At 69.8% G+C, this 56,369-nt stretch carries 51 protein-coding genes (2 of these 51 cut by a window edge); 29 read left to right on the forward strand and 22 right to left on the reverse strand.

The features are described from left to right. The 3 genes in view from GXW79_RS21320 to GXW79_RS01110 are tightly spaced (at most 44 nt apart) and all read right to left on the reverse strand, a layout consistent with a single transcriptional unit that may run on beyond the window. Positions 1–86: the start of a P-type ATPase gene (locus GXW79_RS21320; RefSeq protein ID WP_367614771.1), read on the reverse strand. 769 nt of this gene lie to the left of the window's left edge; only the first 86 of its 855 coding nucleotides appear in the window; it begins with the start codon at positions 84–86; the stop codon falls past the left edge of the window. Between the two features lie 7 nt (positions 87–93). Then, positions 94–861 (reverse strand): phosphate ABC transporter ATP-binding protein, encoded by a 768-nt coding sequence (locus tag GXW79_RS01105; protein ID WP_246503631.1) that lies wholly within the window; start codon positions 859–861, stop codon positions 94–96. 44 nt (positions 862–905) lie between these two features. After that, positions 906–1,718 carry a hypothetical protein gene (locus GXW79_RS01110; protein ID WP_211872361.1) on the reverse strand — a complete coding sequence of 271 codons (813 nt, stop codon included), beginning with the start codon at positions 1,716–1,718 and terminating at the stop codon, positions 906–908. A gap of 219 nt (positions 1,719–1,937) precedes the next feature. Between GXW79_RS01110 and GXW79_RS01115 the strand changes: the two genes are divergently transcribed. From GXW79_RS01115 to GXW79_RS01135, 5 genes are read left to right on the forward strand one after another with little or no spacing between them, the layout of a single operon-like run. Next, a complete protein-coding gene (locus GXW79_RS01115; RefSeq protein WP_211872362.1) occupies positions 1,938–2,786 on the forward strand; it encodes a universal stress protein in 849 nt (282 codons plus the stop codon). Continuing rightward, entirely contained in the window at positions 2,786–4,006 is a 1,221-nt protein-coding gene (locus GXW79_RS01120) for an efflux RND transporter periplasmic adaptor subunit (RefSeq protein WP_211872363.1), read from the forward strand. The genes GXW79_RS01115 and GXW79_RS01120 overlap by 1 nt, the downstream gene beginning before the upstream one ends. After that, entirely contained in the window at positions 4,003–5,229 is a 1,227-nt protein-coding gene (locus GXW79_RS01125; protein WP_211872364.1) for an ABC transporter permease, read from the forward strand. The genes GXW79_RS01120 and GXW79_RS01125 overlap by 4 nt, the downstream gene beginning before the upstream one ends. After that, the gene (locus GXW79_RS01130; RefSeq protein WP_211872365.1) at positions 5,222–5,911 is read left to right on the forward strand and encodes an ABC transporter ATP-binding protein; all 690 of its coding nucleotides are present in this window, start codon (positions 5,222–5,224) and stop codon (positions 5,909–5,911) included. Before GXW79_RS01125 ends, GXW79_RS01130 begins: the two co-directional genes overlap by 8 nt. Beyond that, a complete protein-coding gene (locus tag GXW79_RS01135; protein ID WP_211872366.1) occupies positions 5,912–8,191 on the forward strand; it encodes a heavy metal translocating P-type ATPase in 2,280 nt (759 codons plus the stop codon). It begins immediately after the preceding gene. A gap of 511 nt (positions 8,192–8,702) precedes the next feature. Here GXW79_RS01135 and nifJ read toward each other — a convergent pair. From nifJ to GXW79_RS01150, 3 genes are read right to left on the reverse strand one after another with little or no spacing between them, the layout of a single operon-like run. Continuing rightward, positions 8,703–12,323, reverse strand: coding sequence for a pyruvate:ferredoxin (flavodoxin) oxidoreductase (gene nifJ, locus GXW79_RS01140; RefSeq protein ID WP_246503597.1), 3,621 nt, complete (start codon positions 12,321–12,323; stop codon positions 8,703–8,705). Then, positions 12,320–13,957 (reverse strand): NAD(P)-binding protein, encoded by a 1,638-nt coding sequence (locus GXW79_RS01145; protein WP_211872367.1) that lies wholly within the window; start codon positions 13,955–13,957, stop codon positions 12,320–12,322. The genes nifJ and GXW79_RS01145 overlap by 4 nt, the downstream gene beginning before the upstream one ends. Next, positions 13,954–15,228, reverse strand: a complete 1,275-nt coding sequence (locus tag GXW79_RS01150; RefSeq protein WP_211872368.1) for an MFS transporter — start codon at positions 15,226–15,228, stop codon at positions 13,954–13,956. The genes GXW79_RS01145 and GXW79_RS01150 overlap by 4 nt, the downstream gene beginning before the upstream one ends. Before the next feature lie 168 nt (positions 15,229–15,396). On the opposite strand from GXW79_RS01150, the gene GXW79_RS01155 reads away from it, so the two are divergent. The 4 genes from GXW79_RS01155 to GXW79_RS01170 all read left to right on the forward strand — a co-directional run bounded on the left by GXW79_RS01155 (position 15,397) and on the right by GXW79_RS01170 (position 19,174). Then, on the forward strand, positions 15,397–16,389 hold the full coding sequence (locus tag GXW79_RS01155) for a 2-hydroxyacid dehydrogenase (RefSeq protein ID WP_211872369.1): 993 nt from the start codon (positions 15,397–15,399) through the stop codon (positions 16,387–16,389). 336 nt (positions 16,390–16,725) lie between these two features. Then, positions 16,726–17,709 carry a tripartite tricarboxylate transporter substrate binding protein gene (locus GXW79_RS01160; protein ID WP_211872370.1) on the forward strand — a complete coding sequence of 328 codons (984 nt, stop codon included), beginning with the start codon at positions 16,726–16,728 and terminating at the stop codon, positions 17,707–17,709. Between the two features lie 11 nt (positions 17,710–17,720). After that, positions 17,721–18,395 (forward strand): cyclase family protein, encoded by a 675-nt coding sequence (locus GXW79_RS01165; RefSeq protein ID WP_211872371.1) that lies wholly within the window; start codon positions 17,721–17,723, stop codon positions 18,393–18,395. Then, a complete protein-coding gene (locus tag GXW79_RS01170) occupies positions 18,392–19,174 on the forward strand; it encodes an SDR family NAD(P)-dependent oxidoreductase (RefSeq protein ID WP_211872372.1) in 783 nt (260 codons plus the stop codon). Before GXW79_RS01165 ends, GXW79_RS01170 begins: the two co-directional genes overlap by 4 nt. Positions 19,175–19,184: 10 nt before the next feature. On the opposite strand, the gene GXW79_RS01175 is transcribed toward GXW79_RS01170, so the two are convergent. The 7 genes from GXW79_RS01175 to GXW79_RS01205 all read right to left on the reverse strand — a co-directional run bounded on the left by GXW79_RS01175 (position 19,185) and on the right by GXW79_RS01205 (position 28,067). Continuing rightward, positions 19,185–20,813 carry a thiamine pyrophosphate-requiring protein gene (locus GXW79_RS01175; RefSeq protein WP_211872373.1) on the reverse strand — a complete coding sequence of 543 codons (1,629 nt, stop codon included), beginning with the start codon at positions 20,811–20,813 and terminating at the stop codon, positions 19,185–19,187. 78 nt (positions 20,814–20,891) lie between these two features. After that, positions 20,892–21,284, reverse strand: coding sequence for a RidA family protein (locus GXW79_RS01180; protein ID WP_211872374.1), 393 nt, complete (start codon positions 21,282–21,284; stop codon positions 20,892–20,894). Positions 21,285–21,329: 45 nt separating this feature from the next. Further along, positions 21,330–22,931: a hydantoinase B/oxoprolinase family protein gene (locus GXW79_RS01185; protein ID WP_211872375.1), complete on the reverse strand. Its 1,602-nt coding sequence runs from the start codon at positions 22,929–22,931 to the stop codon at positions 21,330–21,332. Next, positions 22,928–24,997, reverse strand: a complete 2,070-nt coding sequence (locus GXW79_RS01190; protein WP_211872376.1) for a hydantoinase/oxoprolinase family protein — start codon at positions 24,995–24,997, stop codon at positions 22,928–22,930. The genes GXW79_RS01185 and GXW79_RS01190 overlap by 4 nt, the downstream gene beginning before the upstream one ends. A gap of 12 nt (positions 24,998–25,009) precedes the next feature. After that, positions 25,010–25,993 carry a Bug family tripartite tricarboxylate transporter substrate binding protein gene (locus GXW79_RS01195; protein ID WP_211872377.1) on the reverse strand — a complete coding sequence of 328 codons (984 nt, stop codon included), beginning with the start codon at positions 25,991–25,993 and terminating at the stop codon, positions 25,010–25,012. Between the two features lie 74 nt (positions 25,994–26,067). Beyond that, positions 26,068–27,042, reverse strand: coding sequence for a tripartite tricarboxylate transporter substrate binding protein (locus GXW79_RS01200; RefSeq protein WP_211872378.1), 975 nt, complete (start codon positions 27,040–27,042; stop codon positions 26,068–26,070). A gap of 29 nt (positions 27,043–27,071) precedes the next feature. Continuing rightward, positions 27,072–28,067 carry a Gfo/Idh/MocA family protein gene (locus GXW79_RS01205; RefSeq protein ID WP_211872379.1) on the reverse strand — a complete coding sequence of 332 codons (996 nt, stop codon included), beginning with the start codon at positions 28,065–28,067 and terminating at the stop codon, positions 27,072–27,074. A 163-nt stretch (positions 28,068–28,230) separates the two neighbouring features. Between GXW79_RS01205 and GXW79_RS01210 the strand changes: the two genes are divergently transcribed. Then, the gene (locus tag GXW79_RS01210) at positions 28,231–29,232 is read left to right on the forward strand and encodes a CobW family GTP-binding protein (RefSeq protein ID WP_211872380.1); all 1,002 of its coding nucleotides are present in this window, start codon (positions 28,231–28,233) and stop codon (positions 29,230–29,232) included. Further along, entirely contained in the window at positions 29,232–30,656 is a 1,425-nt protein-coding gene (locus GXW79_RS01215) for an amidohydrolase family protein (protein ID WP_211872381.1), read from the forward strand. Before GXW79_RS01210 ends, GXW79_RS01215 begins: the two co-directional genes overlap by 1 nt. A gap of 13 nt (positions 30,657–30,669) precedes the next feature. Here the strand turns inward: GXW79_RS01215 and GXW79_RS01220 are convergent, their stop codons facing one another. Continuing rightward, entirely contained in the window at positions 30,670–30,870 is a 201-nt protein-coding gene (locus GXW79_RS01220) for a hypothetical protein (protein WP_211872382.1), read from the reverse strand. A gap of 156 nt (positions 30,871–31,026) precedes the next feature. Between GXW79_RS01220 and GXW79_RS01225 the strand changes: the two genes are divergently transcribed. After that, a complete protein-coding gene (locus GXW79_RS01225; RefSeq protein WP_211872383.1) occupies positions 31,027–31,533 on the forward strand; it encodes a cupin domain-containing protein in 507 nt (168 codons plus the stop codon). Here GXW79_RS01225 and GXW79_RS01230 read toward each other — a convergent pair. The 4 genes from GXW79_RS01230 to GXW79_RS01240 are packed head-to-tail and all read right to left on the reverse strand — an operon-like array spanning position 31,530 to position 35,584. Next, complete coding sequence (locus tag GXW79_RS01230) at positions 31,530–33,632, reverse strand: molybdopterin cofactor-binding domain-containing protein (protein WP_211872384.1); 2,103 nt, start codon at positions 33,630–33,632, stop codon at positions 31,530–31,532. The genes GXW79_RS01225 and GXW79_RS01230 overlap by 4 nt on opposite strands. Further along, positions 33,629–34,093 (reverse strand): (2Fe-2S)-binding protein, encoded by a 465-nt coding sequence (locus tag GXW79_RS01235; protein ID WP_246503598.1) that lies wholly within the window; start codon positions 34,091–34,093, stop codon positions 33,629–33,631. Before GXW79_RS01235 ends, GXW79_RS01230 begins: the two co-directional genes overlap by 4 nt. Before the next feature lie 13 nt (positions 34,094–34,106). Next, entirely contained in the window at positions 34,107–35,084 is a 978-nt protein-coding gene (locus GXW79_RS21325; RefSeq protein ID WP_246503599.1) for a Bug family tripartite tricarboxylate transporter substrate binding protein, read from the reverse strand. A gap of 44 nt (positions 35,085–35,128) precedes the next feature. Next, positions 35,129–35,584 (reverse strand): GatB/YqeY domain-containing protein, encoded by a 456-nt coding sequence (locus GXW79_RS01240; RefSeq protein WP_211872386.1) that lies wholly within the window; start codon positions 35,582–35,584, stop codon positions 35,129–35,131. A 135-nt stretch (positions 35,585–35,719) separates the two neighbouring features. On the opposite strand from GXW79_RS01240, the gene carA reads away from it, so the two are divergent. The 7 genes from carA (at position 35,720) to GXW79_RS01275 (ending at position 43,435) form a co-directional block, all read left to right on the forward strand. After that, the gene (gene carA, locus GXW79_RS01245) at positions 35,720–37,102 is read left to right on the forward strand and encodes a glutamine-hydrolyzing carbamoyl-phosphate synthase small subunit (RefSeq protein ID WP_211872387.1); all 1,383 of its coding nucleotides are present in this window, start codon (positions 35,720–35,722) and stop codon (positions 37,100–37,102) included. Continuing rightward, entirely contained in the window at positions 37,099–37,506 is a 408-nt protein-coding gene (locus tag GXW79_RS01250; protein ID WP_211872388.1) for a hypothetical protein, read from the forward strand. The genes carA and GXW79_RS01250 overlap by 4 nt, the downstream gene beginning before the upstream one ends. Then, complete coding sequence (locus GXW79_RS01255) at positions 37,506–38,138, forward strand: LysE family translocator (protein ID WP_211872389.1); 633 nt, start codon at positions 37,506–37,508, stop codon at positions 38,136–38,138. The genes GXW79_RS01250 and GXW79_RS01255 overlap by 1 nt, the downstream gene beginning before the upstream one ends. Continuing rightward, on the forward strand, positions 38,138–38,395 hold the full coding sequence (locus GXW79_RS01260; protein WP_211872390.1) for a hypothetical protein: 258 nt from the start codon (positions 38,138–38,140) through the stop codon (positions 38,393–38,395). The genes GXW79_RS01255 and GXW79_RS01260 overlap by 1 nt, the downstream gene beginning before the upstream one ends. A 1-nt stretch (position 38,396) precedes the next feature. Then, positions 38,397–41,642 carry a carbamoyl-phosphate synthase large subunit gene (carB, locus tag GXW79_RS01265; RefSeq protein ID WP_211872391.1) on the forward strand — a complete coding sequence of 1,082 codons (3,246 nt, stop codon included), beginning with the start codon at positions 38,397–38,399 and terminating at the stop codon, positions 41,640–41,642. A 67-nt stretch (positions 41,643–41,709) separates the two neighbouring features. Further along, complete coding sequence (gene greA, locus GXW79_RS01270) at positions 41,710–42,183, forward strand: transcription elongation factor GreA (protein WP_211872392.1); 474 nt, start codon at positions 41,710–41,712, stop codon at positions 42,181–42,183. 49 nt (positions 42,184–42,232) lie between these two features. Next, entirely contained in the window at positions 42,233–43,435 is a 1,203-nt protein-coding gene (locus GXW79_RS01275) for a threonine ammonia-lyase (protein ID WP_211872393.1), read from the forward strand. Here GXW79_RS01275 and GXW79_RS01280 read toward each other — a convergent pair. After that, a complete protein-coding gene (locus GXW79_RS01280; RefSeq protein ID WP_211872394.1) occupies positions 43,432–43,911 on the reverse strand; it encodes an Lrp/AsnC family transcriptional regulator in 480 nt (159 codons plus the stop codon). The two genes, GXW79_RS01275 and GXW79_RS01280, sit on opposite strands and share 4 nt — an antisense overlap. Positions 43,912–44,068: 157 nt before the next feature. On the opposite strand from GXW79_RS01280, the gene trxB reads away from it, so the two are divergent. The 5 genes from trxB (at position 44,069) to GXW79_RS01305 (ending at position 48,294) form a co-directional block, all read left to right on the forward strand. Next, complete coding sequence (gene trxB / locus GXW79_RS01285) at positions 44,069–45,046, forward strand: thioredoxin-disulfide reductase (protein WP_211872395.1); 978 nt, start codon at positions 44,069–44,071, stop codon at positions 45,044–45,046. Positions 45,047–45,061: 15 nt separating this feature from the next. Next, positions 45,062–45,955 (forward strand): LysR family transcriptional regulator, encoded by an 894-nt coding sequence (locus GXW79_RS01290; protein ID WP_211872396.1) that lies wholly within the window; start codon positions 45,062–45,064, stop codon positions 45,953–45,955. Then, positions 45,952–46,824, forward strand: a complete 873-nt coding sequence (gene bla, locus GXW79_RS01295; RefSeq protein WP_367614772.1) for a class A beta-lactamase — start codon at positions 45,952–45,954, stop codon at positions 46,822–46,824. Before GXW79_RS01290 ends, bla begins: the two co-directional genes overlap by 4 nt. 67 nt (positions 46,825–46,891) lie before the next feature. Next, the gene (locus GXW79_RS01300) at positions 46,892–47,530 is read left to right on the forward strand and encodes a class I SAM-dependent methyltransferase (RefSeq protein ID WP_211872397.1); all 639 of its coding nucleotides are present in this window, start codon (positions 46,892–46,894) and stop codon (positions 47,528–47,530) included. After that, a complete protein-coding gene (locus GXW79_RS01305; protein WP_211872398.1) occupies positions 47,527–48,294 on the forward strand; it encodes an alpha/beta hydrolase in 768 nt (255 codons plus the stop codon). Before GXW79_RS01300 ends, GXW79_RS01305 begins: the two co-directional genes overlap by 4 nt. Here the strand turns inward: GXW79_RS01305 and GXW79_RS01310 are convergent. Further along, positions 48,229–49,116 carry a Rossmann-fold NAD(P)-binding domain-containing protein gene (locus GXW79_RS01310; RefSeq protein ID WP_211872399.1) on the reverse strand — a complete coding sequence of 296 codons (888 nt, stop codon included), beginning with the start codon at positions 49,114–49,116 and terminating at the stop codon, positions 48,229–48,231. The two genes, GXW79_RS01305 and GXW79_RS01310, sit on opposite strands and share 66 nt — an antisense overlap. Positions 49,117–49,207: 91 nt before the next feature. Between GXW79_RS01310 and GXW79_RS01315 the strand changes: the two genes are divergently transcribed. The 3 genes from GXW79_RS01315 (at position 49,208) to GXW79_RS01325 (ending at position 52,313) form a co-directional block, all read left to right on the forward strand. Continuing rightward, entirely contained in the window at positions 49,208–50,029 is an 822-nt protein-coding gene (locus tag GXW79_RS01315) for a tetratricopeptide repeat protein (RefSeq protein ID WP_211872400.1), read from the forward strand. Positions 50,030–50,376: 347 nt separating this feature from the next. Continuing rightward, the gene (locus GXW79_RS01320) at positions 50,377–51,342 is read left to right on the forward strand and encodes a tripartite tricarboxylate transporter substrate-binding protein (protein WP_211872401.1); all 966 of its coding nucleotides are present in this window, start codon (positions 50,377–50,379) and stop codon (positions 51,340–51,342) included. Between the two features lie 5 nt (positions 51,343–51,347). Next, positions 51,348–52,313: a Bug family tripartite tricarboxylate transporter substrate binding protein gene (locus GXW79_RS01325; RefSeq protein ID WP_211872402.1), complete on the forward strand. Its 966-nt coding sequence runs from the start codon at positions 51,348–51,350 to the stop codon at positions 52,311–52,313. On the opposite strand, the gene rutA is transcribed toward GXW79_RS01325, so the two are convergent. After that, positions 52,314–53,387: a pyrimidine utilization protein A gene (gene rutA / locus GXW79_RS01330; RefSeq protein WP_211872403.1), complete on the reverse strand. Its 1,074-nt coding sequence runs from the start codon at positions 53,385–53,387 to the stop codon at positions 52,314–52,316. Between the two features lie 184 nt (positions 53,388–53,571). Here rutA and GXW79_RS01335 point away from each other — a divergent pair, with 184 nt between their 5' ends. After that, positions 53,572–54,888, forward strand: a complete 1,317-nt coding sequence (locus GXW79_RS01335; RefSeq protein WP_211872404.1) for an NtaA/DmoA family FMN-dependent monooxygenase — start codon at positions 53,572–53,574, stop codon at positions 54,886–54,888. A gap of 55 nt (positions 54,889–54,943) precedes the next feature. Here the strand turns inward: GXW79_RS01335 and GXW79_RS01340 are convergent, their stop codons facing one another. Beyond that, the gene (locus GXW79_RS01340) at positions 54,944–55,684 is read right to left on the reverse strand and encodes a YidB family protein (RefSeq protein ID WP_367614773.1); all 741 of its coding nucleotides are present in this window, start codon (positions 55,682–55,684) and stop codon (positions 54,944–54,946) included. On the opposite strand from GXW79_RS01340, the gene GXW79_RS01345 reads away from it, so the two are divergent. Beyond that, a protein-coding gene (locus GXW79_RS01345; protein WP_211872406.1) for an alcohol dehydrogenase crosses the window boundary here: on the forward strand, positions 55,665–56,369 show its 5' portion. 351 nt of this gene lie beyond the right edge of the window; the window shows 705 of its 1,056 coding nt (coding positions 1–705); it begins with the start codon at positions 55,665–55,667; the stop codon falls past the right edge of the window. The two genes, GXW79_RS01340 and GXW79_RS01345, sit on opposite strands and share 20 nt — an antisense overlap.

Genomic DNA, 56,369 nt, shown 5'->3' on the forward strand with positions numbered 1-56,369 from the left:
CTGTCGAGGCGCGTGAGTAGCCGCTCCGCCGGCTCGCGCCACAGCTCGGCCGGCGCGATCACGAAGCGGGAAGGGGTATCCGCCACGCCGCGCCTAGCCGAAGCGGCCGGTAATGTAGCGCTGGGTCTGCTTGTGCCGGGGTGACGTGAAGATCTGCGCGGCCGTGCCGCACTCGACCATCTCGCCAAGATAGAGGAACGCCGCCTTGTCAGAGCAACGCGCCGCCTGTGCGAGGTTGTGGGTCACCAGGGCGACGGTGACGTGCCCCTTGAGCGAGATGATCAGCTCCTCAATCAGCGCCATCGAGCGCGGGTCGAGCGCGCTGGTTGGCTCGTCGAGCAGCAGCACCTCGGGCTTCACCGCGAGCGCGCGGGCGATGCACAGGCGTTGCTGCTGCCCGCCGGACAGGCGTGCGGCCGGCTCGGCCAGCCGGTCCTTGACCTCACCCCACAGCGCGGCGCGGGTCAGCGCCTGTTCCACGCGCAATGCCGTCTCGGCGCGCGTCAGACGCTCGTGCAGCGCGATGCCGAAGGCGATATTGGCCTGGATCGACATCGGGAAGGTGGTGGCTTCCTGGAACACCATGCCGACGCGGCTGCGCAGGCGGCGCAGGTCCACCTCCGGTCCCAGGATGTCGATGCCGTCGAGCGTCGCCGCACCGGTCGCGACCTGGCCAGGATACATGTCGTAGAGGCGGTTGAACACGCGCAGCAACGTCGACTTGCCACATCCCGAGGGACCGATAAGCGCGGTCACCTGATGCGCTGGCAAGTCGAGCGTGATGCATTTCAGCGCCACGGTCGCGCCATAGCGGAAGCCGAGATCGCGGATGGCGACTTTCGGCTGGCTTTTCTCGGGCATTGCACGCACCGGTGCGGGTTGGGCCAGGGCGAGCGGAGCGGGGATCATGCGGCCGCCCGTCCGTGCCAGCCGGCGATTGGCTCCAACAGCGCGTCCGGCCGTTCGGTGGCCGGCGCCGATTCGACCATGAAGACTGCGTCGCCATTCCCGCCGTCGACATGGATGACGAGGGCCTGCGCGTCGGCTGTGCCGATGTCGATCTGTATCCACAGGCGCGCAGCAGCACGGGCCCCCGTGGTGTCGAAGCCGGGATGGTCGAACTTCGGCGGCGCTGCGCGGTACAGCCCGGCCATGAAGGCCGCGACCTGCGGCTGGTCCGCGGCGGTGATCCCACAGACGGCCGCACCGTCGAGTATCTTCTCGGCAAGGTCGGCCTGCGTCGCGTTCAGCAGGTTGTGCAAATCCAGCAACAGCTGGTGTGGGCTGTCATGGCCGGCCTGCGTGATCGCGGCGGGCGAGATCAAGCGATAAGTCGCCGCGGGCAGGGGGCCCATCATGGCAGGGACCGGCTTCGCGAGCCCCGCCGTTGTGCCGGTCGGCAGCGCTGGCGCCGCCATGGGGCGCAGATCGTCGGGGATGCGCGCGCATATCTCGGATGCCTGCGGGATGCGGCGATCCGCGCCGGCCATCGCGGCGCCGGCGATGACCGGGCCGGCGATCCGGCGCGTCGATGCCTCAGGCAATGCTTTCCGCCTTGAGGGCGCCCACCCGGGGTGCGGATGCTCCGCGTGGTCCATCGCCATCTGCGGCAGGCAGATGGCGTATTTCAGGCGGTCATCTGCAGCCAGCGCCGCGTTCACGGCGGCGCCGGGCCGAAGGCCGGCCTCGCCGATTGACGCGAGTATCTGCTGCTTCATCGAAGGGAGCCTCTCAGGCGGCGTGTGCGGTTCGGCGGAACAGCTAGCCGCCGCGGCTTCGCCACGGCAGGGGCGGAAACTACGGCGCCGTCCGGCCCCGCGCGGGCGAGACGCTGCGTAGTTTCCGAGGCTGCACGTCCCGCCCAGGCAGGCGGTAGAGAGGCGATCCGGCCCGCGTCACGCGATCTCGCGCGGCGCGCTGCCCCGATCGGACCCGCCATGTTCCAGCATATCCTGCTGCCCGCCACCGGCGCGCCCGCCGACGCGGTGGTCTACGCAACGGCACGCGCCGCCGGCCTCGGCCAGCCGGTGCATCTCGAAGTGCTGCACGTGAAGCGCGACCCGGTGGCCGCCGCGATCGGCCTGGCCGGCAGCGGCATGGATGGCGGCTATGGGGTGAGTTTGATGATCGACACCATCGAAAAGGACGAGGTCGCCGCCGAGGCCGCGGCGCGCGCATCCTTCGCGTCGTTCCGCGCCGAATCCGGCGAGGCCACCGCCACCCTCACCGTCGAGACCAGCGATGAAGAACAATCCCTGATCGCGCATGGCCGCACCGCCGACCTCGTGGTGATCGGGCGCGGCGATGGCGGCGAGGATGTGGCGCTCGGCCGGATGCAGGCGGTGCTGGCCGGGGTCGGGCGGCCGCTGCTGATCGCCGCGGCGCATAGCCCGCGCGCGCTGCTGGACACCGTCGTGATCGCCTGGAAGGACACCGCCGAGGCGGCGCGCGCCGTGGGTGCGGCGATGCCCTTCATCGCGCGCGCCGGCCGCGTCCTGGTGGTGACCATCGGCGAAGATGAAGCCCCCACCGAGCCCGGCCCGGCCTCCGCCGCGCGGCTGGTGGCGACGCTGCTGCGGCACAATCCCGAGGTCAGCGCCTGGCATGTACCCGCCGGCGCCGGCAAGACCGGTGCGGAGGCATTGCTGGCGGCCGCGACCGAAGCGCGCGCGACGCTGCTGGTGATGGGCGCCTACGGCCATGGCGAGCTGCGCGAGATGGTGTTCGGCGGCTTCACCCGCAGCGTGCTCGGCGGCGCGCCGATGCCCGTGTTGATGATGCATTGATGGCAAGCCCGCCCGCGGCGCCGCGCAGCCTCACACGATACTGGCGCTGGGGGCTGGCGCTGATCCCGGTGCTTGCGCTCGGCGCCTGGTTCGGCCCGGCGCTGCTGCTCGGCCCGCGCGTCAGTGTCACCCTGGTCTCTCGCGGCACCCTGCTGCGAAGCGTGGTCGCGACCGGCGTCGTGACGACGCCCTATCGCGTAGCCATCGCCAGCCAGATCACCGGCACGGTCGCCGAGATCCCGGTGCTGGAGGGCCAGGCGGTCACCCTCGGCCAGGTGCTGGTCCGGCTCGAGGATGGCGAGCTGCAGGCGGGCCTCGCCCAGGCCCGCAGCGCCGTCGCGCAGGCGGAGACCCAGCTGCACCACCTCACCGAGGTGACCTTGCCGGTCGCGATCCGCACCCTCGCCCAATCCGAGGCGACGCTGCTCAATGCTGGCCGGCAATTCGCCCGCAGCGAGGCGCTGCAGACGAGTGGCTTCGCGACCCGCGCCGCGCTGGACGAGGCGCGTGTCGCGCGCGACGTCGCCGAGGCGCAGATGCAGGCCGCGCGCATCCAGCGCGACTCCAACACCCAGGGCGGCACCGATGAGGTCCTGGCCCAGGCGGTGCTGACCGAGGCGCGGGCCAGCCTGCGCGCGGCGCAGTCGCGCCTGGACCACGCCACCATCGCGGCACCCGTCGCCGGAACGCTCATCGCGCGGAGCATCGAGCGCGGCGATGTGGTGCAGGCGAACACGCCGTTGATGACACTCTCGCCGCGGGCCGCGCCGCAGCTGGTGGTGCAGATCGACGAGCGCAACCTGGGCCTGATCGCCCTGGGCCAGCCGGCGCTGGCGTCGGCCGATGCCTATCCGCAGGCGCGATTCTCGGCGCGCGTCGCCTACATCAATCCCTCGGTGGACCCGCAGCGCGCGGCGGTCGAGGTGAAGCTCGACGTCCGCGAACCGCCGCCGGCGCTGCGCGAGGACATGACGGTCTCGGTCGACATCACCGTGGCCGAGCGCACCGGCATCCTGATCCTGCCGCTCACCGCGATCCGTGATGCCGCCGGTGCCGCCTGGATTCTGCGCGCCGAGGCCGGCCATGCGCGGCGGGTGCCGGTTCGCCTGGGGCTGCGCGGCGCCGTCGCGGCGGAAATCCTCGAAGGCCTTAGCGAGGGCGACCGGGTGCTGCCTGCCAGTGCCGCCGTCGCCGCCGGAGACCGGGTGCGCGCGCCATGATCCGCTGGCTGCCCTTCGAGGGCATCGCCGCGCTGCGCTTCATGCGCGAGGGCTGGATCCAGACCATCTTCATCCTCGTGGGGGTCTCGCTGGGCGTGGCGGTGACGGTGTTCGAGACCTCCATCCTCACCGGGGTGCAGGCGAACTTCCTCAAACGCGTCCTGACCAGCCAAGCGCATATCGTGCTGCTGCCGCCCGACGAGGTCGCACGCCCGCTGCACGATGGCCCCGGCATCGTCGAGGATGCGACGCTGCAGCGCCCCAACCAGCGGTTGCGCTCGATTGACCAGTGGCAAACCATCCGCGCGACAGTCGCCTCCACCCCCGGCGTGCGCGTCGTTGCCTCCGTCGCCTCCGGCGCGGCGATGGCCGTGCGCGGGGACGCGACGGCGTCGATCTCCATCATCGGCGCCGAGCCCGAGGACTACTTCCGCATCGTCCGCGTGCCCGACTACATCGTGGCCGGCACCTGGCGCCTGACCAGCGATGACATCCTGATCGGCACCGACCTCGCCACCCTGCTTGGCGTGACGGTGGGCGACCGGCTGTTCGTCACGGGGCGCTCGCCCACGCCGCGCGCGCTCACCATCACCGCCATCTTCGACCTCGGCAGCAAAGGGGCGAATCTGCGCACCACCTTCGTAGCCTTCCGCACCGGGCAGAGCCTGCTGAACCTGGTCGGCGGCGTCACCAGCCTCGAGATCGCGGTCGCCGACGCCTTCGCCGCCGAGACCATCGCGCAGGATCTGTCGGCCCGCACCGGCGTGCGCGCGGATAGCTGGATCAAGACCAATGCGCAGTTCTTCACCGCCGTGCAGGCCCAGAACACCTCCAACATCGTGATCAGCTCGGCCGTTGCGCTGTCGGTGGCCTTCGGCGTGGCGAGCGTGCTGGTGGTCTCGGTGGTGCAGCGCGGGCGCGAGATCGGCATCCTGCGCGCGATGGGCGCGCGGCGGGGGCAGGTGCTGCTGGTCTTTCTCCTCCAGGGCGGCGTGCTGGGCTTTCTCGGCGCGGTGCTGGGCTCACTGATCGGGGCGGGGCTGCTGCTCGTCTGGCATGACCAGGTGCGGCAGACGGATGGGACCGAGCTGTTCCCCTATGTCCTCGATCCGCTGCTGATCGGCGGCACGCTCGCCTTCGCCTCCGTGGTCGGGTTGCTCGCCGGCATGGCGCCGGCGATGCAGGCGGCGCGGCTTGACCCGGCGGTGGCGATTCGTGGCTGAGGACGCGCTGCTGAGCGGCATCCGCAAATCCTTCAACATCGGCGCGCCCGCCGAGGTGGAGATCCTGCACGGCATCGACATCACGCTCGAACATGGCGCCTTCTGCGCGCTGATCGGGCCCTCGGGGTCGGGGAAATCCACCCTGCTCAACATCATCGGCCTGCTCGACCGGCAGAGTGCGGGGCGGCTGGTCATCGGGGGCAAGGATACCCAGGGCCTCGATGATGCGGCGCTGACGCGGCTGCGCGGCGAGACGATCGGCTTCGTCTTCCAGGCGCACAACCTGATCCCGGCCTTCACCGCGGCCGAGAACGTGATGATGCCCATGCTGCTCAGCCGCGGCTGGGCCGATGCCGCCATGCGCGCGGCGGCCGAGGCGCTGCTCGACCGCGTGGGCATGACGCGCTGGCGTGATGCGCGGGTGGGCAATCTCTCTGGCGGCCAGGCGCAGCGCGTGTCTATCGCGCGCGCGCTGATGATGAAGCCGGTGCTGGTGCTGGCCGACGAGCCGACCGGCAATCTCGACACCGCCGCCGCCGACGGCGTCTTCGACATGATGCACACCATGAACCAGGAGCAGGGCATGACCTTCCTCATCGTCACGCATGATCCGCGGCTGGCCAAGCGCTGCGGGCGCATCATCGAGCTCGTCGACGGGCAGGTCGTGCAGGGGGCCGCCTAGATGCGCCGCAAGATCCTGCTGGCCTGGGTGCTGCTCGGCCTTGCGGGCGGCGCGGTGGCGTTCGCGCTTGGCTATGGCGTGGCGGCGGGCTGGGTCTGGTCCATCACCGCCTTGCCGGTGGCCGCCCATGTTGCCATCGGCGTCGTCCGCTCCCTGCTCGGCGGCAAGCTAGGCGTCGACATCATCGCGCTCGCCGCCATCCTGGCCGCCGTGGGCATGGGCGAGCCACTGACCGGCGCCGTCGTCGCGCTGATGGTGGCCGGCGGCGAGGCGCTGGAGGGCTGGGCGGAGGGCCGCGCCACGCGCGCGCTGACCGCCCTGCTCGCGCGCGCGCCGCGCCAGGCCGCGCGGGTGACCGCGACCGGGGTCGAGGAGATCGAGGTGGGCGCGATCGCGGTGGGCGACATCCTTCTCGTGCGCGCCGGCGAGACGGTGCCCTCCGATGGCGCGCTGGAGGATGCCGCCGCCACGCTCGACGACAGCGCGCTGACCGGCGAATCCCTGCCCGTCAACCTCGTCCAGGGCGGGCGGCTGCGCAGCGGCGCGGTCAATGCCGGCGCCGCCTTTCGCATGCGCGCCGAGCAGACCGCCGCGACGAGCAGCTATGCCGCCATCATCCGCCTCACGCGCGATGCCGCCGAGACCCGCCCGCCCCTCGCGCGGCTCGCGGATCAATGGGCGCTGGGATTCGTGGCACTCACCGCGCTCGTCGCCGGCGGTGCCTGGGCCTGGACGGGCGATTCGGTGCGCGCGCTGGCCGTGCTGGTGGTGGCCACGCCCTGCCCGCTGATCCTCGCCGCGCCCATCGCCCTGGTGGCGGGCATTGGGCGCGCGGCGGCGCGCGGCATCGTCATCAAGGGCGGCGGCGCGCTGGAGCGTCTCGCGCGTGTCCAGACCATGCTGTTCGACAAGACCGGCACGCTCACCACCGGCCATCTGCGCCTCGCCGCCATGGATGTGGCGCCGGGGATGGATCGCGATGCGGCGCTGCGCCTCGCCGGCATCCTGGCGCAGGGCTCGACGCATCCGGTCTCCGAGGCGCTGGCCCAGGCAGCGCGGGCACGCGGCCTCGCGCTGCCGCTACTGGATGCGCCGGAGGAGGCGGCGGGCGGCGGTGTCGCGGGCAGCGTGGCGGGCGTGCGCGTGCTGCTCGGCAGCCAGGCCTTCCTGGCGAAGCAGGGCGTGGCCGATCTGGATGGCCTCGGCGCCTCGGCGGCGCTGGTCGCGGTGGCGGGCTCCGTGTCCTTCCTGGCGCGGGAGGGTCGCGCGGTGGCGGTGTTCGTCCTGGCCGACACGCTGCGCCCCGAGGCCCCGCGCACGCTGCGCGCGCTTCGCGGGCTGGGCGTGACGCGGATGGTGATGCTGACCGGCGATCGCGCCGCTGCCGCCGCGCCCATCGCCGCCGCCCTGCGCCTTGATGCGGTGCAGGCGGATTGCGCACCGGCCGAGAAGATCACCGCCGTGCACCAGGAATCGGCCAAGGTCGCGACCGCGATGGTCGGCGACGGCATCAATGACGCGCCGGCGCTGGCCGCGGCTGGGGTGGGAATCGCCATGGGCGCGCAGGGCACCGCGGCGGCGGCCGAGGCCGGTGATGTGGTGCTGCTGGTCGACCGGCTGGACCGCGTCGTGGACGCGATCGCCATCGCGCGGCGCAGCCGGCGCATCGCGTTGCAGGCGATTGGCCTGGGGATGGGGCTGTCGGGTGTCGCGATGGTGGCGGCGGCCGGCGGGCTGCTCATGCCGCTCGCGGGCGCGGTGCTGCAGGAGGGGATCGACGTCCTCGCCATCCTGTTCGCGCTGACCGCCTTGCGGCCAGGCCGGAGCGAGCGTGCGTCGGCGCCGTTGCCCGCTTCCGCCGGCCTTGCGGAGCGCGAGGCGGAGCACACCGCGCTGCGCGGGCTTGCCGAAGCGCTGCGCGACACCGCCGAGGGCATGGATGCCGGCGCGGGCGCCCTCCCCGCCATCGAGGCGCTGGACGCGCGCCTGCGCGCCGAGGTGCTGCCGCATCAGCGCGCCGAGGAAAGCACTCTCTACCCGGCCGCGGCGCAGCGCCTGGGCGGGGTGGACCCAATGGGCCCGCTGATCCGCATGCACAGCGCCATCGAAATCCTGGTCGGCCAGCTCGGCCACCTCATCGTCGCCGCGCATGGTCCGGGCGGCTGGGAGGCCGCATCCGGCCCCATCCGGCGCAGCCTGTTCGAGCTGGAAGCGATGCTCAGCCTGCACCTGACCATCGAGGAGGAGGCGCTCGCTGAACTCGGCGACGCGCCTGCGTAGAATCCGAAGCTGCCTTGACGGTGTAGCGCGCGCCTAGGGTGCCGTCGCTCGAGCAAGCCGCTTATCGATGCCCCCGTTCGAGGAATTCCCCATGTCGCACAACGCCCAGCTGAAGCAGGCCGTTCTTTCGGATTGAACTGGGAGCCCAGTATCCATTCCGCCCATACATCGCTTCGCCGACCGGGCCTGATCGCAGCGCCCCTACAACTCTCCGCCGTGCAGCCAAGGCTCACGAACAGATGGTGGTCATCGGGGTCGACCATCATGGTGCGTTGCGCGAGGTCCGGCAGGATGTCCACGCCCTCAGCGCGCACCCGGATGCGCCACGTCTGCCTGTTGTGGAAGTTGGGCGCGAGCGTCGCGTGCCGGATGAGGTCCGGCATGCCGGGCGGTACGGGGGGAGCCTGGCGTGAGGGGAGGCGGCTTCGCACGCCTATTCGCCTATGCCGCGTCTCGCACGCGCGGTGAGCGCCACCGCGACGCCCCGGCGCCGGCCCGACCAGACGGCGATTCATGCCACGGGCGTCGTCAGGGCATCGGCATGGAAGCGGCTGCCGTCGCGCGCGGCCAGCGCCTCGTAATCCGCGTATTTCTCCAACACCGCCAACTGCGCCTGCGCGAGGAGCACTGCGGCCTCGTCCGGCCGGGTGTTCACCAGGCTGCGGTAGCGCAGCTCGTTATAGGCGTAGTCCTTCAGCGGGATGGCGGGCCTGGGGCTGTCGAGGCGGAAGGGCGCCTCGCCGGCGCGGCGCATCGCCGGGTTGAAGCGGAACAGCGGCCAGTAGCCCGAGGCCGTCGCCAGGTCCTGCTGCTTCATCCCGTAGCGCAGGTCATAGCCATGCGCGATGCAGTGGCTGTAGGCGAGGATGAGCGAAGGCCCCGGCCAAGCCTCGGCCTCGCGGAAGGCGAGCAGCGTGTGTTGCGGGTTCGCCCCCATCGCCACCTGCGCGACGTAGACATTGCCGTATGCGATGGCCTGCAGGGCGAGGTCCTTGCGCGCAGTGCGCTTGCCGGCCGCGGCGAATTTCGCGACCGCGCCCAAAGGTGTGGCCTTCGAGGCCTGGCCGCCAGTGTTGGAATACACCTCCGTGTCCAGGACCAGTACGTTCACGTCGCGGCCGCTAGCGAGCACGTGGTCCAGCCCGCCGAAGCCGATGTCATAGGCCCAGCCATCGCCACCCACGAGCCAGATGCTGCGACGGACCATGTGGTCGAGCACGGAGAGCAGGTCGCGCGCGCCGGGTGCGTCGCCGAGTGCCAGCAGCCGCGTCTGCAGCGCCGCCACGCGCTGGCGCTGCGCGACGATTTCGGATTCGCGGATCTGCGGCGCGGCGATCGCGGCTTCGACCAGGTCTGCGCCCAGCTGAGGTGCCAACTGCCGCAGCAACCGGATGGCAAGCGCGAGGTGCATGTCGGCGGCGAGCCGGAAGCCTAGGCCGAATTCCGCATTGTCCTCGAACAGCGAGTTCGACCAGGCCGGCCCGCGCCCGGCCTTGTCCTTGGCCCAAGGGGTGACCGGCAGGTTACCGCCATAGATGGAGGAGCAGCCGGTGGCATTGGCGATCTGCGCGCGGTCGCCGAACAGCTGCGAGAGCAGGCGCAGATAGGGCGTTTCGCCGCAGCCGCCGCAGGCGCCGGAGAATTCGAACAGCGGCTCGAGGAACTGCACGCCGCGCACATCGGCGAAATCGACCAGCGCGCGGTCGTTCACCGGTAGCGTTTCGAAGAAGGCGATGTTGTCCCGCTCGGCCGCCAGCACCGGGCCCTTGGGCGCCATGTTGATCGCGCGGTGCTTCGGATCCTCCGGTGCATGCGCGGGGCAGACCTCCACGCACAATCCGCAGCCGGTGCAGTCCTCGACATAGAATTGCAGGGTGAATCGTGAGTCCGGATAGCCGCGCGCGTTCACCGGCGCCGTCTTGAAGGTCTTGGGCACGTCGACGAGACGGACCGTGTCGAAGAAGCGCGCGCGGATCACCGAATGCGGGCAGGCGATGGAACACTGGCCGCACTGGATGCAGAGCTCCGTGTCCCAGATCGGCACATCCTCGGCGATGTTGCGCTTCTCCCAGGCCGCGGTGCCGACGGGGAAGGTGCCGTCAACCGGCATCGCGCTCACCGGCAGCGCATCGCCATGCCCGGCCATGATCGCGGCGGTCACCCGCTTGACGAAGGCGGGGGCGGCGTCCGGCACGATGGGCGGGCGTTCGAGCGTGCTGGTGGCACTCGCGGGGATCGTCACCTCGTGCAGGTTGGCCAGCGCCTGGTCCACGGCCGCGTTGTTCTGCGCCACCACGGCGGCGCCCTTTTCGGCGTAGCTGTGCGTGATCATGGCCTTGATGCGGCGGATCGCCTCGTCGCGCGGCAGCACGCCCGAGAGCGCGAAGAAGCAGGTCTGCAGCACGGTGTTGATGCGCCCGCCAAGGCCCGCGTCGCGCGCCACCTTCGTGGCATCGATCACGAAGAGGCGCAGCTGCTTCGCGATGATGTCCTGCTGCACCGTGCGCTGCAGATGCGCCCAGGCCTCGCTTGCCGGATGCGGGCAGTTGAGCAGGAAGGCCGCGCCTGGTGCGGCCAGGCTAAGCACGTCCACACGCTCGAGAAACTCGAACTGGTGGCAGCCGACGAAGCTGGCCTGCGCGATCAAGTAGGGCGCCTCGATCGGCGCCGACCCGAAGCGCAGATGCGAGACGGTCTGCGCGCCGGATTTGTGCGAATCATAGACGAAGTAGCCCTGCGCGTAGCGGCCCGCATCCTCGGACAGGATCTTCACGCTGCCCTTGTTGGCGCCCACCGTGCCGTCCGAGCCGAGGCCGTAGAAGACCGCACGCGTCACCGTCGATGGCTCGATGGAGAAGTGCGGGTCCAAGGTGAGGCTGGTATGCGTGATGTCGTCGTCGATGCCGATGGTGAAGCCATGGCGCGGCGCCGGCTTGCCCAGCTCGTCGAACACGGCCTTCGCCATGGCCGGGGTGAAGTCCTTCGACGACAGGCCATAGCGCCCACCGATCACGCGCGGCATCACGGCGCGGGTGCCCGACGCCACCGCTTGCGCCAGCGTGGCGATCACGTCGAGGTAGAGCGGCTCGCCGGTAGCACCGGGTTCCTTGACGCGGTCCAGGACCGCCACGGCGCGCGCCGTGATCGGCAGTGCTGCGAGGAAATGCGTGGCCGAGAATGGCCGGTAGAGCCGCACCTGCAACACGCCGAGCTTCGCATCGCCCGCAAGCGCGGCGGCGGTGCCGCGTGCGGTCTCCGCTGCCGAGCCGATCAGCACCACCACCCGCTCGGCGTCCGGCGCCCCGGCATATTCGAACAGCCGGTAGCGGCGCCCGGTCAGGGTCGCGAAGCGCGCCATGGCGGCGTCCACGATCGCGGGTGTGGCGGCGTAGAAAGGGTTGGAGGCCTCGCGCGCCTGGAAGAAGGTGTCCGGGTTCTGCGCCGTACCGCGCATCACCGGATGCTCTGGCGAGAGCGCCCGCGCGCGATGCGCCCAGACCAGCGGCTCGGGGATCATCGCGCGGATCTCGGCATCATCGAGCAGGGTCAGTGTGTTCAGCTCGTGCGAGGTGCGGAAGCCGTCGAAGAAATGCATGAAGGGCACGCGGCTCTCGAGCGTCGCGGCCTGGGCGATGAGCGCCATGTCATGCGCCTCCTGCACCGAGCCGGCCGAGAGCAGCGCGAAGCCGGTGGAGCGGATCGCCATCACATCCGAATGGTCGCCGAAGATGGACAGTGCCTGGGTCGCGACCGAACGCGCGGCGACATGGAAGACGCAGGAGGTCAACTCACCCGCGATCTTGAACATGTTGGGCAGCATCAGCAGCAGCCCTTGGGAGGAGGTGAAGGTGGTGGTCAGCGCGCCCGATTGCAGCGCGCCATGCACCGCGCCGGCGGCACCGCCCTCGCTCTGCATCTCCTGGACCACCGGGATGCCGCCCCAGATGTTGGTGAGCCCATCGGCGGCCCATTCATCGGCGAGTTCCGCCATCGTCGAGGAGGGCGTGATGGGGTAGATCGCGCAGACCTCGTTCACCCGGTAGGCGACATGCGCGCAGGCGGTGTTGCCGTCCATCGTTGCCTTGGCGTGAGTAGCCGTGGCGGTCTGGAGAATGGGGGACAGGGCGTTCATGCGTGGGCTTCCTGGACCATGTCGATGGCGTGGCAGGGGCATTGCTCGAAGCAGATGGCGCAGCCGGTGCAGTGGTCGAGATCGACGTCATAGCCGGCGCCGTGGGCGAGCTTGACGATCGCCTGCTCGGGACAGGATGCGAAGCACTGGTCGCACTCGTAGCAGTTGCCGCAGGAGAGGCAGCGCTGCGCCTCGTGCCGCGCGGCGGGTTCGGCAAGGCCATCCGTGGTCTCGACGAAGCTCGCGCCCATGCGCGCGCCGACCGGCAGCTCGTGCTGGGTCGCGAGTGGGGCATCGGCGTAGATCGGCAGGTGCAGCATATCGAAGCTGATGCCGGTGCGCGGCGGCTGTGCGGCCACCGTCACGCCACGCAGCCAGGCGTCGATATGGCGAGCGGCCTTCTTGCCGCCGCCCACCGCTGCGGTCACGCTGCGGTCACCGGAGACCATGTCACCGCCGGCGAAGACGCCCGCATGCCCGGTCATCATGCCGGCATCGACCTGCACATTGCCGTCCGCGCCGATCACCATGCCGGGGATGGCGCCGAGGAAGCCGGTATCAGCCTTCTGCCCGAGGGCGAGGACCACGGAATCGGCGGCGAGCGTCTCCATCTCGCCGGTCGGCTGCGCGCGTCCCTCGGCATCGAGCGCCATGCGCTCCACCGTGATCGCGCCCGCGCCGATGTCGTGGATGCTGCTGAGCCAATGGATTTTGATGCCTTCGTCGAGCGCCTCCTGCGCCTCGAAGGCATGCGCCTCCATATGCGCGCGGTCGGAGATGAAGACGATCATCGCCTCCTCGGCGCCCAGCCGCCGGGCGGTGCGTGCGGCATCCATCGCCGTGTTGCCCGCGCCATAGACCACGACACGGCGACCGAGTTTTGGCGCGGTGCCGGCGGCCGCGTCGTGCAGCAAGTTGATGGCGGTGAACACCTTCGCCGCATCGCGCGCGGGGATGTCGATGCGCTTGCCGATCTGCGTGCCGATCGCGATGAACACCGCGTCGAAGCGGCCTTCCGCCTGTTCCGCCAGCAGGTCCGTCACCTTGTGGTTCACCGTGATGGTCACGCCCATCGCTTCGATGCGCCGGACCTCCTTCATCAACTCCTCGCGCGGCAGGCGATAGGCGGGGATGCCGAAATGCAGCATGCCGCCCGGCAGTGGCCCGGCGTCGCGGATTTCCACCGTGTGGCCGGCGCGCGCGAGGTGATAGGCGGCGGCCATGCCCGAGGGTCCGGCGCCGATCACCAGCACGCGCTTGCCGCTCGGCGCGGCGGTGATGCGCGGCACCCAGCCCTGGGCCGACGCCATGTCGCCGAGGAAGCGCTCGACGGCATGGATGCTCACCGCGCTGTCGAGCTGCGCGCGATTGCAGCCGGTTTCGCAGGGGTGATAGCAGACGCGGCCATGCACGGCAGGGAAGGGGTTGTCGCGCAGGATCACCTCCCACGCCTCGCGAAATTTCCCCGCCTGGGCGAGGTCGAGCCACGCCTGGATGTCCTCGCCGGCCGGGCAGGCAGCGTTGCAGGGCGGCAGCAGTGCGACCCATTCGGGATGCTTTGTCCGCGCCGGGCCGGTGCCCTTCTGGCGCAGCAGGTCGATGGTCGGCGTGAAGTCGGCGAGGAGAGCGGTCATGCCCGGACCTCCTTCGCACCGGTCTCGCGCAGCACGAAGGTCAGGACCAGCGCGAGCAGGATCGCGCCCAGCCAGATGAAATTGGCCTGGGCGAAGACATCGGCCGAGAGCGGCGCGCCGTTCGCGATCCGCATCAACGCATAGCCGAAGGCGGGGGCGAGCAGCGCGGAGCAGCTGAACACCAGGAAATTCATCGCCCCCGTGGCGCTGCCCTTCACGCGGTCCGGGTTCGCTTCCTTGATCATTGCGTATGGGATCATCGCGGCACCCGAGCCGATGCCGAAGACCAAGCCGCCGAGATAGGGCGGGATCACATGGCCGAACCAGGCGATGCCCACGCCCGAGAGCAGCATCAACGCGATGCCGCCATAAAGCGCGGGCTTCCGCCGCCCCATACGGTCCGCAATGTAGCCCAGCAGCGGCGCGCCGATCACCCAGCCGAGCGGCACCATCGAGGCGCGCGTGACCGCTTCACCCGTCGCGACACCTTCGCCGAGATGGAGGAAGGGCACGCCCCAGATCATGTCGCCGATGGTGGTCGGCATGAACAGCAGCCCGCCGATCAGGCCGCAGAGCCAGGATTGCGGATTGGCCAGCACCACCTTGAATGGTGCGAACATCGTCCAGATCGAGCCCTTGGCGGGCTCATGGTTGGCCGGTGTCACGATCAGCATCAGCACCGCGACGATCGCGACCGCCGCACCCGCGATGAACCAGAAGGACTGCCAGGCGATCGGCCCATGCACCAGCGGTCCCACCGCGAATTGCCCGGCGAAGCCACCCAGCATCCCGGCCAGCTGCGTGAAGCCCACCGCGGTGGCCAGCCACTTCGCGGAGAACCCGTGCACCGCAAGATAGACCGCGCCGGTGAAGGCGAAGGCCGATCCCGCGCCCTGCAAAAGCCTCCCGCCCTCGACCGAGCTGATCGAGCCCAGCCCGAACAGCACGCTGCCCGCCGCAGTCGCCAGCAGGCCGATGAAGATCGGCAGCTTGGCGCCGAAGCGGTCGAGCGAGGCGCCCGAGATCAGCGCGAATCCGGCATAGGTGTAGTAGTACATGCCCAGCAGCGCGCTGACGCCGAGCGTGGTCAGGCCGAAGGCGGCGGTGAGCTCGGGGATCATGACGCCCGGCGCGGAGCGGATCGCGTATTGCAGGAAGTAGAAGACCAGGCAGAGCGCCCAGGCGATGATGTACATCGTGCGGGGCTCCGCCGCCGTGGCGCGCGGCGGCGCCAGGAGCAGCGGTGGGGCGATCGCGATCGTCTCGGCCATGGCGTCTGCTCCTGTTCGTTGGCCAGAGGTTAGTCGCGGTAGCGCATCGCGGGGCAGGTTCGGAAAGTACCGAGGCGCCGCCGCTCGCGCCCCCTGCCTGCGTAGTTTCCGACGCTCTCACCCCCTGCGGCGCCGCGGCTACACAGGCGGAACACGGAGGCGCTCGCCATGCATGTCGCGGTCTTCAGCAGCAAACCCTATGACGAGCACTTCCTCGGTGCCGCCGCGTCGGGGACGCATGAGTTGGATTTCCTCGAGGCGCGGCTGACGCCGCAGACGGCAGTGTTGGCGCGAGGCGCCGACGCTGTCTGCGCCTTCGTCAACGACCAGGTGAACGCGGCCGTGCTGGCCGAGTTCAAGGCGCTGGGCGTGGGCATCGTCGCGCTGCGGGCGGCGGGGTACAACAATGTCGATCTTGACGCGGCGCAGCGCTGCGGCATCACCATCGCCTATGTGCCGGCCTATTCGCCCGATGCCGTGGCCGAGCATGCGCTGGCCATGATGATGGCCCTGAACCGTAACATCCACCGAGCCTGGCTGCGCGTGCGGGAGGGAAACTTCGCCCTCGAGGGCCTGCTTGGATTCAACATGCGCGGGCGCTGCGTCGGCATCATCGGCACCGGGCGGATCGGTGCGGCGATGGTGCGCATCATGCTGGGGATGGGGTGCAGGGTAATCGCGCATGACCCGGTGCCCGACCCGACGCTGGGCATCGCCTACCTGCCGCTGGACGCGGTGCTGGCGGAGGCCGATATCCTCACGCTGCACTGCCCGCTCACCCCCGCGACGCGGCACCTGATCGATGCCGCGACCATCGCGCGCATGAAGCGCGGGGTGATGCTGATCAACACCAGCCGCGGCGCCATCGTGGATACGGCGGCAGTGATCGCGGGCCTGAAGACCGGCGCCATCGGCCATCTCGGCCTCGACGTCTACGAGGAGGAGGCGGGGCTGTTCTTCGAGGACAAGTCCGACGCGATGATCGGCGACGACGTCTTCGCCCGCCTGCTGACCTTCCCCAACGTGCTGGTCACCGGCCACCAGGGTTTTTTCACCGCCGAGGCGTTGACCGCCATAGCGCAGACCACCATCGCTAACCTTGCGGCCTTCGCCGCGACTGGGCGCGCGGTGCATGAGATCGCCGCACCGTCCGCCGGCTAGTCCGGCGCAGCCAAGAATTCCACGCGCCGGGTTGGCGCCAGCGACGACGCAGATGTCCGCCGCCGAGGCGCCAATCCGGATGCCGCTGTCGCGCAATCCCGCTGCCACGCGCATCAACATCGCCGAGCGCGCGAGCAGCATCGCGGCGTAGTTGTCGATCGCGAAGTTCAACTCGTAGACCACCACGCTGTCGGAGAATTCGCAAGCGTAGGCGAGCGGCAGCGTACCGCGCGACACATCGGGGCTGCCCGACCGGCCCGCACCGGTTTGGTGTGCAGCACGCTTTCGGCCTAGCCTTGGCGCAACCGTCCGGTGATGAGGCGCGTCGAGGAAACCATGTCCCTGTCCATCAAGCGACGCGGCCTGCTGGCCGCATCCCTGGGCGCCGGCCTTGCCGCGCCGACGATCCTGCAGGCGCAGCCGGCCTGGCCACGCGAGCGGCCCATCCAGATCATCGTTCCCTTCCCGCCAGGGGGCGGCACCGACATCAACATCCGCGCCATGGTGAGCCACTTCGAGCGGCACCTGCCCGGCGCGCGGTTCGTCATCGTGAATCGTGGCGGCGCGGGCGGCGAGATCGGCTACACCGCGATGGCGACCGCCGCGCCCGACGGCCTCACGCTCGGCACGGTCATCACGCCGAGCCTGCAGACCATCACCATCGAGCGACAGCCGCGCTACGCCCTGACGGACTTTGCCTACCTCGCCACCATCGTGGAGGATCCTGGCGGCTTTCATGTCGCCCCGAACGGTCCCATCCGCAGCCTCGAAGACCTGGTCGCGCAGGCGAAGGCGCGGCCAGGCGACATCGCCGTCGGCACCGCGGGCATCGGCTCGGATGATCACCTGCTGATGCTGGCGCTGGAGCGTGCGGCGGGCATCAGCCTCAACCACGTGCCCTTCGCCGGCCAGGCGCCGACGGTCACGGCGCTGATCGGCGGCCACATCCAGGTCGCGTCGATGAACATGGGCGAGAGCGTGGCGCTGATCCGCGACGGCTCCGTGCGCGCGGTGGCCGCCGCCGGCCCGCAGCGCTTTGCGATGACGCCGGAGGTGCCGACCTTCCGCGAGGCCGGCTACGCGATCGACACCGGCGTGGTACGCAGCCTGGTTGCCCCCGCCGCCACGCCCGAGCCAATCCGCCGTCGCCTGGAGGCGATGATCGAGGCGACAATGCGGGACCCGGCCTGGATCGCAGAGGCGGAGCGGCTGTTCGTGCCGCTGCACTACCGCGGCCCGGCCGAGACACGGGACCTGGTGCTGCGCGAGGCGGAATCGCTGCGCGACGTCTGGCGCCAGCGCCCCTGGCGCGACGGCTGAGGAGAAGCGTAGTGCGCGTGATCGACCTGTCGACCGCTGTGAAGACCGGCCATTTCCGCTGGAGCGACGTCCAGCGTCGGCTGCTGAAGAGCCACGACACCGGCGCCGGGCAGGGCACCTGGGCGGGGTGGAACCTCCACTCCTTCACGCATATGGACAGCCCCCGCCACGTGGACCCCGAGGGCTTCACCACCGACGCCATTACCCCCGACATGACGGTCGGGCCGGGCGCGGTGATCGACGTCTCCGCCATCCCCGCCAACCAGCCGATCCGCGGCGAGGCGATCGCGGCCGCCGGCGCACATGTGCGGCGCGGCGACTTCGCGCTGATCCGCACGCGCTGGGATGAGCGCGCCAGCATCGACACTCCGGAGTACTGGCTGCACGCGCCGTGGATGACGGCGGAGGGCGCGATCTGGCTCTACGACCAGGGGGTGAAGGCGGTTGGCTTCGACTTCCCGCAGGATCACTGCATCCGCCACTTCCTGACCGGCGAGGCGCGGCCGCCGCTGCCGGAGCACGTCACGCATTTCCACCTGCTCAAGCGCGGCGTGATCATGTTCGAATACTTGTGCAACATGGGTGCGCTGACGCGGCCACGAAACCAGGTGGTCGGCCTGCCCATCAAGATCCCTGACTCCGATGGCGCGCCGGCGCGCGTCATCGCGATTGAGGACGCGCCGTGAGCATCGCCGGACAGGCTGCGCTGGTCACCGGCGGCGGGTCCGGCATCGGCGCCGGGATCGCGCAGCGGCTCGCGCGCGACGGCGCCGAAGTGCTGGTCGCGGACATCAACGCCGCCGCGGCCGAGGCGGTCGCCGCCGGCATCCGCGACGCGGGCGGAACCGCGCAGCCTTTCGCGATGGACGTGGCGGAACCCGATCTGGCGGCGGCCGCAGTCGCCGAGGCTGAGGCGCGTTTCGGGCGGCTGCGCATCGCCGTCTGCAATGCCGGCATCACCGATCGAAAGCCTGTGCTGGAGATGTCCCTGGGTGATTTCGAGCGCGTGCTGCGGGTGAACCTCATCGGCTGCTTCGTGACTGCGCAGGCGGCCGGCCGAGCCATGGCATGCGGCCCGGAAGAGGCGCGTGGCGGCCGCATCGTCACCATCTCCTCCGTCTCTGGTCAGTTCGGCGGCACCGGGAGAGCCGCCTACGGCGCGAGCAAGGGCGGCATCGAGATGCTGACGAAGGTGCTGGCGGCCGAGTTGGCGGAATACGGCATCACGGTGAACGCCGTCGCCCCGGGGCCGACGCAGATTGCGCGCACGGCGCATGGCCCGCGCCAGCGCGCCGCATTCCTCGGCCGCATGGCCATCAAGCGCTACGGCACGCCCGAGGACATCGCCGCAGCCGTCGCTTTCCTGTGCGGTCCCGATTGCGGCTTCATCACCGGGCACATCCTGAACGTCGATGGCGGCTTCGCCTCGAGCGGGGTGCTGTATGATCCGAACGAGGGCGCCTGATCTCGACCGGTCAATTGTGCCGTGACACCTCCGTTTCCTTGCTGGTGATGAATTCCAGCAGCGCGGGTACGCCTGCTTCCGTCTGCGCAATCGCGCGGCGGATGGCGGGAACGATCTCGCTGGGCTCCGTCACCCGCTCGCCATGGCCGCCGAAGGCGCGCGCCATCGCGGCATAGTCGCCCGAGATGTCCGTGCTGCGGTATTTCTCGGTGCTGACCGGCATGACCTTGAGTTCGATCGCCATGGAGAAGTTGTTCAGCAGCACCGACAGGATCGGGATGCGCTCGCGCACGCAGGTCTCGAAGTCCATGCCCGTGAAACCGATGGCCGCGTCGCCCCAAACGTTCATGCAAAGCTTCTCGGGCTTGGCGAGCTCCGCCCCCATCGCGAGGCCCAGCCCGTAGCCGAGCTGCGTCGTCTTGCCCCAGCCGAGGTAGCTCAGCGGCTCGGTCGCGCGCCAGAACGGGCTGAGCTGGTCGCGCGGGCTGCCGGCGTCATGGGTGATGATCGTGTTCTTTATGTCCACCGTGTGCTGCAGGTCCCACAGCACGCGATAGGGGTTGAGCGGTGCGGAACCGGCGGTGAGCTTGCCCATCCATTCGTCCATCCAGGCCTCGTGCCCGGCGGCGATCTCCGCGGCCGTGGCGCTGTAGTCGCGCGGCTGGACCTGGCCGGCGAGTTCTTCGAGCAGCGCGTCCAGCGTCAGGGACGCATCGCCGATCAGCCCGATTTCGGCGCGCAGGTCCTTGTTCAGATGCATCGGGTCGAGCGTGGCGTGGATGTAGCGCGGCCCCTTGGGCATGCGGATGCCGAAATTCGTCTCCGTGAAACTGCACCCGATGCCGAGCACGACGTCGGCGCGGTCAAGGAAGGTCCGCACCGGCCGAGGCATCGCCAGACCGCCCGAGCCGAGCGAGAGCGGATGATCCTCGGGAAAGGACGATTTGCCGCCGAGGCTGGTCGTCACCGGCGCGCCCAACAGCTCCGCCAGCGTGCGCAGCTGCGGCCAGGCCTCGGCCCAATGCACGCCGGTGCCAGCGTAGATGACTGGGTGCCTCGCATTGGCCAGCAGCGCCGCCGCGCGCTTGATCTCGGCCGGGTCCGGCCCGTAGCGCGTTGCCATGACGGGTGTGTAGTCGAGCGGTTCGGGAACCTCCTCGTTCCACATGTCGGTTGGCACCTCGACGATGACCGGTCCGCCGCGGCCATTGCGCAGGCGGGTGAAGGCTCGGCGCATGATGTTGCCGATCTCGGCGGCAATGAAGACGGGCTCGGACGACTTCGAGATGCCCTTCATCGCGATGGTGGAATTGAAGTTCGGGTCGATATGCGCGATGCGCCGCGCATAGCCCATCGGCACCACCAGGATCGGCACGCTCTCGCCATAGGCCTGCGCAACGCCGCCATAGGCGTTCTCGGCACCGGGGCCGTGCTGCATGCAGAGGGCGCCGATCTTGCGCCCCGAGGTGACGCGCGAAATCGCGTCGGCCATATGCAGGCCGATGCGTTCCTGGCGCACCATCACCGGGCGGATGTAGCGCGCGGCGGCGAATTCGATGAGGTGGTTGACCGGATAGCCCGTGAGGATCTCGATCCCCTCGCGCTTCATGATCTCCGCAATGGCGGCGCCGAGTTTCATCCCGCTTTCCTCCTGCTTTTACCCGACTATGCGCGTGGCAGGCAGGAGAGGCCAAGGGGCGGGATCAGGCGCGCGCGGTCAGCCTGCGCGGAAGGCCTCGCACTCGATCTCGACCACCCATTGCGGCGCAGCGAGCGCGGCCACCACGAGCAACGTGCTCGCGGGTGCGGCACCCTGCATCAGCGCCGCGCGGCGCGCGCGCAATTCCCCGATCAGACCAGCGTCCGTGAGGAAAACCGTCATCTTGACGATGTCGTGCGGTCGCATGTCGTGGGCGGCGAGATTGGCGAGCAGATTGGCTAACGCCTGGTCGATCTGTGCACCGGCATCGGCGGGCGTCGTACCCTCCGGCGTCACGCCGACCTGGCCGGACATGACCAGGCGCGTGCCCGGCCCGGTGACCAAAGCCACGTGGCTGTAGGAGGGGGCCGGGGGGTGGACACCCGCCGGGTTCGTGAAGGTCAGGGTCATGGCGCGAGAGTGCGCAAGCACGGCGCCTCCCGCAAGGGCCCAGCGTCAACCATAGCCGGCGTCGCGATCGGCCTGCCGCGCCGCGGCGTCGCGCTCGGCGGGCGGGCCGTGGCCGCCGCCGCCGGGGGTCGCCATCGAAACCGTGTCTCCGTGCCGCAGCACGTATTGCCGCTTCGGGTCCACCCGTTCGCCGTTGATCTCCAGCACGCCCGGTGCGCCGGCCTGCCCACCCTCGATGCCGAAGGCCGCGAAGATGGTGCGCTCGGCGAGGAAGGAGACGGCGATCGGCGTCGGTGAGCGGTTCTCGAACAGGATCTCCTGGCCCAGCCCGCCCCGATGACGGCCATCGCCGCCGCTGCCCTGGCGCAGCCGCTTGTGCCGGATGAGAACCGGCGCGATCTGCTCGCTGATCTCGACCGCGGTGGAGGAGACGTTGGACGGCCAGGACAGGCAGGAGAGCCCATCGCCGCGCGTGTTGCCGCCCATGCCGCCGTTGAAGAAGAACATGTTGGCGTAGGGTTTTCCCCCCTCGCGCTGGCCGGACTGGTTCATGCCCCACATCGGCGACCCGCAGGCGGCCATCACGCGCTCGGGGACCACCTGGCCGAGGCAGCCGAAGACCAGCATCGGCAGATAATGTCCGATCAGCATGCGCGAGCCACCGGAGGCCGGGAATTGCGGGTTCACGATGCATCCCGGTGGCGCGAGCACCGTGATCGGCCGCCACGCACCTTCGTTGTTCGGCAAGGTAGCGGAGGTGCACACCTTGATGCCGTACATCGTCATCGCATAGGTGTAGCAGAGCGCGCAATTGATCGCGCGATCGACCTGGGCGTCGGTGCCGGCGTAGTCCACCGTGATGGCGTCGCCCGCGATGGTCAGCGCCATCTTCAGCGTCACGGGACGGTCGGCCACGCCATCGGTCTGCAACGAGGAATGGTAGGTGCCGTCGGGCAGGGCGCGGATCGCCTCGCGCATTGCCGCATCGCAGCGGCCGTGGATGTCGGCGGCGAGGTCGCGCAGGTGGTCGAGCTTCGCCTGCGCCATCAGGACGAGCAGGCGCTCCTCCATCAAATCCAGGGCGACGACCTGCGCCCAGAGGTCGCCCAGCGTCTGCTCCGGCGTGCGCACATTCTGGCGGATCATCGCGACCAGCGTCTCGTCCACACGGCCGGCATGCATCAGGCGCAGCGGTGGGATCTGCAAGCCCTCCTCGAACACCTCGCGCGGCTCGGGGCTGCGGATCTTGCCGCCGATGTCGGGCGCATGCGCGGTCGACGCGCTGAACGCCACCAGCCTGCCGTCGAGGAAGATCGGCTTGGCGACCGTGATGTCCGGCAGATGCCCCGTGCCGAGCCAGATGTCGTTGGTGATCAGCACGTCGCCGGGCGAGAGCGTCTCCTCGGGGAAGGCGCGCAGGAAATGCTTCACCGTCTCGGGCAGGGTGCCGATGAAGCTCGGGATGCTCTCGGTCGCCTGCACCAGCGACTGGCCGGCGGCGTCGGTGACGATGCAGGAGAAGTCGTAGCTCTCCCGCACCAGGGTGGAGAAGCTGGTGCGCACCAGCGCGGCCGCGGCCTCGTCGACCAGCGAGATCAGGCGGCGCCAGAGCAGTTCGATCTCGACGGCGTCGAAGGTACGGGTCATAGCAGGCGCTCCGCGAGCATGGCACCATCCGGCAACACGGTGATCTGCGCGTTCGGGCCGACGACGAAGGTGCTCTCGTTTTCCTCGAAGATGGCGGGTCCGTGCAGCACGGAGCCGATCGGCAGGGCATAGCGGTCATAGACGGGCGTCTCGACCGCGCCACCCGCGGCTTCGAAATGGACCGGGCGGTGGCCCTTGAGTGGGGCGGTCCCGGCCGCGCCGGTGATGATGAGCGAGCCGCCGGCGCCAGGCATCGGCGCGGTCAGCGCCAGCCGCAACGCCACGAACTGCGCCTGCGCGCCCGGCGGCGTGCGGCCGAAGAGCTGCCTGTAGGCAGCCTCGAAGGCGGCCAGCACGCAGGCCGCATCCATCGCCTCGGGCACGGCGAAGGTGATCTCCGAGCCCTGGCCGACATAGCGCATGTCGGCAAGACGGCGCACGCTCTGCCGCGCGAGATCGGCGCCGGTGTCGCGCACCACGGCGCGCGCATCGGCCTCGAGCGTTTCAAAGATGGCCGCGATGCGAGTCCAATCCGCGGCCGCGAGCACGGTGGTGTAGGAGGCGACGCGATCGACGCGCGCGGCCGCCATCAGCATCCCGATGGTGCTGCCCACCCCCGCACCCGGCGGGCACAGCACGCGGTCGATGCCGAGCTTCTCCGCCACGTTCCAGGCATGCACCGGCGCCGCACCGCCGGTGGCCAGCAGCGCGTAATCTCGCGGCACCCGCCCGCGCTCTGCGATGGCGACGCGCGCGGCCCCGGCCATCGTCTCGTTCACCACGTCATGGATGCCGAAGGCGCTGCGCGAGGCTTCGATCCCCAGCCCCGCCGCCAGCGCGCCGAGGGCGGCCTGCGCCGGCGCCATCGCGATCCGCATCGCGCCGCCCAAGAAGAAATCCGCGTTGAGGTAGCCCAGCGCGAGGTCGGAATCGGTCACCGTGGGTGCCGTGCCGCCGCGCACGTAGCAGACCGGGCCCGGTTCGGCTCCCGCGCTGTCGGGGCCGACCTGCAATGTGCCAAGCCCGGAGGCGCGCGCGATGGAGCCACCGCCGGCGCCGATCTCGATGAGCTCCACCGTCGCGATCTGCACCGGCAGGCCGCTGCCGCGCAGGAAGCGCTTGGTGCGCGCGGCTTCGAAACCCCAGGCGACCAGCGGTTCCCCGTCATCGACCAGCGCGAGCTTCGCCGTGGTGCCGCCCATGTCGAAGGCGAGCACGCGGTCCAGCCCCGCCTTGCGACCGAACCAGGCGCCGGCGAGGGCCCCCGCGGCTGGCCCACTCTCCAGCAGCTGCACCGGCGCGCGCTTGGCCTCGGCGCCATGGGTGAGGCCGCCATTGGACAGCATCAGGAACAGCGCGCCAGGCACGCCGGACGCCTTTAGCGCCGCCTCCAGCCGGTCGAGATAGACCTCCGCGATAGGCCGCACATAGGCGTTGGCGACGGTGGTCGCCATGCGCGGGTATTCGCGGATCTCGGGTGCCACGTCGCAGGAGAGCGAGAGGCTCAGCGCCGGGAAACGCGCCGCGATCGCTGCGGCCGCCGCACGCTCATGGGCGGGGTTCGCATAGGCGTGCAGGAAGCAGATGGCGAGGCTGGTGACGCCCGCCTCCACCAGCGCCGCGGCCTCGGCCAGCACCGCCTCGATATCCAGCGGTATCTCCACGCTGCCATCGGCGTTCAGCCGTTCGGGCACCTCGCGCCGCCAGGGGCGCGGGACCAGCGGCTTGGGCATTTCCAGGAACAGGTCGTAGAGCTCGTATTTCCGCTCGCGCCCGATCTCGAGAATGTCGCGGAAACCGGCCGTGGTGATGAGACCCGTCGCCGCACCTTTCCGCTCGATCAGCGCATTGGTGAACAGCGTCGTCGCGTGCACCACGCGCCCGATCTCGGCGGCGGCGATCCCGCTTGCATCGAGCAGCCGCGCAAGCCCGCCCATCGCACCGCGCGAGGGGTCATCGGGCGTGGTGCTTTCCTTCCAGATCGCGGTGCGGCCGGTCTCCGGGTCCAGCAGCACCAGGTCGGTGAAGGTGCCGCCGATGTCGATACCGAGCGAATAGCGCGCCATGAAAAATCCTGATTACCCGTCGGAGCGGATGTTGCCGGCGATGGCGACAGCGCGCCAGCGCTCGCGGTCGCGCCGGATGCGCGCGACGAAGGCAGGCCCGCTTTCGATCATCGGTTCCAGCCCACGCTCGCGCAGGGTGCGCGCCGTTTGCGCATCGGCCAGGGCGAGGGCGAACAGCTCGGCGAGGCCGGCGCGGATGTCGTCGGGCAGGTTGGCCGGCCCGGCCACACCGAACCAGTTGTTGATGTCGAGGGCGGGATACTGCACGGCGAAGGGCAGCAGGTTGGGCAGCATCGCGACCGGCGTCGCCGAGGTGATGCCCAGCGCCTTCACCTCGCCCGCGCGGATCAGCTGCGCGACCTCGGCGACATTGGCCATGAAGATATCGACGCGCCGTGCCGCGACATCCATCACCGCCGGCGCGCCGCCGCGATAGGCGACATGGGTCATCTCGACCCCCAGCTCATGCAGCAGATGCGCCGCGGCGAGCTGATTGGTCGAGCCATTGCCGGCCGAGGCGAAGGTGCCGGCGCCATTCTGCGCGCGCGCGTAGCGGGCCAGCCCCTCGAGGTCCGAGAAGGGTGCGTCGAGCCGCGCGATCAGCGCCATCGGCGTGCCGGCGAGTGCCGCGACCGGGGTGAGGTCGCGGTCCACGTCGATGGGCATGATGCTGCCTGGCAGCACCGGGGACACGCACATCATGCCCATGATGGCACTCGCCAGCGTATAGCCATCGGGTGTGGCGCGGGATGCGGCCTGGGCGGCGATGAAGCCATAGGCGCCGGAGCGCACCTCCTGCACGATGGTCTTGCCGGTGAGGCGCAGCACGCCCTCGGCGACGACGCGGAAGACGATGTCGACGGACCCGCCGGGCGGGTAGCCGTTGAAGATGCGGATGGGTTGCGTCGGGCTCCAGGCCGCGCGGGCATGGCCTGCCGCGAGCAGCAGGGGCACGGCCAGCATGGCGCGGCGGGACAGGCGTGTGGTGCGCATCATCGGACCTCCAGCAGTCACGGATGGCGGCCTCCCGAGGCAACGCTGCCCGAGAGTTGCGGTGTCGTCCATCTGGCTCATTCGGGCTGCACCCCGGCGGCCGCGACCACCGCGGCGTGGCGCGCGATCTCGGAGTCGAGGTAGGCGCGGAATTCGGCAACGCTCATCGGCGACACCACGGCGCCGAGCGCAGTGTGTGCCGCCACCATCTCCGCATCGGCGAGGATGCGGTTGATCTCGCCATGCAGCCGCTCGATGACCGGCGCGGGCGTGGCGGCGGGCGCGAAGACGCCGTTCCACAGACCGGCCTCGAAGCCGGGCAAGGTCTCGGCGAGCGTCGGCAGCTCCGGCAGCAGCGCCGCCCGCGCGAGGCCGGTGGTGGCGATGCCACGGATCTGCCCTGCGCGGATCAGCGGCGCTAGCGTAAACACCGCATCGAAGAGCAGGTCGATCTGGCCCGCGATCAGCCCGGTCCGCGCCTCGGCATAGTTGCGGTAGGGGATGTGCTGCATGGTGACGCCGGCCTCCGCACAGAGCCGCTCCACGGTCAGGTGCAGCGCCGAGCCCGGGCCGGAAGAGGCGTAGTTGAGCGCCCCGGGCCGCGCCCGGGCATGCGCCACGAGCTCCGCCAGCGTCGTGACCGGCAGGCGGTTGGGGACGGCGAGCGCGAAGGGGAAGCTGTCCAGCATCGCGACCGGCGCAAGGTCCGTCATCAGCCGAAAGGGGCGTCGCGGCTGCAGGGTCTCATTGATGGCCTGGTTGGTCGTGCCGATGACCAACGAGTAGCCATCCGGCGCGGATTTCGCCACCGCATCGACGCCGATTGTGCCCGCAAGGCCGGGCCGGTTCTCGACCACCACGCCCTGGCCGAGCGCGCGCGTGAGACGCTCGGCGAGCAGCCGCGCGACCGTGTCAGTCGCACCACCCGGCGAATAGGGCACGATGACGCGCAGCGTACGGCGCGGCCAGGCATCCTGCGCGATGGCCGGAAAGGCCAGGGTGGTCGCGGCGAGACCCAGCACGGCACGACGAGGGGGAAGGGGATTCATCATGGACCTTGCCTAGCAAGCCGCGCGCCGCGTCACGCGAATGGGAGGCGGCGACCCTCCGCTAGGGCGCGCTCGATCACCGCCGCCATCCGCACCAGCCGCAGCCCGTCGGAGCCGGTGCCCAGGCGCGTGCCGCCATCTGCCAGGTCGCGCGCGAAGCCGTCCAACTCGTCGCGGTAGAGGTCGCAGGCGTCCATCCGCTCGCGCACCACGCCCTCGGCATTGGTGATGGTCATCGAGAATTCGCCAGCCCAGCGCAGTGGTCCGGTGCGCAGCATCCCCGCCGTGCCGATCACGACCAGGTCATTGCCTGCATACGGTGCCTCCCGCGAGGCGCGCAGGCTCACCTGCACGTCTCCCTCACTGCGCAGCAGCAGAGTGATGGTGTCCGCGCCCATCCCGCTGCCCGGCGGCGGGGAGGCGAGGCCCGCGACATCGACCAGCGCCTGCCCGATCAGCCGCGGCACCGCGTCGAGCAGGTGCAGCCCGACATCGTAGAGGATGCTGCCACCGCGCGCCGGGTCCTCCCGCCAGGCGGATCGCTCGGCAAGCGGGGCCGCACGCTCGATGGACAATGCCCGGACGGTCCCGATGCGGCCCTCGCGCAACACCTCCGCCACGCGGTCGAGGAATTTTTCGAAGCGCAGGTGCAGGCCGAGGCGCAGCATCACCCCAGCCTGCTCGCAGGCATCGATCATGCGCTGCGCATCGGCCTCGGTCATCGCGAGCGGCTTTTCGCACAGCACCGGCTTGCCCGCGGCCGCGGCGGCGAGCACGGGCGCGAGATGCGCGTCGTTCGGGCTCATCACGAAGACCGCGTCGACCTCCGGGTCCTCGACCAGCGCCTCGACCGTCGCGTGGATGCGCGGGATGTGGTGCGCGGCGCCGAAAGCCTGGCCCTTGGCCGCATCGCGCGTCATGCCGGCCGTGATGCGCGCGAATTGCGAACGTGCCGCCGCGGGCACGATGCCATTGGCTGCAAGCGAGCCGAGCCCCACCAGCCCCCAGCGCAGCGATCGGACATCCATGGCAGCTCTCTCCTCAACGGTGGCGCCACAGCATCGCCGCAGCAGAGGCGCGGTTCAACTCGCGCGGTTTACGCCCCCGCGCGTGACGTGCGAGGCTCGCCTTCGGGAGCATGGCGGGCGGCGAGATGAGGATCATCGACATGGCACCGGGAGACGACCGGCGATGATCGCGCCGCGCCCGCCGATACCCGATGCGCCGTTGCCGTTCTCGGTGCTGACGGGCTTTCTCGGCAGCGGCAAGACCAGCTTTCTCTCGCGCGTGCTGGCGCAGCCGGATTTTTCTGACACCGCCGTCATTATCAATGAGTTCGGCGCCGTGGGGCTGGACCACCTGCTGCTCGACGCGGTCGACCAGGATGTGGTCGAGCTGCCCAATGGCTGCGTCTGCTGTGCCGTGCGCCAGGACCTGGCCGACACGCTCTACATGCTGCTGCGTCGCCACGCGCGGGGCGACCAGCGCTTCCGCCGCATCGTGCTGGAGACGAGCGGCCTCGCGGAGCCATCGCCAATTCTCTACACGCTTTCGGCCGATGCCTTTCTCGAAGCCTCGCTGCGCGTCGATACGGTGGTGACGGCGATCGATGTGGTGCTCGGCCTTGCGACACTCGCGCGGTTTCCCGAAGCCGTGGCGCAGGCCGCGAGCGCGGATCGACTGCTGCTGACCAAGACGGACCTTGCTCCGTTGGCCGAAGACCTCCGCGCGCAACTCGACGCGCTCAATCCCACCGCGACGCTGATCGATGCGCGCGAGACCGATCCCGCGACCGTGCTGTTCGGTGGTGGTGTCATCCGCATCCCGCGCGCCAGGTTTTCGGCGACGGCCGTGCATGCCCATGGCATCGCCGCCTTTACGCTCACGCTGCGCCGGCCAATGACACGGCTCGCCTTCGCCATGGCGCTCGGTCGCCTCGCGCAGGCGCACGGCGAGGATCTGCTGCGGGTGAAGGGCATCGTCGAGTTCGCAGACCGCGCAGGGGGGCCAGCCGCCATCCACGCCGTGCAGCACACGATGTACGAGCCGCGCTGGCTCGATGACTGGCCGGATGCCGACCGCACGAGCCGCATGGTCTTCATCATGCGCAATCTGGCGCCGGCGATCCTGCTCGACGCGTTCGCGGCCGGCGACCCGGCCATCGGCGAAACACTGCAACAGGGAGTGGCGTGATGCTGGATCTGGTGATCACCAATGGGCAATGCGTGCTGCCGAGCGGGCTCGCCGCGGTCGATCTCGGCATCGCGGGCCAGCGCATCGCGGCGATCGGCGCGCCGGGCAGCCTGGCGCAGGCTGCGCGCGTCATCGATGCCAAGGGTGGCCTCGTCATCCCCGGCGGGATCGACCCGCACATCCACGCCTCCTCCGCGATCCGGATGAGTGCCAACGACCCGCCGAAATTCACCGACCCGCCCTCGCAGGTCAGCCGCGCGGCACTCTGGGGCGGCACCACCACGCTGATCGACTTCGTGCAGTGCACGCATGAGCGCTCCATCCAGCAGGCGATCGAGCAGACCGACGCCATCTGGAAGGGCGATTGCTACTGCGACTATGCTTGGCACCTGACGCTGATGGGCGCCATCCCGCCGGTGCAGTTCTCCGAGCTGGCCGAGGCGATGCAGGCCGGCCATGCGAGCATCAAGATGTTCACCACCGACATCCGCATCGGCCAGACCGGGCGGATGGTGCAGCACGGCCATATCTGGGAAGCGCTGAAGGTGGTGGCCAAGGAGGGCGGCATCGCCGCCATCCACGCCGAGGACAATGACATCGTCATGTTCATGTACGAGAAGCTGATCCGCGAGAACCGCGTCGGCTTCGAATTCATGGCCGAGGTCCACAACACGCTGTCCGAGGAACTCGCCTTCAACCGCGTCATTCGCCTCGCCGAAAACGTTGAGGGATGCGCGCTGTACATGGTGCATGTCTCGGCCGCGACGGGCGTTGCCGCGTTGGCCAACTCGCGTGCTCGCGGCTTCCCGATGTACGGTGAAACGCTGCATCAGTACCTGATGTACACCGCCGAGGACTACAAGAAGCCCAACGCGCAGATCTATCACACCTACCCCTCGCTGAAGTATCCCGAGGACCAGAAGAAGCTGTGGGAAGCGACCAACCGCGGCGCGCTGCAGGTCATTGCCACCGATGAGCTGTGCTGCCCCTTACGCATCAAGCTGCAGGGCAGTCGCATCGACGACACGACGGGTGGAAATTCCGGCGTCGAGCCTCGCGTGGGGCTGATGTACACGCAGATGGTCACCAAGCGCGGCTACACGCCGGAGCATTTCGTGGACATGATCTCGACGAACGCGGCCAAGATCATGGGGCTGTATCCGCGAAAGGGCGCGCTCGCTGTTGGCTCCGACGCGGATGTGGTCGTGCTCGAGACCGGCATCGACAAGACCATCCGCGCCGAGGATATGCACGAGACGGACTACACGCCCTGGGAAGGCCACCAGGTCACCGCCTGGCCGCGCGTCACGGTGCTGCGTGGCAAGGTGGTGGTCGAGGACGGCGTGTTTTCCGGCGACCTCAAGCAGGGCGAATTCCTGCCGCGCAAGATCCCCGACGACGTGCGCAGCCGGCCGGCGGTCTAGCCGCAAGCCAGTCTCAGGCTGCGTCGCGCGTTCCCTGCTGGCGGCGGATGGGGTCGAAGACGCGCGCCGGATCGCGCCCGGCCTTGAGGCAATCCTCGGCCGAGGCGGTCGCCTCCGGCTGCTGACCGCGACGCAGGGCCTCGAGGCTCTGGCGCGTCGGCGCGCCGCGGCGAAGCTGTTCGACGACACGTTCGAGATCGGTTGTTGCAGCCATGGGGATCCTCCTTGGTCTTGGGGTCAGTGCGCGAGAAGAGGTACGCTTCCGCGCGGGGCGTTTCCATCCCCCGTGGCGCACGGTGTCGTGGCGGCTTCCCTCCGCGCGCGGGCCGGCGCATCCTGTTTGGCGGACATCCGCAAGGGAGCACACCCCATGACGCTTGAGGAATTCGCCGCGCAGTGCCGCGACGCCATCACCGCCGACCCAGGCCCCGGCGGCCGCGAGAAGATCTGCGGCCTGGTACGCGAGGCGCTGAAGGACCAGGCCTTCATCGCCGCCGCCATCCCGGACGGCACGCCCGAGCGGCACGTCCTGTACGAGGACCCCGATCTCGGCTTCACCATCCTCGCCCACGCCTATGCCGGCGCGAAGCAGAGCCCGCCGCACGATCACGGCCCCTCCTGGGCGATCTACGGCCAGGCCGCCGGCGATACGATGATGACCGATTGGGAATGCGTCGCGCGCCCGACCGAGACCGCGCCGGGCAAGGTCACGCGCCTGCGCGACTACGCGCTGCACCCGGGCGATGCCTATCTCTACGAGGCGGGCGTGCTGCATTCCCCGCGCCGGGACGGGCCGACCCGGCTTCTGCGCATCGAGGGCATGAACATGGACCGGGTGAAGCGCCAGCCCTATGTCGCGGTCGACGCCGCGGCCTAGGTCTCCATCGCCGCGGCGAGGTTCGCCGCGGTGAACGGCATCGCTCGCGGCCGCACGCCGAGGGCGGCATGGATCGCATTGGCGATGGCCGCGACGGTTGGCCCGAAGGCCGGCTCGCCAGCGCCGAGAGGCGGCATCTCGGGCCGGTCGATAAGGGCGACGTCCACCTTGGGCACTTCGGAGAAGCGCAGGATCGGGTAGCTGTCCCAGCTGTCGGATGTGACGCGGCGGCGGTCGAAGCGCACCGCCTCCTTCAGCGCCTGGCTGGTGGCGTGGATGGCGCTGCCTTCGAGCTGGTTGACGGCGCCGTCCGGGTTGACCACCTCACCAAGATCAGCGGCGATCCAGATTCGCGTGGCCCGCACCTCCGCCTCGGCGGCGACCTCGGCCACCACAGCGCACCAGGCACCGAGGTTCTTGTAGCGGGCGACGGCGAGGCCCATGCCGGTGCCCTCAGCCGTCCCGCGCTGCGCCCAGCCTGCCATGTCGGCCGCGCGTTGCAGTACGGCGGCGGCACGCGCGTCATCGAGATGGCGCAGCCGGAAGGCGAGGGGGTCCTCGCCAGCCAGCCCCGCCAGCTCGTCCATCGCCGCCTCGATCGCCCAGACATTCACCGGCGCGCCGAGGCCGCGCATCGCCGAGGTGCGGATCGGCATGTCGGTGATGGTGCGCATGCCGATGTTCAGCTTGCCGATGCGGTAGATCGGCACCGCGTTGCGCTGCGCCCCGCCGCCGCCCTTGACCGGCATGTTGATCGCGAGGGGCACGGCGAAGGGCGGGTCCAGCGTCGATGCCGCGAGCAACGTCGGCAGCGCGCCGCGCCCAGGGCGGGAGGAATGTCCGTTGCTGGTCACGTCCAGCCTGAATTCCGCAATGTTGCCGGCGTCATCCAGCCCCGCCTCGACCTCCACCAGCATGGCCGAGGAGAAAGGCGACCAGCCCAGTTCATCCGCGCGGCTCCACAACACGCGCACGGTGCGTCCGGGGACGCCGCGCGCGGCCAGCGCTGCGTCCAGCGCCACGTCGTCGGCGCCATTGTGGCCGTAGCAGCCGGCCCCCTCGACGTGGCGGACCACCACCGATTCCACTGGGATACGCAACGCCTTCGCGAGATCCAGGCGCAGGTTGTACGGCCCCTGCGTGTGCGACCAGACCTCGACCGCCTCGCCCGTCCAGCACGCCATCGCGCAGGACGGCCCCACCGAGGCATGCGCCACCAGGGGTCGGAAGAAGTCGCGCTTGATGCGACGCGTCGCGGGAGCTTCGCCGCGGTCGTGCTCGGCGACGACACTGCTCTCGCCCGCGGCCTGGCGCAGCCAGGCGGGCATCGCGCCCTCGTCGGGCAGCGTGTCGTGCTCATCCCATTGCGCGAGGCGGGCGAGGCGGGCCAGCGCCTTGTCCGCGACATGCTCAGCTTCGGCGAGGACCGCAAGGAAGCTGCCATCGCGCACCAGCGTGGCACCCTCCGGCAGCGGGCCCGGCGCGACCTCGCGCAAAGTGGCCCCGCGCGAGGGCAGCCGCAGCACGCGCGCATGCAGCAGCCCTGCGGGGTGCATGTCGTGCAGGAAGCGCGGGCGGCCGAACACCTTGTCCGGTAAATCAAGCCGCGCGGTTGAGGTTCCCGCCGTAACGCGCGCCGCCGGCGGCTTGGCGCGCGCGCCCGGCGTCGCCTCGCCATCGAGCAGCCCGCGCTCGGCCAGCGTCCAGTACGAGCCGACCGCACCCTGCGGCCCAACGAAATCCCCATCCTCGACGCGCAGCGCCTCGATCGGCACGCCGCTGCCCTGTGCGGCCACGCCGAGGAAGATCGCGCGCGCCTCGGCGCAGACATGGCGCAGCGCGACACCGCTGTTCTGCACCGATAGACTGCCGGAGGTCACACCCTCGTCGGGGCTGGTCGGCGTGGCGACGGTCTCGATGCGGATGCGCGGGATGGCGACGTCGAGTTCATCGGCGGCGATCTGGGTGAGCGCGGTGAGGATGCCCTGGCCGATCTCGACCTTGCCGGGGCGGATCACCACCGCGCCGTCGGGCGTGAAGCCCAGCCATTGCGACAACCGCGGATTGGCCGCGAGCGAGGCGGGCAGCGTCGCACTCATGCCGGCACTCCTTCGCGGGCGGCGCGTAGCACCGCGCGGATGATGCGGTTGTGGCTGCCGCAGCGGCACAGATGCGGCTCCAGCGCCGCGCGCACCTCTGCCTCGTCCGGGTCCGGCTTCGCCTGCAGCAGCGCCACCGCGCTGATGAGGATGCCGGACAGGCAATACCCGCATTGCCCCGCCTGCTCGGCGAGAAAGGCCGACTGCAACGGGTGCGGCGCGGTTTCCGACCCCAGCCCCTCGACCGTGGTCACGGCGCGGCCCGCGACCGCGGAAAGCGGCAACAGGCACGACGGCACCGAGCGCCCATCCAACAGCACATGGCAGGCGCCGCACGCCTCCACCCCGCAGCCGAAGCGCGGGCCGGAAAGGCCGGCGGCTTCGCGCAGCGCGGCCAGCAGTGGCACATCCTCGGGCAGGTCGAGCGCCGCGGGCGCCCCGTTCAACGTGAAGGCGATCAAGCGAAATCTCCACTCATTGCGGCTGGATGCCGGCGAGGTTGATCCAGACCCGGCGTCGCTCGATATCGGCGCGCAACACGTCGCCGAACGCCTCGGGCGGCATCGGCGCGATCTCGGCGCCCAGGCGCGCGAAGGCATCCTTGATCGCGTCGGTGGCGATGATGCGGTTGATCTCGGCATTCAGCCGCTCGATCACCGCCCGCGGCGTCGCGAACGGAGCGAGCAGCCCGTTGAAGCCCACCTGCTCATAGCCGGGCAGGGTCTCGGCGACTGTGGGCGTATCGGGCATCAGCGTCGAACGCTCGGTGCCGGTCGTGGCCAGCGCGCGCACGCGCCCGGCGCGGATCAGCGGCAGCATCGTCGCGATGCCGTCGAACATCGCCGGCACCTGGCCGCCGACCACCGCATTGCGGGCATCGCCGCTGAGCCGGAAGGGGATGTGCTGCACCTGGATGCCGGCCATGTGGCGGAACACCTCGAACGCGATGTGGTAGGGCGTGCCCGGCCCCGCGGTGGCGTAGTCGAGCTGGCCGGGGCGGGTCTTCGCCCATTCGACCAGCTCGGCCACGGTGGTCACCGGCAGGGCAGGGTTCACCACCAGGACCTGCAGCGTGCGGTTCAGGCTGGCAACGGGGGCCAGGTCGCGCAGCAGCACGTAGGGGCGATTGGGCATCAGCGTCTCGTTTGCGGTGAGCGTCACCGTCAGCATCAGCAGCGTGTGCCCGTCGGGGGTGGATTTGGCCGCCGCATCCGTGCCGATCACCCCGCCGCCCCCGGGACGGTTCTCCACGATGAAAGGCTGGCCGAAGGCGGCCGCGAGCGGTTCCGTCATCAGCCTGGTGAAGGTGTCGGCCCCGCCGCTGGGCGCGAAGGGGATGATGATGCGCACCGGCCGGTTCGGCCAGGCGGGTTGCGCGCGCGGCGCGCTCGAAGCGCCCAGCGCCGCGGCAAGGATCGCGCGGCGTGGCGTGATTAGGCTGGGGCCGACCATGCCGCAGTGTGGCGGGTGAAACAGCCCCGCGGCAAGCGACCGGACTAGCCCAGCTTCGCCTTCACCAGCGCACCGGCCTTGGCCATGTCGAGCGTCGCGGCGTGCTTCGCCCGCAGCACCGCCATGACCTTGCCCATCTCCTTGACCGAGGTGGCCCCGGCCTCGGCAATTGCGGCATCGACGGCGGCGGCCACCGCGCCCTCGTCCATCTGGGCCGGCAGGAAGCCTTCGATCACCACGATCTCGGCGGCCTCCTTGGCCGCGAGCTCCGGGCGGTTGCCCTGGGTGTACATCTCCATGCTCTCGCGGCGCGATTTCACCATGCCGCGCAGCATGGAGATGATCTGCTCCTCGGGGATCTGCTCCACCCCGCTCGGCCGGGCGGCGATGTCGGTGTCCTTCAGCTTCGCCATGATCATGCGGATGGTCGAGGTCTGCGGCGCGTCCTTGGCGATCATGGCGGTCTTAAGGGCGGCGGTGAAACGGCTGCGCAAATCCATGGCGCGGAACTCCCTGGCTCGTACTGGGTCGTGCATAGGTGATCGTGAACCGCCCGTATATGTCACCTGGGAAATTTCTTATCGTGACTCGGGACAAAGCTGGACCTGGGAAGTTTTTTCCCAGATAACGGCGCCATGCGCAGCATAGACGAGATCATCGCCCTGCTGGGCGGCCCCGAGGCGGCGGCCGCCCGCTGCGGCGTCGGCACCGAGGCCATCCGCAAGTGGCGCCAGGCACGCGCCGTGCCGGCCAAGCACTGGCAGGCCATCCTGGCCACGACCGGCCTGACGCTCGCCGACCTCACCGCCGCCGCCCCGCCCGCCCCGGAGACCCCGCCGATGCCCGAAGCTCCCGACGCGCCGCCGCAGGGTGCGACCGCCGCCCTGGTCCTCGCCGATGGCAGCGTCTTCTGGGGCGAGGGCTTTGGCGCCCACGCCACCCAGGTCGCCGAGCTCTGCTTCAACACGGGCATGACCGGCTACCAGGAGACGCTGACGGACCCCTCCTACGCCGCGCAGATCATCGCCTTCACCTTCCCCCATATCGGCAACACCGGCACCAATGCCGAGGACATGGAAGCCGCGACGCCGGTCGCGCGCGGTCTGGTCGTGAAGCAGCACATCACGAACCCGGCCAACTGGCGGTCCACGCGCCACCTCGATGCCTGGCTGCGCGGCCACGGCGTGCCCGGCATCGCCGGCATCGACACCCGCGCGCTGACGGCGCGGATCCGCGACGGCGGCGCACCCAACGGCGTCATCGCCCACCCCGCCGATGGCCGCTTCGACATCGCGGGTTTGCTCGCCCAGGCGAGGGCCTGGCCGGGGCTGGAGGGGATGGACCTCGCCCGCGAGGTGTCCTGCCGGCAGAGCTTCGTTTGGGATGAGGCCACCTGGGCCTGGCCGGATGGCTTCGCCCCCGCGGCGGCACCGCGCCACCGCGTGGTCGCCGTGGATTACGGCGCGAAGCGGAACATCCTCCGCTGCCTCGCTGCGGCCGGGCTCGCCGTGACGGTGGTGCCGGCCGACGCCACGGCGGAGGAGATCCTGGCGCACGTGCCGGACGGCGTGTTCCTGTCCAATGGCCCGGGTGACCCGGCCGCAACGGGTGTCTACGCGGTCCCCGCCATCCAGGGCGTGATGGCGGCGGGCGTGCCGGTCTTCGGCATCTGCCTCGGGCACCAGCTGCTCGGCCTCGCGCTCGGGGCCAGGACCTACAAGCTCGACCGCGGCCATCGCGGCGCGAACCAGCCGGTGCGCGACCTCGCCACCGGCCGCGTCGAGATCACCGCGCAGAACCACGGCTTCGCGATCGACCCCGAGACGCTGCCGGCCAGCGCGCACGTCACCCACGTCTCGCTGTTCGACGGCTCGAACGAGGGCATCGCCTCGGACGAATTCCCCGCCTTCTCGGTGCAGTACCATCCCGAGGCGAGCCCGGGGCCAAGCGACAGCCACCACCTGTTCCACCGCTTCGTCCGCCTGATCGAGGCGACCAAGGAAAAGGCCACCGTATGAAGACCATTCTCCTCGGCCTGGTCGGGCTTGCCGCCTTTATCGGCATCGCCGCGGCCACGGCCCCGCCGGTCGATTGCGCCGATCCCGTGTTGCACAGCGTGAGCCCGGATGCGCGGCACTCCCTGGCCATCTGCCGCGGCCAGCGCCTGGTCGCGATGCCCGGTCAGAGTGGCGACGCGCCGGGCCACGCCGTGCTGCGCGATGCCACCGGGCGGATCGAGGGCGTGGTCGCGATCGAGGCGATCAACGCGGTCGGCCATGCCCCGCGCTGGGAAGAGGCGGCGGTGGACCTGCCGCTGATCGCCCGCATCGGCTACGCCCGTGGCACCACGATGCTCGATGACGGGTTCTGGCGCCTGCGCGCCTGGCTGCGCGCGGTGCCGCGGGACGAGGAATTCCGCTGATGCCGTCGGCGGAAACGTTGCTGGTTTTCGCCGTGCTGTCCTTCGGCCTGGCGGCGACGCCGGGGCCGAATATGATCTACCTGGTCTCGCGATCGCTCGCGCAGGGCACCGGCGCAGGGATGGTGAGCCTGCTCGGCTGCCAGTTCGGATCGCTGCTGATCATGCTGTGCGCGGCGGCGGGCATCACTGCGGCGCTGTTCGCCGTGCCGCTCGCCTGGGATGCGCTGCGACTTGGGGGTGCCGCCTATCTGCTCTACCTCGCCTGGCAATGCCTGCGGCCCGGTGGGGCGCCAATCTTCGCCGCGCGTCCGATGCCGCGCGAGCCGGGCTGGCGGCTGTTCACGGTTGGCATCGCGACGGCCGCGCTGAACCCGAAGGTCGCGTTGTTCTACGTCGCCGTGCTGCCGCCCTTCATCGATGCCACGCGCGGTGACGTGCTGACTCAAGGTATCATCCTGGGCGGCATCCAGATCGCGGTGTGCACGGTGTTCGACGTGGCGCTGGTCTGGGGGGGGGCGGGGGTGTCGCGCTTTCTCGGCACGCGACCGGCCTGGATGACGGTGCAGCGCTGGGTGCTCGGTGGGGCGCTGGGGCTTTTGGCAGTGAAGCTCGCGACTGAAAGCCGGGGTTGATGTCGCCCTGGCTCATCCTCGTCCTTCTGCCGGTCGGCGCGCTCTACGCGTACGCCGCTGGGCGCCTCGCGACCGGCCTGCTCGGCACGCGCGAGCCGGCCGCGGTGCCGCCGATAATGGCGCTCTCAGCGCTGGCGCACCTGATGGTGTCGAGCCTGCTCGCCCTCGGGCCGACCTTGGCGCTGCTCGCCTTCTGGTCCGCCTCTCACCTCGCGGCGCTGCCCTTCGTGGCGCGCGGCCTCCGCACCGGAGCCTGACATGCCCAAGCGCACGGATATCTCGTCCATCCTGATCATTGGTGCCGGGCCCATCGTGATCGGCCAGGCCTGCGAGTTCGACTATTCCGGCGCCCAGGCGTGCAAGGCGCTGCGTGCGGAGGGCTACCGCGTCATCCTGGTGAACTCCAACCCCGCCACGATCATGACCGACCCGGGCCTCGCGGATGCGACCTACATCGAACCCATCACCGTCGAGATGGTGGAAAAGATCATCGCGAAGGAACGCCCCGACGCGCTGCTGCCGACCATGGGCGGGCAGACCGCGCTGAACACCGCGCTGAAACTCGCCGAGGCTGGCATCCTTGAGAAGTACAAGTGCGAGTTGATCGGCGCCAAGGCCGAGGTGATCGACAAGGCCGAGGACCGGCTGAAGTTCCGCGACGCGATGACGAAGATCGGCATCGAGAGTCCGCGCAGCGCCATTGCCCACACGATGGAGGAAGCCCGCGCTGCGCTGGAACAGATCAAGCTGCCCTGCGTGATCCGCCCCTCCTTCACGCTCGGCGGCACCGGCGGCGGCATTGCCTACAACCGCGAGGAATTCGAGCAGATCGCTGGCGGTGGCCTGGCGGCATCGATGACGACCGAAATCCTGGTCGAGGAAAGCGTCCTCGGATGGAAGGAATTCGAGATGGAGGTCGTGCGCGACCGCAACGACAACTGCATCATCATCTGCTCCATCGAGAATCTGGACCCGATGGGCGTCCACACCGGCGATTCCATCACCATTGCCCCCGCGCTCACGCTGACGGACCGCGAATACCAGCGCATGCGCGACGCCTCGATCGCCTGCCTGCGCGAGATCGGCGTCGATACCGGCGGGTCCAACGTGCAGTTCGGCATCAACCCCGTCGATGGCCGCATGGTGGTGATCGAGATGAACCCGCGCGTGTCGCGCTCGTCAGCGCTCGCGTCCAAGGCCACGGGTTTTCCGATTGCCAAGATCGCCGCGAAACTCGCTGTCGGCTACACGCTGGACGAACTGGCGAACGACATCACCCGCGTCACGCCGGCGAGTTTCGAGCCGACCATCGACTATGTCGTGGTGAAGATTCCCCGCTTCACGTTTGAAAAATTCCCCGGCACGCCGGTGACGCTCACCACCTCGATGAAGTCGGTCGGCGAGACCATGGCCATCGGTCGCTCCTTTGCCGAGGCGCTGCAGAAGGGCCTGCGCGGCCTGGAAACCGGCCTCACCGGCCTCGACCCCGTCGACGTCCCCGGCGATGGCTCGGCGGAGGCTTATCGCGCCGCACTCACCATCGCCAAGCCCGACCGCCTGCTCGTCGCGGCCGACGCCATCCGCGCCGGCGTCCCGCTCACCGACATCCATGACGCGTCGAAATTCGATCCCTGGATTCTGGACCAGCTCGCGATGATCATCGCTGCCGAGCGCGAGGTCGAGGCGAAGGGCCTGCCGACCACCGCGCAGACTCTGCGCGCGCTGAAGGCGATGGGCTTCTCCGACACGCGCCTTGGTACGCTCACCAACACCACCGCCGCTTCGGTCGCGGCTAGGCGCGCAGCGCTCAACGTGCACCCGGTCTACAAGCGCATCGACACCTGCGCCGCGGAGTTCGTCTCCGACACGCCCTACATGTATTCCACCTACGAGGGCGGCTTCGGCGAACCCGTCTGCGAATCGCGCCCCACAGATCGGCAGAAGATCATCATTCTCGGCGGCGGCCCCAACCGCATCGGCCAGGGCATCGAGTTCGACTATTGCTGCGTCCATGCCTGCTACGCGCTGCGCGACGCCGGCTTCGAGACCATCATGGTCAACTGCAACCCCGAGACCGTCAGCACCGATTACGACACCTCCGACCGCCTCTATTTCGAGCCTTTGACCGAAGAGGACGTCCTCGCCCTCATCCGCACGGAACAGTCCAACGGCACGCTGCTCGGCTGCATCGTACAGTATGGTGGCCAGACGCCGCTCAAGCTCAGCCAGGCGCTGCACAAGGCGGGCATCCCCATCCTCGGGACCTCCGCGGAGGCCATCGACATGGCCGAGGATCGCGAGCTGTTCCAGGGGCTGCTGAAAACCCTCGGCCTGAAGCAGCCGCAGAACGGCATTGCGCGCACGCTCGACGAGGCGCTCATCGAGGCCGAACGCATCGGCTACCCCGTCGTCGTGCGTCCTTCCTACGTGCTCGGCGGCCGCGCCATGGAGATCGCCCACAATCGCGAACAGCTGCTCCGCTTCGGCAAGGAGGCCGTGCGCGTCTCCGGCGAGAACCCAATCCTCATCGACCAGTACCTCGCCGACGCCATCGAGGTGGATGTGGACTGCATCGCCGATGCCGAAGGCGCCGTCTATGTCGCCGGCGTGATGGAACACATTGAGGAAGCCGGCATCCATTCCGGCGATTCCGCCTGCTCGCTGCCGCCCTATTCCCTCCCCCCCGCCATCGTCACCGAACTCAAGGCCGAGACCGAAGCCATGGCGCGCGCACTCAAGGTGCGCGGGCTGATGAACGTGCAATACGCGGTCAAGGATGGCGACATCTACGTCCTCGAAGTGAACCCCCGCGCCTCGCGCACGGTGCCCTTCGTCGCCAAGGCCACCGGCATCGCAGTCGCCAAGATCGGCGCGCAGGTGATGGCGGGCGCGCTGCTGAAGGACTTCAAGCTCGACGACGACGCGATCTACCGCCACGTCGCCGTCAAGGAAGCCGTCTTCCCCTTCAACCGCTTCCCCAACGTCGATGTGATCCTCGGGCCGGAGATGAAATCCACCGGCGAGGTCATGGGCCTGGATCGCTCCTTCGAGCGTGCCTTCCTCAAGGCGCAGATGGGCGCGGGGGTGAAGCTCCCGGAGGCCGGGTCCGCCTTCATCTCGGTCAAGGATTCCGACAAGGGCGCGGCGGTTTCCCTGGCCCGCCGTCTCACCGAAATGGGTTTCGCCCTCATCGCTACCCGCGGCACGGCGGCGCGGCTGCGTGAGGCCGGCATCGAGGTCACGGTCGTCAACAAGGTGCTCGAAGGCCGGCCGCATTGCGTGGACGCGATCAAGTCGGGCGACATCCAGCTGGTGATCAACACCACCGGCGGCGGGCAGTCCGTCTCCGACAGTTTCGACATCCGCCGCAGCGCGCTGACCCATGGCGTGCCGCACTACACCACGGCCGCCGGCGCCCGGGCCGCGGTCCACGCGATCGCCGCGCTCAAGGCCGGAACCCTTGATGTTGCGCCCTTGCAGTCCTACTTTCAGCAGTCATTCTAGTGCGCGGGTGGCCGAGAGGCCCCCGCGACATTGGTATTTGACCCCACCATCCAGGGATACGCGCATCGTGCAGAAGTTCCCCATGACCGCTGAAGGTCTGGTTCGTCTGGAAGAGGAACTCCGTTTGCTGAAGGGCGACGAGCGACACGCCGTGATCCGCGCGATTGCCGAAGCCCGCGCGCATGGTGATCTTTCGGAAAACGCCGAATACCACGCTGCGCGGGAGAAACAGTCCTTCATCGAGGGCCGCATTGCCGAGCTCGAAGCCATCATCCCCTCGGTCGAGGTCATCGACGTCACCAAGATCTCGGGCAACCAGGTGCGCTTCGGCGCGCATGTGACGATCGTCGACGAGGAGAGCGAAGACGAGAAGACCTACCGCATCGTCGGCCAGTACGAGGCGGACATGAAGAACGCGTCCATCTCGATCACCTCGCCTCTGGCCAAGGCGCTCATCGGCAAAAAGACGGGTGACACTGTCGAGGTGCCGGCACCAGGCGGGGCGCGTTCGGTCGAGATCACCGCCGTCAAATACGCCTGAGGCGGATTTCTTTTTGACTTTTGGGTCGTGACCGCACAACGAGCGGGCCATGACCCTGACGCTCGACGATATCCGCGCCGCCGCCGACCGCATTGCGGGACGGATCATCCGCACGCCGACGATCGAAAGCGATTCCGTGTCGCGAGCGACCGGCGCGCGCGTGTTCCTCAAGCTCGACAACCTCCAGGCCACCGGCGCCTTCAAGGAGCGTGGCGCGGCGAACCGCCTCTCGCTGCTGAGCGCGGCCGAACGCGCGGCCGGCGTCATCGCCATGTCTGCCGGCAACCACGCCCAGGCGGTGGCGCGGCATGCCTCGCTGCTTGGTATCCGGGCCACGATCGTGATGCCGCGCTTCACGCCGGCGACGAAGGTGGTGCGCACCGAGGGCTGGGGTGCGCGGGTGGAGCTGGTGGGCGAGACGCTCGCGGAATCCGCTGGCCATGCGCATGCGCTGGCCGAGCAAAACGGCTACGTCTTCATCCACCCCTATGATGATCTCGGCGTCATCGCCGGCCAGGCGACCATGGCGCTCGAGATGATCGAGGACGCGCCGGCGATTGAAGTGATGGTGGTCCCGGTCGGCGGCGGTGGGCTGCTCGCCGGCTGCGCCACCGCCGCGCGCGCGCTCAAGCCGGGTATCACCATGCTCGGCGTCGAAGGCGAGTTCTACCCGGCGATGGCGCAGCGCCTCGCGGGACAGCCGGTCAAGGTCGGCGGCCCAACCATCGCCGAGGGCATCGCCGTGCGTGACGTGGGCGAAACGCCCTTCGCCATGCTCCAGTCTATGGGGATCGAGGTGCTGGTCGTGCCCGAACGCGCCGTCGAACAGGCGATCGCGCTGTTGGCAGAGGGCGCCAAGGTGGTGGCCGAGGGGGCAGGGGCCGCCGCACTCGCGGCAGTACTGGCCTTCCCCGAACGCTTCGCCGGCCGCACCGTGGGCATCCCCGTCTGCGGCGGCAACATCGATGCCCGCATCCTGTCCAACGTGCTGCTGCGCAACCTGTTGCGCGACGGGCGGCTGCTGCGCCTGCATCTGAGCATCCCCGACCGCCCCGGCGTGCTGGCCGATATCGCCACGCGCGTGGCCCAGGCCGGCGGCAACGTCATCGAGGTGAGCCACCAGCGCCTGTTCGCCGCCCCCTCCGTGCAATCCGCGGAGCTGGAGCTGATGGTCGAGGTGCGCGACGCGCACCAGGCCAATGCCATCACCACGCTGCTCGAGGCGGGCGACTATGTGGTGCGGAAGGGCTAGTCCACCGGCACGCCGGGCGCATCCTTTGCCGTGCGGATGGTCTGCAGCGTCATGACCTTCTGCACCTGGGATGCTCCCGTCAGCCGCGCCGTCAGCGCATTCTCATGCGCGGTGTCGCGCGCCACCACGCGCAGCAGGAAATCCCCGCCGCCGCGGATCATGTGGCACTCGCGCACTTCGGGCCAGGTCGTCACCTCGGCCTCGAAGGCGTCGAGCACGGCCTGCTTCTGGGTCTCGAGCCCGACCAGGACGAAGAACGTCACTTCCCAGCCGAGCGCCACAGGGTCGATGTCGGCGTGATAGCCGCGCAGCACGCCGGCCTCCTCCAGCCGGCGCACGCGCCTGAGGCAAGGCGGAGCAGACAGTGCGACGCGGCGGGCGAGTTCCACATTCGTCATGCGCCCATCGCGTTGCAGTTCGGCCAGGATCTGGCGGTCCACCGCATCGAGGATGGTGCTGGCTTCTTGTGACTTCATTGCGCCGGTGCTTTGCCTTTTGCAGCGCAGTGTGTCGTCCCCGCGCGCTTGCGCGCAATATCCTTGCGGAAGCTGTCCGGATCAAGGCGCGCCGTTGCCTCCGCGTGCTACAGGTCCGATATCCTCCCTGTCATCTTTTGTGCAAGCGAGTCCCACCGTGTCAGACCCCATCCGCACGCGCCTGCTGATCCTGGGTGCCGGCCCGGCCGGCTACACCGCCGCGATCTATGCTGCCCGCGCGGGGCTGGAGCCGCGCCTGGTCGCCGGCCTGGTACCCGGCGGCCAGCTCACCATCACGACCGACGTGGAGAATTTCCCCGGCTTCGCAGACCCCATCCAGGGCCCCTGGCTGATGGAGCAGATGGCCGCCCAGGCGGTGCATTGCGGCACCCAGGTCATCCACGACGTCATCACCAGAGTCGACCTCGGCGCGCCGCCGTTGCGCGCCATCGGCGACAGCGGGCAGGTCTATGAGGCCGAAGCGCTGGTCATCGCCACCGGCGCTCAGGCGCGCTGGCTCCACGTGCCGGGCGAGAAGCAGCTCTCGGGCTTCGGTGTCTCGGCCTGCGCGACCTGCGATGGCTTCTTCTATCGCGGCAAGCGCGTCGCCGTGATCGGCGGCGGCAATTCGGCTGTGGAGGAGGCGCTCTACCTTTCGAACCTCGCCGCCCACGTCACGGTCATCCATCGCCGCGACAGTTTCCGCGCCGAGCGCGTGATGCAGCAGCGGCTTATGGCGCGCCCCAACGTCACCATCCTGTGGGACACGGTGGTCGACGCGATGCTGCCCGCCGAGGGCGGCCGCATCGCCACGCTCGGCGCGCTGACGCTGCGCCACGCCAAGACCCACGCCATCACGCATTTCCCGATCGACGGCGCGTTCGTTGCGATCGGACACGACCCGGCGACCGCGCTGTTCCACGGCCAACTCGCGATGGATGCGGAGGGCTATCTGCTCACCACGCCGGGCTCCACGCGCACCTCCACCCCGGGCGTCTTCGCCGCCGGCGATGTCGCCGACAAGATCTACCGCCAGGCGGTGACCGCGGCGGGGACCGGCTGCATGGCGGCACTCGATGCCGAGAAATACTTGGCGCATCTGCCGGCCCCCGTGCAGGCTGTCATTGCCGCCTGACAAGGATCGTTTGGAATGCCTCTGGACTGGGACAAGCTGCGCGTCTTCCACGCGGTCGCCGAGGCGGGCAGCTTCACCCATGCCGGCGAGTCGTTGAACCTCAGCCAATCCGCGGTCAGCCGGCAGATCCAGGCGCTTGAGGAATCGCTCAATGTCCCGCTCTTCCATCGTCACGCCCGCGGGCTAATCCTGACCGAACAGGGCGAGACGCTGAACCGCACCGTGCGTGAGGTCTTCGCCAAGCTCGCGATGACCGAAGCCCTGCTCACGGAAAGCCGGGATCGGCCGGCGGGTAGGCTCAAGGTCACCACCACAACCGGCTTCGGGGCCACATGGCTGGCGCCGCGGCTGCGCAAATTCCTCAACCTGCACCCGGACGTGACGGTCACCCTTCTGCTCGACGATGCCGACCTCGACCTCGCGATGCGCGAGGCCGATGTCGCGATCCGAATGCACCCGCCACGCCAGCCGGACCTGATCCAGCGCCACATCGCGACCTTCGGCTGGAAGGTGTGCGGCAGTGCCGACTACCTCAAGCACGCCGGCATTCCGCAGCGGGTCGAAGATCTCGATCAGCACCGCCTGATCATCTACGGCGACTACCATCCGCCGATCGAGAGCGTGAACTGGCTGGCCGAGGCCGGGCGCCGGGCGGGGACGCCGCGCCGTGCGTCGATCGAGGTGAACTCCCTCCCCGGCATGCTCCAGGCGGTGCGCAGCGGGTTGGGGCTTGCCGCCCTGCCGGATTACATGGGCCCCGAGCTTGCCGACCTCATCGAGGTGCTGGGCGACCTCAAGGCACCGCGCATCGAGAGCTACTTCGTCTATCCGGAGGAGATGCGGAACTCCAAGCGCGTCAGCGTGTTCCGCGACTTCCTGATCGCGGAGCTCGCCGAGGCGGCGCGGTGAGGCTGCCGCGGCGCGCGCTTCTTGCCGCACTTTCCCTGCCGAACGCGGGCCGCACGCAGCCGATGCCGCCCTTCGGGGGTGCGGTCTTCGCTCACGCCGTCGTGGCGGCCGAGCGCCTGAGCGGCGGACGCTTCGGCGTGGCGGTGCTCGATACCGAGAATGGCCAGGCCTTCGCCCATCGCGGCGCGGAGCGCTTCGCCTTCTGCAGCACCTTCAAATGCATCCTCGCCGCCGCCACGCTCGACGCCGTGGACCTCGGGCGTGAGCGCCTGGACCGCGCGATCCCCGTCACCCCCGGCGATCTCGTCCCGCACGCGCCGGTCACCGGGCAGCATGTCGGCGGCACGCTCACCGTCCAGGCGCTGTGCGAGGCGATGATGAGCTGGAGCGACAATCCCGCCGCCAACCTGCTGCTCCGCGCGCTCGGCGGCCCGGCCGCGCTCACCGAGTTTGCGCGCGGCCTCGGCGACGCGGAATTCCGCCTGGACCGGATCGAGACCGCGCTCAACGAGGCCGCACCTGGCGATCCGCGCGATACCACCACGCCGGCCGCCATGCTGGCCACGCTGCAGCGCCTTCTGGTCGGCGATGCCCTCGCGCCGGCCTCGCGCGAGATTCTGGCCGGCTGGCTGATCGGCTGCCGCACCGGCGACCGCAAGATCCGCGCCGGGCTTCCGGCCGACTGGCGCTGCGGCGACCGCACCGGCAGCGGCGAACGCGGCACGACCAACGACATCGCCATACTGTGGCCACCGCGCCGGCGCCCGCTGCTCGTCGTCGGGTTCATCACCGAAAGCGCGACGGCGCTGGAGCAGCGCGACGCGGCGCTCGCCGCACTCGGGCGCGGCGTTGCGGCAGCGCTTGCCTGAGGCGTTTCGCCCAGCCGCGTCATTTTGTCCGTTGCCTCGCTCGCCCGCGGCATCCAGTTTGCGCCCCATGGCGTCCCCCCTTATCAGCCGGCTGCTGTTCCAGGCGCGCAAGCGCATGCCCGCGGGCCTGCGCCACGCGCTGCGCCTCGGCGCCCACATGACCAGGCGCGGCCAAGCGTCGCCGCCCATCCCGCCGGAGCTGTTGCGCGATTGCCGCGTCGTCGCCTCGCGCCAGGCGCTGGTCGAGAGCCTGCCGCGCGAGGCGTGCGTGCTCGAGGTCGGAACCGACCGCGGCGACTTTGCCAACTTCATCCTGCAGCGCTGCGCGCCGCGCGAACTGCACATCGTTGATGTCGACCTCTCGCGCATCCGCGCCGACGTCGCCTCGGACCCGCGCGTCACGCTTCATCAGGGACTGTCGCATGAACGCATCGCGGCGTTCCCCGACGCGCATTTCGACTGGATCTACATCGACGCCGACCACAGCTACGACGGTGTCGCGCGCGATGCGGCCGCGGCCGCGGCAAAGCTGCGCCCGGGTGGGGCCCTGGTGTTCAACGACTTCGCGCATGCCGATCCTTTCCTCGGCGCCTATGGCGTGCATCGCGCCGCGGTGGAGTTCGCGGTCAACCATCGCTGGCCGCTGACCCACATGGCCTATGAGGGTGCCGGCCTCTACGACCTCGCGCTGCGCCGCCCCGAATGAGCGAGGAGAGCGGCAGCCTCGAACGCATCCCCGGCGTGGCGCTCGCCTGGCGAAGGCGTCGCGGGCAGGGGCCGGGTGTGGTGTTCCTCGGCGGCTTTCGCTCGGACATGACGGGCAGCAAGGCGCAAGCGCTCGATGGCTTCTGCGCCGCACGCGGCACGCCGTTTCTGCGTCTCGACTACAGCGGCCACGGCGCCTCGGGCGGGCGTTTCGAGGATGGCTGCATCGGCGAATGGAGGGCGGATGCCGCGCACCTCATCGCCCATCTCACCGAGGGGCCGCAGATCTTGATCGGCTCCTCGATGGGCGGCTGGATCGCGCTGCTGCTGGCGCGACGATCGCCCCCGCGCGCGCTGATCGGCATCGCGCCCGCGCCGGACTTCACCGAAGCCCTGATGTGGCCGGCGTTCTCCGAGGCGCAGCGCGCGACCATCCTGCGCGATGGCGTGCTGCACATCCCCTCCGGCTATGGGCCGCCAACGCCGATCACGCGGCGGCTGATCGAGGATGGGCGCGAGAACCTGGTGCTCCAGACGCCGCTCGTTCTCGCCTGCCCGGTGCGGCTGCTGCAGGGTATTGCGGACCCGGACGTTCCCTGGCGGCATGCGATCCGCCTCGCCGAGCACCTCGACGCGCCCGATCTGCGCCTGACGCTCATCAAGGATGGCGACCACCGCCTGTCGCGGCCGCAGGACCTGTCACTGCTCGAGGACACCCTCGCCGCGCTCCTCGCGCAGGATGCTGGCGAGCCCCTCGCGCCATGAGGGATAGAGCCAGCTGATGCCGAGCGCCGCCTTGGTCGCGGCGTTCGCCACGCGGCGGTTCTCGCTCCAGAAGCTCAGCGCCATCTCGGACATGCGGGCGCGGGCCTCCTCGAAGGGCACTGGCGCGGGCGGCGCGACGCCGAGCATCGCGGCGGCGCCTTCGACGACTACGGCGCTCTCGGCCGGTTCGTCATCGACCAGGTGCAGGATGCGCACGGCCGGTGGCAGCGTCTGCCCGGCGGCGGCGCACAGCGCGAGGGCGATGTCGTCGCGATGGATGCGGGAGAAGGCGTGCCCAGGCTTCACCACGCGCCGGGCGCTGCCCTCGCGCAGTTCATCCAGCACGCTGCGGCCGGGCCCGTAGATGCCGCCCGCGCGGGCGATGTCGAGCGCGGCGCGCCCGGCGAGTGCGGCACGCCATTGGTCCTCGGCGGCGACACGGCGCCGGCTGCGCGGCTGGGCCGGAGCAGGGGCGCTCGCCTCGTCCACCCAGCCTCCGTCGCGGTTGCCATAGACCCCGGTTGTCGAGACATAGCCCACCCAGCGCAGCGTGCCGGCGTCGAGTCCCCGAGCGATCGCCGCGCCATGCGCAGCAAGCACAGGATCCCCGTTCTCATTGGGCGCCGCCGTCACGACAATGTGCGAGGCGCGTAGGATGGCCTCGCCAGCGCCCGCGAAGGCCAGCGACTCGATGCCGGGCAACGGCGGCAGGCTGGCGGGATCGCGCGCGGTCCCGGCCACATCCCAGCCAAGTCGCCGCGCCCGGCGCGCCACCGCCTGCCCCGAATAGCCAAGACCCAGCACAACCATTCGACCCATCATCCAGTCTCCGTCGCGAGGATGTCAGCCATGCGCCCGGCGCAGGTAGCCTCGCGATGTTGCGCCACGCCGAATTCCGATACGATGACAGGGAATGCGCCTTTCGCCTCCCCTTGTGATCCTGGGTCTTGTGGTGCTTCTGGCGATGGCCGGCGGCGCCTGGTTCGTCTTCGCCCCCGAAGACATGGTCGCCGAGGAAAGCCTGCCCACCCCGCCCGAGCCGCCTCGCCTGGTCGACAGCGCCGAATACGAGACCTGCCTCGCGCGGCTTGCCGAGGATGCCGACGCGGCGCTGGCCGAAGCCGAGCGCTGGCAGGCGGAAGGCGGCGGCGAGGGCGCTGCGCATTGCGCCGCGCTCGCGCTCATCGGCCTGGGCGAGACCGAGCGCGCCGCCGCGGCGCTGGAGCAGATTGCCGCACGCAGCCCGGCGAGCCCGGCCGCGCGCGCCGCCGTCTTCGCGCAGGCGACGCAGGCCTGGCTGCTGGTCGAGAACCCCGCCCGCGCACAGGCCGCCGCAACCCGGGGACTCGCGCTGACACCGGAGGATACCTGGCTGCTGATGGACCGCGCAGTGGCGCAGGCAGCGCAGGGCCGCTACGCGCAGGCCATCGCCGACCTGGAGCGCGCGACGACCATCGATCCCAACCGCATCGAGGCCTGGGTGCTGCGTGCGGCGACGCGCCGCCAGCTCGACCAGATCGCGCTCGCCGCGGCCGATGTCGAGCGCGCCTTCGCGATCGAGGCGGAGAATGCCGAGGCGTTCCTCGAACGCGGTATCATCCGCCAGCTGCAGGGCAATGCGGAGGGCGCGCGGGCGGACTGGTCGCGTGCGCTGGAACTCGCCCCCGACAGCCCGACGGCGGATCTGGCGGCGCAGAACCTGGCGCTGAACGAGGCGGGGCCGCAGACGCGCTGAGGGTTAGGCCTGAGTCGATGCCTGATTAGTCCGCCGGTGGCGGGTCGGGCTCAAGGGGAAGCGGCCTGCGCTGCGCGCCCCTTGAGCCAGATCCGCGACCGGCAAGAACGGCTGTGATCGAAGCAAGCCAGGTTGTGCAGCCCCGTCCCTTCTTCGACCCGATGCCCTTGTTCCGGCCGGCAGGTGCGGGTCAAGGCTCGCGCAGCGCCGGCGACGCCGCTCGGCCTTGATGCGCACACCGCAGACGGGCCCAGCATCATGGGGCGAAGGAGGCACAACCTTCCCCCGATTTGCTTGACGCGCGCACCCGGCACCGCGAGATAGCGGCCAGGGAGACGCCAGGAACCATGACCTTACGCCGCCATCTGCTTGCCGCGGGCGCCGCGATGCTGGCCGTCCCGGCCATCGCACAGCCGATTTGGCCCAGCGGACCCATCCGCATCATCGTGCCCTTCCCGCCAGGCGGCAGCACCGATGCCATGGCGCGCCTGCTGCAACCGCGCCTCACGCAGATCCTCGGCGTGCCTGTGGTGGTGGAAAACCGCGTCGGCGCCTCCGCCTCGCTCGGCACCGCGGCTGCCGCGCGCGCCGCACCCGATGGCAATACCTGGGTGCTGGTCTTCGACACGCACGCCGTGAACCCCGCGCTGATCCCGACGCTGGGCTTCGACACCGAGCGCGACCTGCTGCCGCTGCTGCTGTTCGGCACCGCGCCCATGGTGCTGACCGCGCATCGCACGCGCCCCTACCGGAGCGTCGCCGACGTGCTGGCGGCGGCCCGGGCAAGGCCGGAGACGCTCACCTTTGGCACCATCGGCAATGGCAGCCTGGCGCATCTCACGATGGCGCTGTTCGAGAAGGCGGCAGGGGTGAAGCTGGTCCATGTGCCCTATCGCGGCGGCGGGCCGCTGGCCGTCGCCGCCGTCGCCGGCGAGGTGGATCTGCCGATCGCCACGCGCCCGGCGATCGGGGTGCATATCGATTCCGGCGCGCTGATCCCGCTGGCCCAGACCGGTGCCACGAGATCGCCCAGCATGCCCGACATCCCGACGCTGGCGGAGAGCGGCGTCGCCGGCATCGATGCCCGCGCCTTCTGGGGCTTCCTCGGCCCGGTGCGCATTCCGGTGCCAATCGCCACGCGGATGGAAGCGGCGCTGCGCGAGACGCTGGCCGTGGCGGAGGTGCGCGAGCGGGTGGCGGCCCTCGGCATCGACCTCGACCCACAAGGGGCCGAGGTGTTCGGCCCCTTCCTCAGCCGCCAGATCGCGACCTGGGGGCAGGTGGTTCGCGACAATAACATCCGGCCGGATTGACGAGCATGCCCATTGCACGCCGCGCGACGCTGGCCGCGGTGCTCTCCGCGCCTGCCATCTCGTTCGCCCAGGCGCCGTGGCCGTCCGGCGTCATCCGCATCGTCGCGCCGTTTCCGCCCGGCGGCAGCGTGGACACCATTGCAAGGCTGTTGCAGCCCGGGCTGCAGGCTCGGCTGGGCGTGCCGGTGGTGGTGGAGAACCGCGCCGGCGCGTCCGGTGCGCTCGGCGCCGGCGTGGTGGCGCGCGCGCCACCGGACGGGAACACCTGGGTGCTGGTGTTCGACAGCCACGCGGTGAACGACGTGCTGCAACCCACGCTGGGTTTCGACGGGTTGCGCGATTTCACGCCGGTGATGCTGGTCGCGACCTCGCCCATGCTGCTGTGCACGCCCAATGCGCGGCCCTGGCGGGATTTCGGCGCGGTGATCGCGGCGGCGCGGACGCAGCGCGATGGGCTCACCTACGGCACGGTCGGCGCCGGCAGCCTCGCGCACCTGACGATGACGCTGCTGGCGAGTGAGGCGCACGCCAACCTGGTGCATGTGCCCTATCGCGGCGGCGGCCCGATGGCGACTGCGGCCGCGGCCGGCGAGGTGGACCTGGTCATCGCGTCCCGCGCTGGGCTCGGCGGCCAGGTGGGGCAGACGATCCGACCATTGGCGCAGAGCGGGGCGCGGCGCTCGCCGGCGCTGCCGGATGTGCCGACCATCGCCGAGCAAGGCTTCCCCAACGTTGCCGCCGAGGCGTTCTGGGGCATGCTCGGCCCGGCCGGTGTGCCGGCGCCGATCCTCGCGCGCTTCCATGCGGCCCTGTTCGAGAGCCTCGCCGATGCCGGCGTGCGTGAGCGGCTGGTGACGGGGCAGGGGGTGGATATCGTCGCCTCCTCGCCCGAGGCATTCGGCGCGTTCCTCAGCCAGCAGATGGCGACCTGGCGCCGTGTCGTGCGCGAGAACAACATCCGGAACGACTGATCAGGCCATCACCGAGACGTGCCGGCGCGACGCCATCAGCGGCTGGATGCGCGTGCCGAACTCCTCGATGCCGCGGATGAAGTCGTCGAAGGTCACGAGCGCGCCGGAGGTGCCGGGAACACTCTCCATCTCGTCGAGCATGGCGGCGACCGAGGCGAAGGAGCCCACCAGCGTGCCCATGTTGAGGTTCACCGCCGAGACCGGATTGGCGATCTGGCCGATATGCGTGTCGACGCGGGTATCGGCGGCCGCCTGCATGCCCATCCAGGCCAGCGCCTCGTGATCGGCGCCGGCCTTGTAGTGTTCCCAGCGGCGGAAGGCCTCGGCATCGGTCTCGGCCGCGATGATCATGAGCAGCACGAAGGTGCCGACCTTGCGCCCGGTCTTGGCTGCCTCCGCCTGCAGCTTCTGCGCGGAGGGCGCGTAGCCCGTGGGCGTGTTCACGCCCTGGCCGAGGCAGAAATTGTAGTCCGCGTATTGCGCCGAGAAGGCCATGCCCTGGGTGCTGGACCCGGCGCAGATCAGCTTGATCTCGCTTTCGGGCATGGGGAGCAGGCGGCAGTCGTCCATCTGGAAATACTTGCCCTTCAGGTCGGATTGCCCGGTGGACCAGAGCTCCTTCATGATCTGGGTATATTCGCTGAGATACTCGTAGCGGGTGTGGAAGAACTCATCGCCCGGCCAGAGCCCCATCTGGGAATATTCGGGCCGCTGCCAGCCGGTGATGAGATTGATGCCGAAGCGTCCCTCGGAGATGGAATCGATGGTCGTCGCCATCCGCGCCACGATCGCCGGCGGCAGGGCCAGGACTGGCGCGGTGGCGAACAGCTTGATGCGGCTGGTGACTGCCGCGAGCCCCGCCATCAGGGTGAAGGATTCCAGATTGTAGTCCCAGAACTCGGTCTTGCCGCCGAATCCGCGCAGCTTGATCATGGAGAGCGCGAAGTCGAAGCCGTAGTGCTCCGCGCGCTGCGTCACCTGCTTGTTGAGCTTGAAGGACGGCTTGTACTGCGGGGAGTTCTCCGAGATCAGCCAGCCATTGTTCCCGATGGGAATGAAAACGCCGATGTCCATGGCTGCCTCGCCTCGTTGGGACGCTGATCGAAGCAAGTTCCACACCACCGCTTCATCGCTGCACGCGCAGCCGCATCCAAGTCGCAAAAATAAAAGAAGGGGGGGCAGGGGGAATTCATTCCCCCGCTCTTCCTTTCCGGCACGTCGCATGCATGCTCTTCGTGCTCATCCCACGGAGTTCCCCATGGCGCGCCCCTTCCATCTCGGCTGGTTCCTGCAAGGCTCCTCGGTGCAAGCCTGGTCCGAGCCCTTCAGCGGTGCTATCGGGCGGGACTGGATGGTGCCGGACCTGTTCTGCGACATGGCGCGGATGCTGGAGGCGGCCTGCTTCGACTACATCCTCATCGAGGACAGCTCCTATGTCGGCGAGAGCTATGGCGGGAGCACGGAGATCTACCTCAAGCATGGCCTGGCCGTGCCGCGGCAGGACCCGGCGATCACCGCGACGCTGATGATGGCGGCCACGAAGCGCATCGGCATCGTGCCGACCTTCGCGACCTTCACCCACCCGCCCTACCTGCTGGCGCGGATGATGGCCTCGATGGACCAGATCAGTTCCGGGCGTGCCGGGTGGAACATGGTGACCGGCAGCTCGGACGTGGCCGCGCGCAATTACGGCCTGCCGCGGCTGCCGGAGCACGACCTGCGCTACGACATGGCCGATGAGTACATGAAGGTGGTCAACGGTTTGTGGGATTCCTGGGAGCCGGGGGCGATCGTCGCCGATGCCCAGTCGGGCGTGCTGGTCGACCACACCAAGGTGCATGCAGTGGATTTCGAGGGGCAGTGGTTCCGCACCCATGGCCCGCTCAATTCCGGCCCTTGCCCGCAGGGAAGGCCAGTGATCGCGCAGGCGGGCGGCAGCGCGCGCGGCAAGCAGTTCGCCTCCGCCAATGCGGACACGATCGTCGCGATGATCAAGGGCACCGCGGGGATGAAGGCGTACCGCGACGATGTGCGGGCGCGGGCCGCGTCTCAGGGTCGCAACCCGGATGATGTGAAGGTGCTGTTCCTGGTCAATCCGATCCTGGGCGGGACGCAGGAGGAGGCGGTGGCCCGCAAGGCCGCGCGTCTGGCTCGCGCCGAGGCGTCGATTCCGCAGCTGCTGGCCTTCTTCGGCAAGATCACCAACATCGATTTCGGCAAGTACGACCTCGACACGCCGGTGGACCAGCTCACGCTGACCACCAACGGGCATCAGCAGACGCTGGACGACTTCAAGAAGAACGCGGGGAAGAAGAGCCTGCGCGAGGCGATGCTGGCCTATCGCGGCACTTCGGGCTCGGTGGAGTTGGTCGGCACGCCGGACGCCGTGGCCGGGCAGATGGCCGAGGTCATGGAGGAGGTCGGCGGCGACGGCTTTCTGTTCTCGATGAACGATGTCAGCCGACGGATCGTGGCGGAGGTGGCGGACGGTCTTGTGCCAGCGCTGCAGGCGCGCGGACTCACACGGCGCGCCTATGGACATGCGCAGTTCCGGGACAACCTGCTGGAATTCTGAGAGTTGCTGCAGGATCAGTGGTTTGTACGCTGATCCTGCAGTTATTTGAAAGGCTTTAACGTCCGCGGTTGAGGCCGCGCATCAGGTCGCTCAGCGGCCCGCCATCGGAGTTTGGCGCCAACTCCTGCGGGCCATCGTCTCGCGGCGCATCGCGCGTCGCCTCGTTCGGCATCGGCGCACCACCATCGCTGCCGCCGCCGAACAACCCGCCCAGGATGCTCCCGAGACCGCCGCCGCCCTGGCCACCGCCACCCATGCCGCCTGACAGCAGGCCGCCCAGAATGCTCGCCGCGATCCCGCCGAGCCCACCCATGCCGCCCGGCAGCTGCTGCGGCACCTGGCCGTTCGGCGTCAGCCGGTTCACCAGCTCCGGCAGCAGCTGCGCGAGGATGCCGCCGAGCGCGCCGCTCGGCATGCCGAATTGCTGCGCCGCGCTGTCAAGCCGCTCCTGGCCGAAGGCGGCCTGGATCTGCTCCCGTGCAACCGCCCGGTTCGGACCGGTCGAGACCCAGCTGTCGACCTCATCCCCCAGCCCCTGCTGGCGCAGCTTGCCGAGCAGGTTTTCGAGGCCCGCGCCATCCTCACGCCCGCCCATCAACTGGCCGAACATGCCTCCCAGACCACCCTGGCTCATCACCGCCTCCCGCCTGTGCTGGCCGAGAAGTGGCCCGCGGCAGGCCTCGCGTCCAGGGGCGTGCCGATGACGTGCGCCCGCCGCTTGACCGCGGCGCGCCGAAGGGGTGCGATGCCCGCAGAAAAATAAGGAGGATTTCGCCATGCGCGCCTGGGCCGTCATCGAAACCGGGAAGCCGCTCCAGCAGGTCGATTGGCCGACGCCGGAGCCCGTGGGCAAGCAGGTCCTGCTCGAAGTCACGCATGCCGGGGTGTGCCATTCCGACCTGCACATCTGGGAGGGCGAGTACGACCTGGGCAGCCGCGGCAAGATGAAGCTCGTCGACCGAGGCGTGGTCCTGCCGCTGGCCATGGGCCATGAGATCGTGGGCAAGGTCGTGAAGTGGGGCCCCGAGGCCAAGGGCCTGACCGTGGGCGACCACATGATCGTCTTCCCCTGGGTTGGCTGCGGCGTCTGCGCGGTCTGCCTCGCGGAGGAGGACAACATGTGCCTCAAGCCGCGCAGCCTCGGCGTGTACCAGAACGGCGGCTATGCCACCCATGTGCTCGCCCCCGAGCCGCGCCATCTGGTGCCCGTGGGCAGCCTCGACCCGGCGCTGGCCGCCACCTATGCCTGCTCGGGCGTGACCGTGTTCTCCGCGATCAACAAGGTTCTGCCGATGCCGCCCGAGGAGCCGATCGCGCTGGTGGGCGCGGGCGGGCTCGGGCTGAACGCGCTCGCGGTGCTCAAGGCGCTCGGCCATAAGCGCATCGTGATGGTGGATGTCAGCGAGGCGAAGCTCGCCGCCGCACGGGATGCAGGTGCGACCGAGACGGTGCTGGCCGGCGGCGAGGACACCACGGCGCGC

Source organism: Plastoroseomonas arctica, from assembly GCF_018128965.1.
Lineage (GTDB): Bacteria > Pseudomonadota > Alphaproteobacteria > Acetobacterales > Acetobacteraceae > Plastoroseomonas > Plastoroseomonas arctica.

Coding starts and splice junctions, on each gene's coding strand:
- GXW79_RS01290 (WP_211872396.1), top strand. CDS start 45,062: ATGCCTCTGGACTGGGACAAGCTGCGCGTCTTCCACGCGGTCGCCGAG.
- GXW79_RS01325 (WP_211872402.1), top strand. CDS start 51,348: ATGCCCATTGCACGCCGCGCGACGCTGGCCGCGGTGCTCTCCGCGCCT.
- GXW79_RS01185 (WP_211872375.1), bottom strand. CDS start 22,931: ATGACCCGTACCTTCGACGCCGTCGAGATCGAACTGCTCTGGCGCCGC.
- rutA (WP_211872403.1), bottom strand. CDS start 53,387: ATGGACATCGGCGTTTTCATTCCCATCGGGAACAATGGCTGGCTGATC.
- GXW79_RS01145 (WP_211872367.1), bottom strand. CDS start 13,957: ATGACCGCTCTCCTCGCCGACTTCACGCCGACCATCGACCTGCTGCGC.
- GXW79_RS01200 (WP_211872378.1), bottom strand. CDS start 27,042: ATGATGAATCCCCTTCCCCCTCGTCGTGCCGTGCTGGGTCTCGCCGCG.
- GXW79_RS01220 (WP_211872382.1), bottom strand. CDS start 30,870: ATGGCTGCAACAACCGATCTCGAACGTGTCGTCGAACAGCTTCGCCGC.
- GXW79_RS01180 (WP_211872374.1), bottom strand. CDS start 21,284: ATGACCCTGACCTTCACGAACCCGGCGGGTGTCCACCCCCCGGCCCCC.
- GXW79_RS21325 (WP_246503599.1), bottom strand. CDS start 35,084: ATGGTCGGCCCCAGCCTAATCACGCCACGCCGCGCGATCCTTGCCGCG.
- GXW79_RS01160 (WP_211872370.1), top strand. CDS start 16,726: ATGTCCCTGTCCATCAAGCGACGCGGCCTGCTGGCCGCATCCCTGGGC.
- GXW79_RS01305 (WP_211872398.1), top strand. CDS start 47,527: ATGAGCGAGGAGAGCGGCAGCCTCGAACGCATCCCCGGCGTGGCGCTC.
- GXW79_RS01120 (WP_211872363.1), top strand. CDS start 2,786: ATGGCAAGCCCGCCCGCGGCGCCGCGCAGCCTCACACGATACTGGCGC.
- GXW79_RS01280 (WP_211872394.1), bottom strand. CDS start 43,911: ATGAAGTCACAAGAAGCCAGCACCATCCTCGATGCGGTGGACCGCCAG.
- GXW79_RS01300 (WP_211872397.1), top strand. CDS start 46,892: ATGGCGTCCCCCCTTATCAGCCGGCTGCTGTTCCAGGCGCGCAAGCGC.
- GXW79_RS01155 (WP_211872369.1), top strand. CDS start 15,397: ATGCATGTCGCGGTCTTCAGCAGCAAACCCTATGACGAGCACTTCCTC.
- GXW79_RS01240 (WP_211872386.1), bottom strand. CDS start 35,584: ATGGATTTGCGCAGCCGTTTCACCGCCGCCCTTAAGACCGCCATGATC.
- GXW79_RS01105 (WP_246503631.1), bottom strand. CDS start 861: ATGCCCGAGAAAAGCCAGCCGAAAGTCGCCATCCGCGATCTCGGCTTC.
- GXW79_RS01315 (WP_211872400.1), top strand. CDS start 49,208: ATGCGCCTTTCGCCTCCCCTTGTGATCCTGGGTCTTGTGGTGCTTCTG.
- GXW79_RS01210 (WP_211872380.1), top strand. CDS start 28,231: ATGATCGCGCCGCGCCCGCCGATACCCGATGCGCCGTTGCCGTTCTCG.
- GXW79_RS01150 (WP_211872368.1), bottom strand. CDS start 15,228: ATGGCCGAGACGATCGCGATCGCCCCACCGCTGCTCCTGGCGCCGCCG.
- GXW79_RS01310 (WP_211872399.1), bottom strand. CDS start 49,116: ATGATGGGTCGAATGGTTGTGCTGGGTCTTGGCTATTCGGGGCAGGCG.
- GXW79_RS01335 (WP_211872404.1), top strand. CDS start 53,572: ATGGCGCGCCCCTTCCATCTCGGCTGGTTCCTGCAAGGCTCCTCGGTG.
- GXW79_RS01135 (WP_211872366.1), top strand. CDS start 5,912: ATGCGCCGCAAGATCCTGCTGGCCTGGGTGCTGCTCGGCCTTGCGGGC.
- nifJ (WP_246503597.1), bottom strand. CDS start 12,323: ATGAACGCCCTGTCCCCCATTCTCCAGACCGCCACGGCTACTCACGCC.
- GXW79_RS01205 (WP_211872379.1), bottom strand. CDS start 28,067: ATGGATGTCCGATCGCTGCGCTGGGGGCTGGTGGGGCTCGGCTCGCTT.
- GXW79_RS01250 (WP_211872388.1), top strand. CDS start 37,099: ATGAAGACCATTCTCCTCGGCCTGGTCGGGCTTGCCGCCTTTATCGGC.
- carA (WP_211872387.1), top strand. CDS start 35,720: ATGCGCAGCATAGACGAGATCATCGCCCTGCTGGGCGGCCCCGAGGCG.
- GXW79_RS01195 (WP_211872377.1), bottom strand. CDS start 25,993: ATGATGCGCACCACACGCCTGTCCCGCCGCGCCATGCTGGCCGTGCCC.
- GXW79_RS01340 (WP_367614773.1), bottom strand. CDS start 55,684: ATGACGGCCCAGGCGCGCATGGCGAAATCCTCCTTATTTTTCTGCGGG.
- GXW79_RS01215 (WP_211872381.1), top strand. CDS start 29,232: ATGCTGGATCTGGTGATCACCAATGGGCAATGCGTGCTGCCGAGCGGG.
- GXW79_RS01230 (WP_211872384.1), bottom strand. CDS start 33,632: ATGAGTGCGACGCTGCCCGCCTCGCTCGCGGCCAATCCGCGGTTGTCG.
- GXW79_RS01225 (WP_211872383.1), top strand. CDS start 31,027: ATGACGCTTGAGGAATTCGCCGCGCAGTGCCGCGACGCCATCACCGCC.
- GXW79_RS01320 (WP_211872401.1), top strand. CDS start 50,377: ATGACCTTACGCCGCCATCTGCTTGCCGCGGGCGCCGCGATGCTGGCC.
- GXW79_RS01175 (WP_211872373.1), bottom strand. CDS start 20,813: ATGAAACTCGGCGCCGCCATTGCGGAGATCATGAAGCGCGAGGGGATC.
- GXW79_RS01260 (WP_211872390.1), top strand. CDS start 38,138: ATGTCGCCCTGGCTCATCCTCGTCCTTCTGCCGGTCGGCGCGCTCTAC.
- GXW79_RS01115 (WP_211872362.1), top strand. CDS start 1,938: ATGTTCCAGCATATCCTGCTGCCCGCCACCGGCGCGCCCGCCGACGCG.
- GXW79_RS01125 (WP_211872364.1), top strand. CDS start 4,003: ATGATCCGCTGGCTGCCCTTCGAGGGCATCGCCGCGCTGCGCTTCATG.
- GXW79_RS01255 (WP_211872389.1), top strand. CDS start 37,506: ATGCCGTCGGCGGAAACGTTGCTGGTTTTCGCCGTGCTGTCCTTCGGC.
- GXW79_RS01110 (WP_211872361.1), bottom strand. CDS start 1,718: ATGAAGCAGCAGATACTCGCGTCAATCGGCGAGGCCGGCCTTCGGCCC.
- carB (WP_211872391.1), top strand. CDS start 38,397: ATGCCCAAGCGCACGGATATCTCGTCCATCCTGATCATTGGTGCCGGG.
- GXW79_RS01275 (WP_211872393.1), top strand. CDS start 42,233: ATGACCCTGACGCTCGACGATATCCGCGCCGCCGCCGACCGCATTGCG.
- GXW79_RS01190 (WP_211872376.1), bottom strand. CDS start 24,997: ATGGCGCGCTATTCGCTCGGTATCGACATCGGCGGCACCTTCACCGAC.